Here is a 57,208-nt window from a genome sequence, read left to right on the forward strand (position 1 = left end):
ATCAGCGGTCCCCGCACCAGGTTGCGGGTGGCGAGCGGGCGCGAGAGCAGCGCGGAGACGGCGCCCATCGGCAGCAGCAGGAGTCCCGCCCCCACCGTGGAAATCCCGTGTGCGGCTTCCATCCACTGGGTCATGCCGTACATCACGGAGTAGACGCCGAGCAGGGTGAGGGCCTGGCGCAGGTAGGTGCGGGCGAGGGCCCCGTTGGCGGCCAGGCCGCGGAAGTCGAAGAACGGCGTGGTCTTCCGTAGCTCCCACCCGACCGTGGGCACGGCGGCCAGGACGAAGACGGCGAGAGCGATCCACTCGACGCGGGGGAGGCCCATCAGGAAGATGACCAGCGCGGTCATCGACGCGGCGAAGCCGAGGATGCCGGGCAGGTCGATCCGGTCGGCGACCTTACGGAAACCGCTGTGTCCGTGGTCCGGCACGGGGTCCTTGGGCAGCCAGCGCATGGCCATCGCCATCGCGATCGCGGTGACCGGGATGTTGATCAGGAAGGCCCAGCGCCAGCCCGCGGCGCCCACCAGCAGCCCGCCGATCGGCGGTCCGACGGCGGCGGTGGCCATGCCCGCGATCGCGATGCCGCCGAGCACCCCGCCCGGCGGAGCGTCCATGCCGGCCTCCTCAGCGCGGCGCCGGATCAGCACCATCGCGCAGGGGAAGGCGGCCGAGGTGCCGATGCCGACCAGGACCCGGGCGACGGTCAGCATCGCCAGGTTCTGGCCGAGGCCGCCGACCAGGCCGCCGAGCAGCACCAGCACGATGCCGGAGAGGAAGATCCGGCGTGCGCCGAGCACCTCCGCCAGCTTGCCCGCAGTGGGCTGTGCGATGGCGCTGGCCAGGTAGAGCGAGGAGACCAGCATGGCGGTGCTGCCCACCGAGACGTGCAGCTCGGTGGCGATGGGCACCAGGGCGGTCGCGATGATGGAGCTGTTGACCGGATTGAGACTGGAGCCCACGTAGAGCGGGGTCGTGAACGTCCACGCGAAGGGCTTGTGCGCGAGACCGCGTGCCGCAACGTCGGCCCGGGTGGTGTCGGCTTTCATATGCCGCCGTCGCTCAGATCGGCCGCAGCCAGGCGCTCCAGCAGCTCGATGGCCTTCTCCAGGTCCTCGCGCTCGTCCGGCGCGACCACCTGGTCGATGGCCCGCGCCAGGAAGGACGCGCGGCCCGCGAGCAGCTTCTCGACCAGCTCGGTCGCGGAGGGATTGGCGCGCATCAGCTTCTTGCGGCCGTCCTGCGGATCGGGCTCGCTGCCGACCAGCCCGGCGGCCTTGAGCACCGCCAGGCTCTGCGCGATGGACTGCGCGCTCACGTGCTCCAGCGCGGCGAGCCGGGCCGCGGTGACGGGGCCCTCCCGCACCACGCCGGCCAGCACGGAGAGCTGCGTGGCGGTCAGCCCGGTCGCGTGCTGCCCGGATTCCGTGCGCAGTCGCGCGCGCAGCCGCTTGATCGCCTGGTTGAGGCGCTGCGCGGCGGCGACGGACTGCTGCGGCCTGGAATTCGTGTTCATGGCCTCACGATAGAACTACACAAGTAACTTTGCCAAGTTACTTGTGTAGTTTTTCCGTGACGGCGGTGCGGGTGAGGCGGTCTCAGCGGCCTCCCGTGCCTGAAGCGGCCAGCAGTGCGTGGATGGTCGCGTGCACCTGATCGGCGATCACGTCGGGTGTGGAGGCGTCGAGTTTGCCGTCGAGATAGAGGAACGCCAGGCCGTGAACGAGCGCCCAGACCGCGGTCGACAGGGCGTCGGCGGCACTGACGTCGGGGAAGGCGCGCCGGACGAGGGTGGTGACGTACTCGGAGACGGCGGCCGTCGCGGCGGCCCGTTCATCGTTGTCGGGGTCACAGGGTTCCGCGAACATCGCCCGGAACAGCGCCGGGTGTTCGAGGGCGAACCGGACATAGGCGACGGCGACGGCAGCCAGGTCGGCGGGTGTCGAGGGGGACGGGTGCGCCGCGGTCAGGTATCCGGCGAGGTCGCGGTAGCCCTCTGCTGCGACTGCGGAGACGAGTGCGTCGCGGTCGGCGTAGTGGCGGTAGGGCGCGGTGGGGGAGACGCCCGCCCGCCGTGCCACCGCCCGCAGTGAGAGCCCCGCGCTGCCGCCCTCCTCCAGCAGTTCCCGGGCCGCGCGCAGGCACGCGGCGCGCAGGTCGCCGTGATGGTAGGGGCCGCTCGATTTCGGCATGGTGCACCCTCGTGAAGTTGACGCTGCTTACATTGCCGCCCTAATGTGAGCGGTGCATACATCGTATCGGGTGAAGTGGAGGTGCCGTGGTGTCGAGCGCGCTGTTCTCGCCGTTGTCGCTGCGTTCCGGGGCGGTTCTGGGCAACCGGATCGCGAAGGCGGCCATGGAGGAAGGGATGGCCGGTGTCGGGCAGCTGCCGGACGAGCGGTCGCTGTCGCTGTACCGGCGCTGGGGCGCGGGCGGCGCGGGGCTGCTGATCACCGGCAACGTCATGGTGCACGCCGAGGCCCTGACCGGGCCCGGCGGCCTGGTGCTCGACGACGCCGCGCCGCTGGAGCCGTTCGTCCAGTGGGCGAAGGCCGGCAAGGCAGCCGGCGCGGCGATGTGGATGCAGATCAACCACCCGGGCCGCCAGGTGCAGGCCGACATGCCCGGCGTCGTATGGGGGCCGTCGGCGGTAGGCGTCGAACTGGGCAGGCACAGCAGGCGGTTCGGCCGGCCGACCGCCATGACGCCGGAGCAGATCGAGGCCACCGTGGAACGGTTCGCGGTCACTGCGGCGCGCGCCGAGCAGGCGGGATTTGACGGCGTGGAGGTGCACGCAGCCCACGGCTACCTGCTCTCGCAGTTTCTGTCCCCGCTGGTCAACCGGCGCACCGATGCCTGGGGAGGGTCACTGGAGAACCGGGCCCGGATACTCCTTGACGTCGTGCGCGCGGTCCGCGCCGCGGTGTCGCCGTCGTTCGCGGTCGCCGTGAAGCTCAACTCGGCCGACTTCCAGCGCGGCGGGTTCGACGTCGACGACGCGCGGCGCGTGATCGCGATGCTCGAACCGCTCGGCGTCGACCTGGTGGAGCTCTCGGGCGGCAGCTACGAGAGCCCGGCCATGTCCGGTCGCCCTGGTGACGCGCGTACCCAGGCCCGCGAAGCCTACTTTCTGGACATGGCGACGGACCTGGTCGCCACCAGCCCGCTCCCGCTGATGCTCACGGGCGGCATCACACGGCAGGAGACCGCCGAGAAGGTCCTCGCCGGCGGGGTCGCGCTCATCGGCATCGGCACCGCCCTCGCCGTCACGCCGGACCTGCCCGACCGCTGGCGGCAAGGCCGGGAAGCGGACGGGCAGTTGCGGCCGGTGACCTGGTCGGACAAGATCCTCGCCTCGGCAGCCGGCATGGCGCTGGTCCGCCACCAGATCCGCCGGATCGCCCGCGGAGCGGAACCCGCGCTCGGCACCCGACCGGCCTGCGCGCTGGTGACCGACCAACTCGTACAGCGGCGCGCGCTGCGCCGTTACCGTTCGTGGCTGCCCGTGCCGCGGCCATGAGCCGAACCTCCACGCAGTCCTCGCCGCCGGGCGTCCGGCGTTCGAAATCGCCCGCGGCCCAGGCGAAGGCTGCGGTGAGGTAGGCGGCGATGGCCTCGTCGTCGCCACGCATCTCCGGGCGTCAGGAAGATCGCAGACCCTGCCGGCCCGGTCGCCTCATCGCCTGTCCGGCTCGGCCGGCGGGACGATCGCCCTCTTGAGGATCTTGCCGGTGGGTCCCTTTGGCAGCGCGTCCGTGATCCACACCTTCCGCGGATACTTGTAGGCGGCGACCTGACGCTTGACGTACTCACGCAGTTCCTCGGCTGTCGTTCGGGCGCCCGGCTTGAGGACGACCGCCGCACCGACCTCCTCGCCGAGATCGGGGTTGGGGAGGCCGATGACCGCGGCGTCGGCGACCGCAGGGTGCTCGTACAGCACATCTTCGACTTCGCGGGGGTACACGTTGTACCCGCCCCGAATGATCACGTCCTTCGTCCGTCCGACGATCCAGAAGTATCCGTCCTGGTCGACCCGGCCGAGGTCGCCGGTGTAGAACCAGCCGTCCCGGATCGCGGCGGCGGTCTCCTCGGGGCGTTGCCAATACCGCTTCATCACGTTGTGCCCGCGGATCGCGATCTCGCCGGTTTCCCCGTGCGGTACCTCCGTGCCGTTGTCGACCACCCGCATCTCGACGCCCCGGATCGGGGTGCCGACCGAACCGGGCCTGGGTCCGGCCCGCAGGGTGTTGAACGAGGCGACGGGTGAGGTCTCCGACAGTCCGTACCCTTCGAGCACCACGCAGTCGAAAGCGGCCTGGAAGTCGTGCAGCACCTGGACCGGCATCGCGGCGCCGCCGGAGAGGGACACGCGGAGCCGGGGGCGGTCGTAGGCGTCTCGGTCGGGCTGCCGCACCAGCCTGCTGAACACCGTCGGCACCCCGGCGAAGACGGTCACCCCGTGCTCGCCGAGGATTCCCAGCGCCTTCGCCGCGTCGAAGCGCGGCAGCAGCGTGAGGCACGCGCCGGAGGCGACGGCGGCGTTGAGGGTGCAGGACTGTCCGAACGCGTGGAACAGTGGCAGCCCACCGAAGATCACGTCGTCGGCGGTGAGCTGGAGCAGCTCGGTGGCCACGATGTCGCAGTTGCGGGTGAGGTTGGCGTGGGTCAGTTCGGCACCCTTCGGCCGGCCGGTCGTTCCCGAGGTGTAGAGGATCACCGCGGTGTCGTCCTCGTGCCGGTCGGCCAGGTCCTCGATGAGCGGGGCGGACACCAGCAGCTCGTCGAATGCGTCGGGACCGACAACGACCACCTCGGCCTCGGCCTGCTGTGCACCGGCACCCGCCTCGTCGGCGAAGGCGTGCCAGGCGAACAGGAGCCGGGCGCCTGAGTTGTCGAGGTAGTAGGCGACCTCGCGGGACTTGAGCAGGGGATTCATCGGGACGACGATGCCGCCGGCCCGGAGTACGCCGAAGTAAGCGAGGGCGAACTCGGGCACGTTGGGCAGCATGATCGCGACGCGGTCGCCGGGCTGCACGCCACGGTTGTGGAGCAGTCCGGCCATGCGGGCACTGCCCTGGTCGAGCATGCGATAGGACACGGCGGCGTCCTCGAGACGGAGCGCGGCGCGATCCGGATGAGTCCGAGCGCTGCTCACCAAGTGGGATGCGAGGTTCATGTCAGCTCCTCTCCTCGAATTTCTGGGTCTTTCGGCCACGCAGCCCAGCGGGATCGGTAGGAATGCCGGTATCGCCCTCGCCCTCGACGGGATGGGGCAGATCTTGTTCTGCCCGGACAGGCCGGTCGATCCCCGCAGGCCGAACGCCGGACGGTTCCGTCCGCTGGAAGAGGCTATGCCTGGACCGTACGAAAGCCACTGGGCGCGCACTACGACCCTCGGGTGGGAATTGGTGCCGATGGACCAATCCGCCGGCGGTCATCGCACAGGCCGGCCGGAGTCCGGCCTATCGCATCCCGGGGAAGTGGGTGGATCATGAACCACTCTGTAAGCTTGAAATATGGCTGCGGAGCATCCCGAGGCCGCGAAGCAACTGTCCGTGGTTGCGGAGAACGTGGGGTCACACATCACGGAGGTCAGCCGCGACGTAGGTGCGTACGTTATTGCCGAGATCCCGGAGCTCAGGGGCGACGTAACCGTCATTAAAATCCTGAAGGCGAGCATCGCGGAAAATGTTGCCACGTTGCTGCACATTTTCGAGAACGACATAACTCTGGACAAGATCGAGGCGCCTGCGGCTGCTCTTGAGTACGCCAGGAGGCTGGCTCAGCGGGGTATCCCCCTCAGCGCGATGGTCAGGGCCTACAGGATCGGCCACTGGCGTTTTCTGCAGTGGTGTCTGAGCGAACTCAACCGACAGGACGCCGACGAGGAGCTCGCCACCGCGACCAACCGGCGCATGCTGCAGGTGAGCTTCGGTTACATCGACCGGGTATCCGAGCAGGTCATCGTGGTCTACCAGCAGGAACGCGATCACTGGCTGCTCAGCCAGACCGCGGCGCGCGCCGCGCGCGTGCGAGACATCCTCGCCGAGAAGGACGTCGACCTCAACTGGGCTGAACCAGCCCTTGGTTACCGGCTCCGGCAGCATCACCTCGGGCTCGTAGCCTGGTTGCCCACACTGACGGGTGGGGGTGAGGGACTTGCTCGACTCCACCGGATCATCAACGAGATCGCCCAGAAGCTGGGCTGTCCTGCCAGGCCGTTGCTCGTCCCCCGAGATGCCATTGTGTCCTGGGCCTGGCTGCCGCTCGGCTCGCACTGCGACGTCTCCTGGAAACAGGTGTCGAATGTCGTCGAGCAGAGCGATCCCTCCGTGCGCATGTGCGCCGGATGCGTGGGCTACGGAATCGAGGGATTCCGCTCCACGCACCGGCAGGCACTGCGCACGCAGGAACTTGCGGCATTGGCCAATCCAGCACCCCAGTTCACAAACTTCTCCCATGTCGGCCCCATCGCCCTGATGGCCACGAACATCGACGACATGCGTGCTTGGGTGTGGGGCATCCTGGGTCCGTTGGCCGTCGATGACGAGAACTCCGCACGGCTTCGGGAGACCGCGCATATCTTCCTGGACAACGGCTGCAGTTATACGGCTACCGCCAGCGCTCAAATTCTGCACAAGAACACCGTGCAGTACCGCATCCGGAAAGCCGAGGAAATCATGGGACACCCCGTCCAGAAAGGGCACACCGATCTGGAAGTCGCGCTGCGCGCCGTTCAGTACCTCGGCTCGACCCTCCTTCGCACCTGCCCCGAATAAGGCACGGTGCGAACAAGGCACGGTGCGAACAAGGCACTGCAACACGGTCTTACAACATGGCTTTCTGAGGCTGTGTGGGGACCACGATGACCGTGGTGGTGCCGGCGGTCAGCGCCGTCTTGAACTCCCGCTCCAGATCCTCGGCGGTTGCCACGTCGACCGCACGGCATCCGAAGCCGCGGGCCACGGAGGCGATGTCGAGCCCCGGCAGGTCGAGTCCCGGAACGCCTGGCGTTTCCTCGAGTACCGCGAACGACTTGAGGATGGAGTACTCCTGGTTCCGCATGACCACGTACACGATCGGGAGGCTGTGCTGCGCCGCCGTCCAGATGGCCTGCACGGAGTACTGGAAGGAGCCGTCGCCGATCAGGCCGACCACCGGCCGGTCGACGCCGCTGTCCCGGTCGCCGAGCGCGACTCCCACCGCTGCCGGGGTGCCCCAGCCGATGCCCCCACTGGCCGTGGCGAAGAACGAGCCGGACCTGACCGTCGGAAGCCACTCGACCTGCTGGGCCATGGTGGACGTCGATTCGTTGACGATGGCCGCGTCGGGCGGCCTGACCCTGCTGAGGGCGGCGTACACCTCCGGCGGGGTGAGGGGGCTGCTCGGCACCCGTGGAAGCTCACGGGGCCGCGCCATCGGCTCGGGCATGGCGCGTGCGGATCCCTTCTCGACCATGTCCAGGAGCAGCTCGATCGCCGTCTTGGGATCGCCGATGAGGCTGTCGCCCACGCGTGCCGCCGCGGCCGCATCGGGGTCCGCGGTGATCTGCAGCAGTTCGGTGCCTGCGGGCAGGTAGTCGCCGGGCACGTAGGGGTAGTACCGGAACACCTCCGCGCCGATCACGACCACCAGGTCGTGCCCGGTCAGCCGGTCGCCGACGGTCTTCACGGACATCCCGAGCGGGCCGCGGAAGAGGGGGTGGTCCTCCGGGAAGGAGGCGCGGTCGAGCAGCGGGGAGCCGTAGACGGAAGCGCGCAGCTTCTCCGCCAGAGCCACGGCCCCGTCCCATCCGCCGGCGCGATCCACATCCGGCCCGAAGACCAGTGCGGGACGCCGGCTCGCGGAGATGCGATCGGCGAAACCGCGCAGCCGTTCCGCATCGGGAGCGACCCGGGCACTCACCGTCCGCACCCGCGCGAAGGCGGACAGCGGCTCGTTCCAGTCATCCATGTGAAGGGACAGATGGACCGGTCCTGCCGGAGGCTGCAGCGCGACCGCATAGGCCCGCATGAACGCCTCCGGTACGTCCTGGGCGCGGGCCGGCTCGTAGGACCACTTCACCCACGGCTTCAGCAGCGTGGTGGCCTCCCGGTTGCCCAGATATGGCTCCCCGATCACCAGTTCACGGTGCTGCTGTCCCGAGGTGACGATCAAGGGAGTGTTCCCGTGGTAGGCCGCGATCAGGCTTCCCATGGCGTTGCCCGGACCGGCCGCGGAGTGCAGGTTGACCAGTGCCGGGCGCTGCGTGACCTGCGCGAAGGCGTCGGCCATCGCCAGGACGGAGGCCTCCTGCAGCGCCAGTACGTAGGTGAAGTCCGCCGGGAAATCCTGCAGAAACGTCTGCTCGGTGGAGCCGGGATTGCCGAAGACCGTGGTGAGGCGCAGAGTCCGCAGCAGATCGTAGGTCACGCTTCGGACGGTGGACTGCTCGGTCATCGTTGGTCACCCTTCCTTGCGGTGCGAAGGCGGCTGTGCCTGGGCGGGGCCCGCAAGCACCTGCCGGGTGGGGACGGCAAGCACCTGCCGGGCGGGGCCGGCGTCAGCGGCCCTGCCATTGCGGTGAGCGCCTTTCCGCGAAGGCATGGGCGCCCTCCTGCGCATCGTGGGATGCCAGAACCGGTGCGGCGATCCGGTCCTGCTCGACGAAGGCGTCCTGGTCGCTGAACGCTCGCCGCTCGTTGACGACGCGTTTGACGGCCGCCACGGCCAGGGGCGCGTTGTGCGCGATGCTGGTGCCCAGTTCCAGGGCTCGCTGCAGGGCCTGGCCCGGTTCCGTGAGGTAGTTGACCAGGCCGAATCGCTCGGCGCGCTCGGCGGGCAACGGCTCGCCGGTGAGCAGAAGCTCCAGGGCGATATTGCGCGGGATGCGCTCGGGCAGGCGCACCATGCCTCCTTCGGGCGGCACGATGCCGTAGTGGACCTCGGTCTGGCCGAAGGTGGCGTTCCGCGCGGCCACGATCATGTCGCAGGCGAGCGCCATCTCGGTTCCGCCACCGAGCGCATAGCCCTCGACGGCGGCGATCAGCGGGGTCTTGATCTGGGCGCGGGTGATCCCCGCGAAGCCCCGTCCTTCGACGATGGGCTTGTCGCCGGCCGCGAAGGCCTTGAGGTCCATGCCGGCGCTGAAGACGCCGCCGGCACCGGTGAGGATGCCGACCAGGAGGTCGTCGCGGGCCTCGAGGTGGTCGACGGCGGCGGCCAGGGCTCGGGCGGTGGCCCCGTCGACGGCGTTGCGGGCCTTCGGCCGGTCGATCGTGATCACGAAGATGCCGTCCTTCTCCTCAGTCCGTACGGTCGGCGGGTCCGTGGCCGTGGTCATGATGGTGTTTCCCTTCTTCTCTCGCGCTTCTCTCGTCTTCTCTCGCGCGGCTGGGCTGTGGCGTCAGTCGATGGCTTCGGCCTTGCGCAGCTCCTCGATTCCGGCGGCGTCGAAGCCGAGGTCGCGGAGCACGGACTCGGTGTGTTCGCCCAGGTCGGGGGCCGGGCCCGGACGGACCTTCGGTTCCTGGTCCAGTCGGACGGGGCTGTCGATGGTCAGGTGCGGGTCATCGCTGCCGTCGTCGATCGGCACGAACACCCGGTTGGCGAGGAGCTGGGGGTCCTGAGCGCACTCTTCGAGTGTCTGGACGATTCCGTACGTGAGGCCCGCGGCGTCGAGCAGCTCGCGCCACTCGGCCAGGGAGCGAGTCGCGAACGTCTTGTCCAGCAGGGCGGCGATCTCGGCCGCGTGGGCGTGGCGGCTCGGGGTGTCGGCATAGCGCGGGTTCTCCGCCGCCTCGGGATGACCGATGGCCTTGAGGAAGGGCGGGACCTGCTTGTCCTCGTTGGCGAAGCCGAGGACGATCCAGCGGTCGTCGGCCGTGCGGTATGTGCTCGCCAGCGCGTTGGGCGGGTCGGTCCGGTCGATGGGTCGGGGGGGATTCGCCCCGACCAGTACGGCTTGCAGCCACATGCTCGCCGCCCAGGCGCCTTCGGAGAGCAGCGAGGCCGTGACCCGTGCGCCCTGGCCGGTCTTCTCCCGCCGGTACAGCGCGGTCATGATCCCGGCGAACAGGGTGATCGCCGTGGAGTGATCGCCCGATCCGAACGCGTTCATGGCCGGCGGCACGTCCCTTTGGCGTGTGAGGTCCATCAGGCCACTGCGCGCCCAGTACGCCGTCACGTCGAAGCCGGGCAGATGCGCATCCGGACCTACCTCGCCGAAGCCGGTGACATCGGCGTAGACCAGCCGGGGATTGAGGGGGGCCAGAGCGTCGTATTCCAGGCCCAGCTTCTCGCGCGTCCGCGGCGGGAAGTTGGTCACCAGCACATCGGCCCACCGCACCAGACTCTCGAGCACGGGCCGGGCGCCGGGCGACTTGAGGTTGAGCGCAATGCTGCGCTTGTTGCGGTTGTCCAGCTGCCAGGGGTAGTTGACCCCTTCGACATGGGGGTTGGGAGGGACGCGGCTGAGCGAACGGTACGCGTCGCCCATGCGCGGCGGTTCCACCTTGACGACGTCGGCGCCGAAGTCACCGAGGACGGTGGCCGCGGCGGGCCCGGCGATGAAGCTCGCGAGATCGACGACGTGCAGTCCTTCCAGGAGGGGCGTGTTGCTCATGACTACTCCTTGTCCTCAGTGCGGTCGCACGCGGCGCCCGGGGGCCGCTCGCTGTAACAGGGCGCCGCGGTACACGCCGGGTCAGTGGCTCGGCGCCACAGGCACAAAGGCGCTGTAGCCAGTGATGTCGCGGCCGACGATCAGCGCCTGCACGGTGTCGGTGCCCTCGTACGTGTCGATCGCCTCGATGTCGCAGAGGTGCCGGGCGACGTGGTAGTCGAGCAGGATCCCGTTGCCGCCGAGCATGTCGCGAGCGTCGGCGAGGATGGCCCGAGCCCGTTCGGTGTAGTGCATCTTGGCCAGCGCGACCCGGGGCATCGAGTATTCGCCCTCGTCCAGGAGCTGGCTGAGCCGGTACTGCATGCACAGCATGTCGGTGATGTCCGCCAGCATCCGGGAGAGCCGGTACTGGATGAGCTGGAAGGCGGCCAGCGGCATCCCGAACTGCTTGCGCTGCTTGGCATAGGCCAGAGCCGTCTCGTAGCCCGCGATGGCCGCGCCGATCGACTCCCAGGCGACGCAGAAGCGCGAGGCCAGCAGGACTTTCTCGGTGTCGCGGAAGGTGTGCACGTTCGCCAGCCGGTTCTCGGCGGGCACCCGGACGTCGGTGAGGGAGATCTGCGCGTTCTGGACACAGCGCAGAGCCATTTTGCCCTTGATGACCTGGGCGTCGAACCCGGGTGTGCCCTTTTCGACCACGTAGCCGCCGACATGCCCGTCGTCGCCGCGGGCCCAGACGATCACGTAGTCGGCGAAGGTCGCGTTGCCGATCCACCGCTTGTAACCGTTGAGGACGTAGGAGTCACCGTCCTGGCGCGCGGTCGCCTCCAGCTTGACCACGTCCGTGCCGTGCGCGGGCTCGGTCAGGCCGAAGGCGCCGATCTTTTCCAGACGCGCCATCGGCGGCAGGAAGCGCTGCTTCTGCTCCTCGGAGCCGAGCAGCGCGATCGACATCATGGCCAGGGCCGAGTGGACCCCGGTGAACGTCGAGATGCTCAGATCGCCCCGGGCCAGCTCGAGAATCGCCAGGCCGGCCGTCACATTGCTCATCCCCGGGCAGCCGTAACCGGAGATCTGAAAGCCCGCGATGTCCAGCTGCGCCAGCTTGGGCACCAGCTCGAAGGGGAACTCCGCCCGCTCCCAATACGGGTTGATGATCGGGGTGACCTCCTGGTCCATGAACTCGCGGACCTTCTCCCGGAGAGCCCGCTGCTCGTCGGTGAGCAGCTTGTCCAGCAGGTAGTAGTCGGAGTGCTCCGGTCCGCCCAGTACCGGCGGCTCCACCCCGGACGATCCGTTGCCACTCGGGAAAGCGCCGTTCGGCACGGTCTGCCCCGGGCCGACCGCAGTGCCATGTGTCGCGTTCATGTTCCGCTCCTACAGATCGGGGATCCGAATGCGTCAGTGAGAACGACGCTAGGAGCGACCAGCGGAACGGCCATTGGGCGCTGAACACCACATTTGGCTTCATATTGGTGCCCCTAACCCAATTCGCCCGGTAGTGGCTGGGTGAGCGCCCCGCACTCCTCGTGACCGATCTCGCCCTGAGCAAGGAGAACGCGGCTCCGCCACACTTTTGGGCATGCTCTACGACGGGTGGGCGCCCGACCCCACCCGGTGTGCGACACGGCCGGTTACGCACCGTTCGGATTCGGCTTCCGGCAGGGGCGATACGGAGGTGATCCCGTACCGCCCCTGTGCTCCCGTCCCCGAACCGCCCCCGCTATCGCGCCCCGAGCCTCGCCCGCCCCCTGGACGAAACTCCGCATCCGCCCCCGCGCGATCGTGCGCCGCGCGTCAGTACACCCGGGTGAGGATCTCCAGCACCTCCGCCTCGCTGGGCAGCAGCGGAGCGTTCTTGGTCACCGCGTCCGCGACCCCTCCCGCGGCGATGGCCGGCAGCATTCCGCGATCGGCGCCCAGTTCGCGCAGGGGCCGCTTGATGTCCAGTGTTCCGGAGATCTCGCGCACGGCCCGCACCGTGGCCCGTGCCCAGTCGCCGTCCGCGGGCGGAGCGAGGCGCATGGCGTTTCGGCGCGGAGTTCGTGCTCCTCGTCGGCGCGGGGGGTGCCGGCACTCGGCGGCCTGGTATCGCAGTTCCTGGCCCTGGAGACCACGGACATGGACCTGGCCCGCGCGGCACGCGCAGCCCGCGAGGGCGGGGTGTGAGCTTCCGGGACGGTGGGCGACGGGGGAGAGGCCGTCGCGGAGGCCGACCGCCCTGGCCCGCATCTGCACCGGCTTCGGGCACTCGGCGGATGATTCTGCCTGGGGCCGACGCGACGCAGAGGACGCCGTGCGGTGGCACCGCTAGGCCGACAGGCCCTAGGCCGAAGACGGAGTCCGGAGCCACCGCACACGGGGAGCGAACTACTTTGAGCCGTACGGCAGAAGGGCCATCTCCCGGGCGTTCTTGATGGCGCGGGCCAGCCGGCGCTGTTGCTGGGCGGTGACCCGGGTGACTCGCCGGCTGCGGATCTTGCCGCGGTCGGAGACGAACTTCCGCAGCAGATCGGTGTCCTTGTAGTCGACGTAGGTGATATCGGCCTGGTCCAGCGGGTTGGGGCGCGCCTTGAGCTGCTTGCGGGGATCGGAGCGGCGGGGCATGGGGATTCCTTCTCTCGGTCGTGCGGATGGGGGAAGAGGTGTCCGGGCGGGGGTTCAGGAGACGGGGTCGAGGAGCGCGTCGAACGAGGCCGGCAGGCGCTTCCACGCCTCGCGCCCGCCGGCGAACTCGCCCTCGGTCAACAGGCAGGAGTCCAGCAACCGTTCCAGGCCCTCGCGGTCGAGGCCGGGTGCGGTGAAGACCAGGTGCTGGCAGCAGTCGCCGTGTTCGGGCTGCCAGTCGAGGGTGGCAGCCGCTCGGCGCATGGCCGGCACCATCTCCCAGGCGGCGTCCGGGAGCGATGCGAGCCAGGGGCCGGCGTTCTCCACGCACAGCGCGCCACCCGCGGCGTCCCAGGACAGCAGGGTGTCGGGGCGGTCGGCGAGCCAGAAGCGGCCCCGGCTGCGGGCCGCCGCACAGGCCAGGTCCTCCAGCGCCTGGTAGAGCCGTTCCGGATGGAAGGGACGGCGGCGGTGCCATACGAGGGTGGCGACTCCTGACTCCTCCGCTTCCTGTGGCAGCAGTGCGCAGGCCGGGTGCTGGGCGGCGGCAGCCGTCTCGACGTCGAATCCGGCGAACGCGACCTCCGCGAGCTGCCTGGAACCCGCGGACACACGGCGTGCGGTCGGGTGCAACTGAGCGAGGAGCGCACGGTCCTGGTCGTCCGCCGCCTCCTCCGCCCCGTCGACGAGCGCGAGCACGGTGGCGTACTCCAGCTGGCGCGCCCAGGTGTCCCCGACGGTCCGCTGGTCGGTTGCGGCCGCCGCGAGTCCCGCCTCCGCCAGATCGTCCCCGTTGGACAGATACGGCAGTACGAGCGCGGGGTCCACCGCGGTCATCACATTGGAGAGCGTCAGCGCCTCGTCGCCGTACGACACGATGACCTCGGCCATCGCCCGGGGCTCGACGGAATCCCAGAGCTCGACCACCGCCAGCCGGTACAGACCGCTGTCGGCCAGCCGCTGGAGTTCGGGCACCAGGTCCTCGCGCATGGCGCAGCACGCACAGTCGTTGACGAGGGGCGTCTCGCCGGCGGACAGCTCGCCCGAGGCGTCCCGCACGGTGCGCCGTACGGTGCCTTCCGCCGCCGTCGAGAGGTCGTGGTGCAGCGCCACACTGCCGCGCACGGTGTGCAGCAGCCGCAGTACGACCTCGGCGCGGGCGTCGGAGTGCAGCCCGCCGACCAGGACGACGGGGAGCCTGCCGTTCTCCGTCATCACTGCGCCCACTCAATGGTCTTGTCGCTGGTCGCGGCGGAACGGGTGAAGAAGGCGAACTCGGCTGCCTTGTCGCGGAAGATGACCGGTCGGTAGGCGGGGTGGATCCCGGGCTTCATGACGGTGTTCCTGTCTGTGAGGTCGGCTTGTGCGTCAGCGTTCTTCGCGGAAGTCGACATGCCGGCTGATGATCGGGCGTAGTTCGGTGCGGGCCATGGGCGCTACTATATGGCAATGGTTTCCATTGTCGATAACGGCCCTGACGAGAGGTAGTCCCACACCATGTCCGCCCACTGCCAGCTGACCGGCGCCCAGCCGGGCTTCGGCAAGACCATCTCCCACTCGCATCGGCGTACCTCCCGCCGGTTCGACCCGAATATCCAGCGCAAGCGCTACTGGCTGGCGAGTGAGGGGCGCCACATTCGGCTCACCCTCAGCACCAAGGCGATCAAGACGGTCGATTCGATCGGGATCGAGGCCGCGGTGGCCCGAATCCGCGCACGAGGAGTGAAGGTCTGATGGCGAAGCAGAGCAAGATCGCGAAGAACGAGCAGCGCAAGGCGATCGTCGAGCGCTACGCGGCCCGGCGTGCCGAGCTGAAGGAGATCATCCGGCGGCCTTCCTCCACCGACAACGAACGCGCCGCCTCCCAGGCCGAGTTGCGGCGCCAGCCGCGCGACGCCAGTGCGACCCGTGTGCGGAACCGGGACAGCGTGGACGGCCGCCCCCGAGGTCACCTGCGGAAGTTCGGCATGTCCCGGGTACGGATGCGCGAGCAGGCGCACGCCGGATTCCTCCCCGGAGTCACCAAGTCCTCCTGGTGATGTCCGGCGACCGCCCCGCTGGACGGCGGCACGCCCGGACCGGCTTCTCCAGCTGGTCCGGCGTGCCGTCAAGCCATCCAGAAGAAGACCGCGGTCATCCGCTTGTCCTCCAGCGTGCTGCCCCAGTAACCGGTAGCGCTGTGCAGCATGTTGGCCGTGTAGAGCAGCAGCCGATTGTGGCGGTGCGCCACGCGGACGTCCTCGGCGAAGGAGTCAGGCGGGACGAAGCGCGTCCCGAGGGCATCGACCAGGTTGTTGTGCGGCGCGGTCACCATGTTTCCGCCGAGTCGGCCGCCTGGCAGGTTCTGACGGTAGAAGCTCGTTCCGCAGTCCTTGGGCACATGGGGGTTGAGGTAGAGCACCGCGGCGTAGCGGCACAGCGATCGCGAGTCGGTGTGGGGCCGTGGCTCGCACTCGTCCTTGCCCACGACCTGGATGCAGTTGTGATTGTGGGTGCCGCCACCAGGGGCGGTTTGCTGCCACAGCTGACGCGCGCCGGTGGCCTTCATGACCAGTTTTTCGACGTGGGCCAGCTCAGCCGGTTCGAGTCCGGGCATCGTGCGCAGACCGGGCCAGCTCTCGGGCTTGTGCGGATAGCCTTCGACCCAGTCGCCCTTGGTGAGGCAGCGCGCCCGGACGGCATCGACGTCGGGCAGTGCATTGTCCAGGACCCAGTAGTCCCGGCCGGGTGTGGGTTTGCGGTAGGGGAGGACGGGGAGCACCGAGGTCCTCGGAGGGCGTGGGGGCATGGCGCTGACCATATGGTCGGTTTGCGTCAGGGCACTCCCGCGAAGGGGTCAATCTTCCGTCAACTCACGGCCGCCCCAGGGGGTCTGGTTTCGCCGAACCCGCCGCGCCGGTCACGATCGCACGGGCCCGCCCACCGGCGGGCGAACGCGGGGCGGGACAGGGCGTTTACGGCGCCAGGCCGGACTCCTTCACGGGCGCCGCGCCCTCCCAAACGGTCTGAAAGGCCAGCCGTAGGCAGCCTGCGAGCGCCGGGTGTTCGATGAAGAGCGTGGTGGTGGAGCCTGCTCCGGCCACCGGGTCGGGCATGTCGCACAGGACGAGGGAGGCGTCGGCGATCACGAGTTTCAGCGGAAGTTCGGGTGCGAAGCGGGCTTCCTCTCCCGCGGCGGCGAAGCGCCGTACGTGCTCCACTGTGTCGGGGTTGTCCAGGGCGTCGTTGAGGTAGATCGCTCGGACCGTGCCGCCCGCCCGGTGGAGCCGGCGGACCACCTTGATGCCCTCCGTGTTCTCCGAGGGGGCGACGAACGGTGGTTTGCAGAAGGTGAGAAGTTCGTGCTGCGCCTGCCGCTGGATGTCGGCGAAGCGCTCGGAGATCGCCTTCGGGTCGCGCAGAATCTCGACGTAGTCCAGCGGGTCGGTGTGCACCCTCCCGTCGGACCAGAGCGGTTGCAGGACACCGGCCAACTCCTCCGAGACCCGCTCCAGCCGGTCCATGGACTCGCGCTGCAGGGCCATCAGCCGGGCAACGGCCAACTCGGGCGTGACAGCGGAGAACTTGGCCACTCGCCCCGGGTGCGTGGTGGCCAGGCGTCGCCGTACCAGCGCGTCCAACACGTCGTAGACCCGCTGGCGCGGCACATCGGCTTCGCGGGCCACCTCGGCGGCCGTGTACGAATCACGCCTGATGAGCGCCAGATAGACCCGTGCCTCGTACCGGGCCAGGCCGAGCGCCATCAGGTCGTTGATGGGTCCTTCTTCCAACTCCATGGCCACACACGGTATATGCCAACACTCAGAAGTTGAGGGGAAGGCTTTACCAACTACCTCTATCTCCTTGGGGAAGCTGTCAATACTTTCGTTAATAGCCACCACTCAACGGGGTGGCAGCAACGAACACCATGCTCGAACCTTGGCTCCCCTTCGGCACCCCACTCGAAATACGAGTTGTCATGTGCTTGACATTTACATGCCGACCCGCTGTCTCGATGACCGTCGCGGAGCCATCCATCCCCCCACGGAGGGCAGTTCCTTGCGGTCTCATCGCAGAAAGAATCTGATACGTCGCGGCGCACCGGCCCTGCTGTCGGCCGCGGCTCTGATAACCGGTGGCGTGATCGCCACGTCACAGACGGCCGCCTTCGCAACGTCGGGTACGGCGTCGCCCGCAGCGTCCACGGTGCACACCCACCGGCTCTGCTCGGAGCCGAGCAAGCCCGGCTACATGGCGTGTCAAGCGGTTGTCCGCACCGACCTGACGTCGCAGAGGTCCCTCGGCCGCCACGACACCCCCAAGGGCTACGGGCCTAGCGACCTGCAGGCCGCCTACAACCTCCCCAAGGACGCCGGCAAGGGCAGCACCGTCGCGATCATCGACGCGAACGACGACCCGAACGCCGAGAAGGACCTGGCGACCTACCGGTCCCAGTACGGCCTGCCGGAGTGCACTACCGGCAACGGCTGCTTCAAGAAGATCGACCAGGACGGTGGCTCGAACTACCCGGCGCCGGATGCCGGTTGGGCCGGCGAGATCTCTCTCGACGTCGACATGGTCAGCGCGTCCTGCCCGCAGTGCCACGTCCTGCTGGTCGAGGCCAAGTCCGCCAGCATGGACGACCTCGGTGCGGCCGTGAACCAGGCCGTCAAGCAGGGCGCCAAGTACATCTCCAACAGCTACGGCGGGGACGAGGAAGCCGCCGACACCTCCGCGGACGACAAGTACTTCAAGCACCCCGGCGTCGCCATCACCGTCAGCTCCGGCGACGGCGGCTACGGCGTCGAGTATCCGGCTGCCTCGCAGTACGTCACCGCCGTCGGTGGTACCTCGCTCAAGAAGGACAGCAGCACGCGCGGCTACTCCGAGTCCGTCTGGGGCACTTCCGCCGGTGGCGAGGGAGCCGGCTCGGGCTGCTCGAAGTACGACGCCAAACCGTCCTGGCAGAAGGACAGCGGCTGTAAGCAGCGCGCCGTCGCCGACGTCGCGGCCGTCGCCGACCCGGCCACCGGCCTCGCGGTCTACGACACCTACCAGGCAAGCGGCTGGAACGTGTACGGCGGCACCAGCGCCTCCGCACCGTTCATCGCCGGCGTCTACGCCCTCGCGGGCACCCCGGGCGCGGATGATGTGCCGGCCTCGTACCCGTACGCCCACACGGACAAGCTGAACGACGTCACCGACGGCGCCAACGGGTCCTGCGGCAACTACCTCTGCCAGGCAGGCAAGGACTACGACGGCCCGACAGGCCTGGGCACCCCGAACGGCGTCGCGGCCTTCACCAAGTAGACCGGGCGAGACAGCACACTGCTCGGCTCCGCCTGCTTCGCCCCGTCGGTCATCCGACGGGGCGAAGTGCTGCGGGTCGGCAACTGAAGGGGACGGCCACACTTGGGACGTGGCCGGCGAACCCCGCCGCTACATGGTCCTGCTTCCACTCCAAGATCTCGAGCGGCGCCTTGGCGGAATTCGTCGAATGCTGGCAATAACCGCCTGTGCCTGAGTCAGCACCCCGTAAGCGGGATCCAACTCTTGCTCACGCCGACTCCCCTCCCCTTGAAGCCCTCCCACGCGGGCGCACTCGCCGGCGCAGGCGTCTTGTGGCGATCATCCGGACCACCGGCGGGCCAGATCAGCGCCTCCGAGCCCGGGGGCCCTGAGCCCGCAGCCGGACCCCGAGCCAGTCGCTGATGCCGTTCAGTGGAACCGCCCGGCTCAGTGGAACTGCCCGGCCTCGTAGTTACCGGCCGGCTGCTGGGCGATGACGTTCAGCCGGTTCACCATGTTCATGAAGGAGACCAGGACCACCAGGGCAGTGAGCTGCTCCTCGTCGTAGTGCTTGGCGGCATGCGCCCAGACCTCGTCGCTGACCCCACCGGCCGCATCCGCGACCCGGGTCCCCTCCTCCGCCAGCTCCAGCGCGGCACGCTCGGCCTCGGTGAAGACCGTGGCCTCCCGCCACGCCGCGACCAGGTTCAGCCGCACCGAGGTCTCGCCGGCAGCGGCGGCCTCCTTGGTGTGCATGTCGATGCAGACGGCGCAGCCGTTGACCTGACTTACGCGAAGCGCCACCAGCTCCTGCGTCGCGGCCGGCAGTGGCGAGTCCTTGAGGGCCTTGCCCGCCGACATGACGTGCTTGAGGGCCTTGCCGGCGGTCGGGCCGGCGAAGTAGTTCAGTCGCGCGTCCATGGTGTGCTCCTCTGTGGTCGTCAGTGGCTACACACCTGAGACGGGGTAGCCCGACGCCCTGTGACATGGACGAATGTGACCTGCGTCTCCCGGCCGTCGGCGCACGTCAAGCGACGAATTCGGCGTCACCCGCCCCACCGTCGGCCGCCCGGCAGGCGACGCCGCATGAACGGAACTCCGGTCCCTCGAAACGGTCCGGTCCCTCGAAACGGTTACGGGACTACGGTGACCGGCCACCGGGCTGCCTTGACCAAGCGCACCGCGAGCGAGCCGATGAAGCGGTGACCTGCGTGTTCGGAGGCCCCGACGACCACAGCGTCGGCCTTCAGCTCGTCGGCCACCCGCACGAGGCCACCGAACGCGTCGCCCTCGACGGTGTGGAACTCCCACCGCACCCGGAAGACGTTGCCCAGGCGCTCGGCCCCCTCCCGTACCTGCGAGACGATGTCCTCGGCGATCTGGGAGGTGGTCTCCACCACCGCCGCGGACAGGCCGGGCGCCATCGCCATCGCGGGCAGGGACTGGACATACACCATGGCCAACAGCGAGCCCTGACGTCGAGCGAGGCCCCCGGCGTAGGAAGCGGCGCGCCACGACGACTCGGAGTCGTCCACGCCGACGACGATCACCTTCGGACCGTCCGTCCCGTATTCGAACATGGTCTCAACCTCTTCCCGACGTCTCCAGCGTATGAGCGGAGTGGGCGATGTCGTGTCCCCGCAGAGGAAGGCACCCTCGACACAGCGGGATCAGTAAGGCGCGTCACCCCCTGCATGGTGATGCGGACGGTGCGCGGAGGGCGTGGCGAGTTCGTGGGCCGGCAGGTCGCCGGGGGCCAATCGCTGAGCCAGCGTGTCCAGTAGGGGCACGGCGGCGCCAAGTGTGGCTAGCTGGTCGTCAGGAAGCATGGCGATGTGGGTGGTCAGGGTCTGGAGGCTCTCGCGGCGGATGCTGTCCAGTACGGCTGTGCCGGTCGGGGTGAGGACGAGGAGCAAAGCGCGCTGGTCGTGCGGGTCGGGGCGGCGGCCCACGAGGTCGGCGGTCACCAGGATGTCGACCAGTCGGGAGGCGCTGGGCATGCCGATTCCCATGCCGCGGGCCAGGTCGCCGACCCGTAGGGGGCCGTGCGCGGACAGAACACCCAGCGCGGTCAGACGACTTGGGGTCAGGTCGTGCCGTTCTGCCGGTGCGCGCAGCCCGTGGGCCAGACGCAGGACTGCCGCCCGCAGCCGGGCCGCGATCTCGTCGCGGCCCGGGGTCGGTGCCGCGGGTCCGGGCATTGCTTGCTTTGGCTTGGTCATGACCACGTGCCGTCCAGTGTGAGGTGCAAGGTGGCGCCGGCCGGGCCGTTGACGTCGGGCGGTGTCGTCGGGCTCGGAGCCCGGGTTACCGCGGACAGGCGGCGGGGCAGGCCGGTCAGCAGGAACCGGCCGTCGCGGTCGGTGGTGGCGCGTGCCACGAGCGTGCCCGTCCCATCGACAGCGCGGATGACTGCCCCGGGCAGTGGGCGGTCCGGGCTCGGCCCGCAGACCACGCCGGCGATCTGCCCGTTCACCCTGGAGGCGGTCTCCGCGGCGGCGGGCCGATCGTTGCCGCCGGTCGTCATCGTGTACGTGGCCTGGCGGTGGCCAGGTGCCGTGACGACCAGCGTGCACACCTTGACGGGGAAGTCCCCGGGGGAGTGCGGGCGGTCTTTGCGCAGGCCGGGCGGCCTGGCCCGAGCGGTGCCGGGGCCGACCGCCGGTGGGGTGGAGCGTGCGACGCCCGAGGCAAGGCCGTGGGTTCCGACGGGCACGGCCGCTCGGTCCGGTGTCACGGAGCCGCGGTGTGCCGTCTCCGGTCCTCGGAGTGCCGGGCAGGAATAGTCCGTGGTGCCGACGGTGGTCGGCCGGTCGTGGTGCACGTATTTGCCGCCGCGCAGCCAGGAGGCGACGGCGGCTACCAGGCAGGCGGCGATGGCGAAGACGAACGCGGCGTCCAGACCTTTCGCGAACGGCCCGGAGATCAGCGCGGGGAAGAAGCCACGGCCGGTCAGGTAGGCCACCTGGCTCGCCGGCAGGTGACCCAGCACATTCGGGCCCAGCAGCGTCTCGACCGGGTTGTAGCCCAGCAGTGAGGCGAACAGCACCGAGACCGGTGGCAGGGCCGCCACCTGGTCCGCGTCAGCGGCGGGCACGCCCTGGGCGACCAGACCGCTGGACAGGGTGTGCGGCAGCGTGCCGGCCAGGCCGAGGACCATCAGGCTGAAGAACACCCCGATCGACAGCACCAGCGCCGAGTTCTGGAAGGTGGTGCTCATGCCGCCGCCGACCCCACGCTGGTCCGCGGGCAGGCTGTTCATGATCCCGGCCCGGTTCGGGGAAGCGAACAGTCCCATCCCGATCCCGTTGAGCAGCAGGATCGCGGCGAAGGGCAGGTAGGGGAAGTCAACCGGCAAAAGCGCCAGCAGTACGAAGCTGACTGCCGCCACGATCATGCCGCCGGTGGCGAACGGCCGTGCCCCGAAGCGGTCGGACAGCCAGCCCGAGATCGGTCCGGCGATCAGGAACCCGACGGTGAGCGGCAGCATGTAGATGCCCGCCCATAGCGGGGTCTGGGTGAAGCTGTAGCCGTGCCGGGGCAGCCATATGCCCTGCAGCCAGATGATCAGGATGAACATCAGCCCGCCGCGGCCCATCCCGGACAGCAGGCTCGCGAGGTTCCCGGCGGTGAACGCACGGATGCGGAACAAGCTCATACGGAACATCGGCTCGGCGACCCGTGTCTCCACGACGCCGAAGATCACCAGCATGACCACGCCGCCGATCAGGGCGGCAAGCACCCACGGGCTGGTCCAGCCCATGGTGTGCCCGTGATAGGGCTGGATGCCGTACGTGATGCCCGCCAGCACCGCGATCAGCCCGACCGCGAAGGTCACATTGCCCCACCAGTCCAGCCGGGCGGGCCGCCGGATCCCGGTGTCGTGGAGTTTCCGATACGACCAGAACGTGCCGAACACACCGATCGGCACCGACACCAGGAACACCATGTGCCACTCCACCGGGGCGAGCAGCCCTCCGAGCACCAGGCCCACGAACGAGCCGGCGATGCCAGCTACCTGATTCAGCCCCAACGCCAGGCCGCGCCGGTCGGCCGGGAACGCGTCGGTGATGATCGCATTGGAGTTGGCCATCAGCATCGCGCCGCCGACTCCCTGGCCCACCCGCATCAAGATCAGCCACAGTGCGCCCGCCGTGCCATGCATCCAGGTCACCGACAACAGCACCGAGAACACGGTGAAGACCGCGAAGCCCGCGTTGTACATACGGACCCGGCCGTATATGTCGCCCATCCGGCCGAAGGTGACCACGAGCACCGCTGTGACCACCAGATACCCCATGATCAACCACAGCAGCAGGCTTGTGTTCCCCGGCCGCAGAGGGTCGATCCCGATCCCCCGGAAGATGTCCGGCAGCGCGATCAGCATGATCGACGCGTTGATCGTGGCGATCAGAACACCCAGCGTGGTGTTGGACAGCACGACCCACGGGTAGTGCGGGCCGGCGATATCGGCGGCGGCCCTGGCCCGCCGCCGCGCCGCCCGGGATACCGCGGACCCCGCAGTCATGAGCATGTCCTCGAACGAGGAAGGCTGGATCAGTTACTTATCCCAAACTAACTCTCCGGTCCGGCTTTCCCGACTTGAGACCGGCGCCGAGTGGAAACGGGACGGCCGGACACTGTTCGAGATGTGCACACGGCTGGTGACCAGACACGGTCTGGGGCTGCCCCGCCAGGCGATCAGCCGGCATCTGCCCGTACTCCAATCCGCGGGTATGGTCCTTTCGCGGCGCCAGGGCCGCTACAAGTTCCACGATCGGAACAGCCACGATCTGAACACCGAACCCCTTGAGCGCATCGTGACCCGATGGCTCAGGCCCGATGCACCGGAGAGCGCCCCATGAAGATCCACCTGTCCAGCGTCTTCGTCGATGACCAGGACAAGGCCCTGCGCTTCTATACGGACGTGTTGGGCTTCGTGAAGAAGACCGAGGTCCCGCTGGGTGAGGACCGGTGGCTGACCGTGGTCTCGCCGGAGGATCCCGACGGGACCGAACTGCTGCTGGAGCCCGACGGCCATCCCGCGGTGAAGCCGTACAAGGCGGCGCTGGTCAAGGACGGCATCCCGGCCGCCTCCTTCGCCGTGGACGACGTACCTGTGGAGTTCAACCGGCTGCGCGAGCTCGGGGTGCACTTCACCCAGGAGCCGCTGGAGATGGGCCCGGTCACCACAGCGGTCTTGGACGACACCTGCGGCAACCTGATCCAGATCGTGCACAGCAAGTAAGGACCCGGCGCAGCCGCCAGCCGCCAGCCAGTACGAGCACCGAGACCCAGTGGCCGGAACAACGCGCTGCTGATCGAAGAGGCACCGACTGGTTCTGGCGCGGGGAGAGCCGGGCGGGTGTCAGTGGGTGTGGGGATCGTCCCCGGGGCGTTCCTGCGCGTGGAGCGACTCCCGTCGTCGCCAGGTCCCGGGCGGTTCGCCGTGGTGGCGCCGGAAGGCGGCCGCGAACGCGTAGGGCGAGCTGTAGCCGATGGTGCGGGCGATATGTGTCATCCCGAGCTCGCCGGTGCGCAGGTGGTCGCGGGCGAGAGCCATCCGCCAGTCGGTCAGGTACTGCATGGGGGTCTGGCCGAGGGCGTCGCGGAAGGTCCGTGCGAAGGCCGCCCGGGACAGGCCGCTGATCGCGGCGAGTTCGGGGATCGACCAGGGATGGCCGGCGTTCTCGTGCATGGCCTGCAGCGCGGCGTTCAGCCGGGGATCCGCGGATGCCCGGTACCAGCGGGGTGCGGTCGAGCTGCGGCGGAAGTCGTTGCGGATGGCGAGCACCAGGAGAACGTCAAGGAGCCGGTCCAGCACGGTGGGCCGGCCGGGCTCGGGGGTGGCCAGCTCGTGCGACAGCAGCGCGATCACGTCCCGCAGTGGATCGCCGACTGCCGCTGACAGGGTCAGTACCTGCGGCAGTGCCTCCAGCAGCCCGCTGCCGATGTCGCCCGAGAACCGGTAGGCGCCGCAGAGGAAGACCGTCGCCCGCGGGTCTTCGGAACTCCCGTCGTGGGCGTGCCGGGCCCGGAAGTCCTCCGGTTCGAGGCAGTCGGCGCCCGGCTCGTGCCCGATGTAGTGATCGGCTCCGCCGCGGACGAGCGTCACCTCACCCGGCACCAGTTCCACCGCGCTGCCGGGGTCGTCGAGCCACAGCCATCCCCTGCCCCGGACGACGGTGTGCACGGACAGCTGGATCGAGCCGGCGAGCCGCAACCCCCACGGCGGCTCGGCCACCGTCCGGGCGAAGACGGCGCCGGAGGCGCGTGCCCGCGCAAGGCGATCGTGCAGTATGTCCACGCGATCAGTATCAGCGAGACAACCACACTGGGCATAGATCCGAGCGTTTGACGTAAAAGAATGAGTGAGACGCGCATTGATTCACTCCTCGCGCGCTCTCACGATTGATCCATGACTGGATCACCGCAGACCGCACTCGTCCTCGGCGGCACCGGGCGGACCGGCTCGCTCGTCGCGAGGAAGCTCGCCGAGCGGGGGCTGGGTGCCCGCACCGCGGCGCGCCACGGCGCCGACGTGCTGTTCGACTGGGACGACCCGACCACCCACCCCGGTGCTCTCGACGGCGTCGACCGGCTCTACCTCGTCACGCCCGTCCTGCGCGTCACCTACGCCGACCAGGTGGCCGCCTTCCTCGACCTCGCCGAAGCCGCGGGGGTACGCCACGTCACGTACCTCAGCACCTACGGCGGCGAACAGGCGCCGCCGGAGGTCGATATCAGGGCCGTCGAGGCCGGCCTCGCCGCCCGAGGGGCCCTCACGCACTCCATCCTGCGCCCCGCATGGGTGATGCAGAACTTCAGCGACGCACACCTGCCGGTCGTCGACGGAGCGATCACGGTACCGACCGGCGGCGGCGCGGAAGCCTTCGTCGACGCGGCCGACATCGCCGCGGTCGCGGTCGAGACGCTGCTCGCCCCCGAGGCCCACGCCGGCGCGCAGTACACACCCACCGGACCGCAGGCCCTGACGGTCGGCGAAGTCGCCGACACCCTCGCCGCCGTGACCGGCCGGCCCGTCAGGCACCACGACATCGACCCCGGCGCGTGGATCGGCGGTGCGGTCGCGGCCGGCCTCGTCCCTGCCGACTACGCAGTGATGCTCCGTTGGCTGACCGGCAGCATCATCTCCGGCAACGGCTCCACGCCCAACGACGACATCGAGAAGGTCACAGGACAACCACCGGCCACCTTCCACGACTTCGCCCGGCGCAGCGTCCACGCCTGGACCTCTCCGGCGGCGAGGTGACCATGTCCCCAGAAAACATCGACGACATCACCGACTTCGCGGCGCTGGACCCGTTCTTCCGGATCGTCCGGGAGGGGCTGGCGGGCCTCGTCGACGGCGAGCACTTCTTCGACCTCCTGGCCGAGGACGTGGTCTTCGAGTACGTGATCTCCGTGCCCGGTTACCCGCGCCGGGTTCAGGGACGCCGGGCGGTTGCGGACCTGTACCGCGGCTACGGCGAGGTTATGGTGCTGCACAGCGCGGACGGGCTCGCTGTCCACCGGGATCCCGAGACGTCCGTGGTCGTGCTGGAGTACGCGGTGCACGGGCGGGCGGTCCGCACCGGGCGGGCCTACGACAACCACTTCGTCTCCGTGATCACCGTCAAGGACCGCAGGGCGACGCACTGGCGGGACTACCTGGACCCCGTCGCCGTCTTCCGGGCCATCGGATGGCCGGCGGAGGATCGCTGAAGGACCTTGATGCCCCGGAGACCAGACCTTTCCGCTCTACTGAATGAACGGAAGCCCGGATGCCGCCGCAGGGACCGGACCGCCGTCCTGCCGGAGATCACCGTCCCCGTGCTGTCCGCGACCAACTGGGCCCATCACCTGCACACGCGCGGTGGTTTCGAGGGCTACTTGGACGTCGCGAGCGAGCAGAAGTGGCTCGAGGTGCACGGCCTGCAGCACTGGGTGGAGTTCTACACCGACTACGGAGTCGCCCTGCAGAAACGCTTTTTGGGCACTTCCTGAAGGGGGAGAACACGGGCTGGGACGAGCAGCCCCCGGTCTTCCTCAACGTACGGCGGGTTGACGGCACCTTCGAGCAGCGCAGCGAATTCGCATGGCCGCGGGCACGGACGCAGTGGACGCCGTTCCACCTGGACATCGCAGCCGGCACCCTCGCCCGCGCGGGCGATCCCACCGAGCACAGCGCCGATTTCGACGCGCTCGGGGACGGTCTGACCTTCTGGACCGAGCCCCTGGCCGAGCCGCTGGAGGTGACCGGACCCGCCTCCGCGTCGCTCCGGGTTGCCTCGTCGACGACCGATGCCGATCATCTGTTCCTCACGCTACGCGTGCGGGACCCCGGCGGACGCGACATCGGCGCCCACGTCGGTGATCGTCCCCGCCGGGCATCGCCTCGGCGTGTCCGTAATGGGCAGGGACTTCGAGTTCCCCGGCGAGGGGCCGGTGTCCTTCGGGGGCACCATGCGCGGCAACGGCGTCTTCGTCCACACCGACGAGCGGGACCGCGACCCCGATGTGTACGGCGGCAGGACGACCCTCGTCAGCGGCGGGGAGCATCCGTCGTACCTGCTGCTGCCGGTGATCCCCGCCGCTTGAAGGCCCGTCAGCAGCCCAGGCTCAGCACCGCTCCCCTCACCGAGAAGGCGACCGGTGCCGCGCTCCCGCCGCCGCTGATGTCGACGCGGTCCGCGGCGACTTCCTCCGCCACGGCGACAGCGACCCGAGCGAGCGCGCCACGGCTGTCCCTGGTTTTCCCTACAACGGCCCCGCACCGAGGCGCATCACCACGGACGCGACGTCATCGGCGGCCCTCCGAGTGAGTGGCGGGTGAGTTCCAGGCATTCGCACTCCTGGAATCGCATCTGTACAGGTCAGCAGCAGAGTCTGCACATGATCTCGCGTGCTGGATCATGACGGGTGATGCGTCGCCGTGAACTGTCCGGCGCCGAGCGGGAGTTCGTGCGGTCGTTGCTGCCTGTGTCGTTGTGTGGGCAGTAGCGGCTGGACGACCGGATGGGTCCTCCACGGGATCGTGTGGAAGTTCCGTACCGGCTCCGCCTGGCGGTATGTGCCCGAGCGGTACGGGTCCTGGGCCACGCTCCACACCCGCCGCGGCCGGCTGGCAGGATGCCCCTATGGCGAACACCCAACCGATTACCTATGTGCGGATAGCCGAAGTCCTCGCCGACCTCGGAATGATCACTGAAGAGAAGGCTCAAAGCGTCCTGGAGGACGCCGCCACGTACGCGACCGAGCCGATCAAGCGACGCCACGAAATCGCCAGTGCCCTCGAATTCTTCGACGTGGCTGTGTCCATCCACTCCGATGACGTCGACTTCGCCGACGAGCACTACGAATGGCTCCTGAACGAGGCCGCAGCCCTCACCAGTGGCAAAGTCACCGTCTCCAACTACCGATTCGAGAAAGCCAACCCGGACGACGAAGACTGCGGCCTGGGGACGATGCACTTCGAATGCAACGGCAGGCCGCTCTCCTTCGGCATTGAGCAGGAGTCGAACGACTACCTCGACGTGGGAGGAGCGCAGCAGGCCATCGAAGCGCTCAGCCCCCTTGATGACCCCCGGGACTTCCGCTGCGTCGAGCAGGAAGGCTCAGACCTCGACGACGACATCATGGTCCTGGCCACAACCGAGCAGCGTGAAGGCCTCCTCCAACACCTGGGCATCACGTTCGAGCCTCCTTTGCGCTAGTGCTGAGCACGACGTCGTCCCCGGTGCGAGACCGGGGACGAAGCCTTCGCGCAAGCACCCCATGCACCTAGTGTGATGCGCCGGAAATCGCGGTCTTGAGTCTGTCGCCGATTGCCGGGAGTTGGCGGCGCGATCTTGGTGAGGTAGTCGGCGAGTGAGTGAAGGATCTCGTCGGCGCTCTTGGTTCATCGAAAGGGCCTGGGGTTCTCGTTCCAGGTGTCGATCCAGGCCCTGATGTCGTCCTCCAGCGGCTTTACAGAGGTGCCGCTGAGGAGTTGGCCGAGCTGTTGCGCTGGGCGGGCGGGGCGGTGGGGCCCCGTCTCGCGGAGCGGGCGCGCATCATTCTGGCCGACAGCTTGACTTCGACAGCACGCGGCCCCGGCGACATGGCAACACACCACAGACTTAAGACCGCGATTTCCGGCGCATCACACTAAGAGCTGTCCCGTAATCGCTGGCGGCGCACGACGACAGCTACGGCACCTCGCCGCGTTGGAGGAACACCCGGATACACCCAGTATCCGGATGTTCCTCCGCCTTGCGATGCAGCTCGGCATCCGTGCGGCAAAGGGAGAGCCGAGACGGAGTGAGCGCGGCGAACGCAGTGCATCTGACGCCGTGCGCTGATCCACCAGGCATTACGGGACGGCTCTTAGTCGACGAGGGCGAGCTCCGGCTCGTCCGATGACTTCTCCAACGACTCGTCCGCCGGGATGTCGGTCTTGCGCCGTGCGAGCACTCCTGACAGTCCGATGAGTAGGCCGATGGCCGAGAGGATGGTGACCGTGAGCAGCGCTGGGGTGAAGCCGGCGAGGAGGGCGTCGGGGCCGGTCTTGCCTTCGCCTCCGGCGGTGAGGACCGCGGTGACGATGGCGAGTCCGATTGCGCCGCCGACCTGCGTCGAGGTGTTCAGCAGGCCGCCGGCCAGGCCCTGTTCGTGGTCCGGGATGCCGGCGGTGGCCTGGATGTTGAAGGACGCGAAGGCAAGGGTGAAGCCGATACCGAGCAGGATCATGCTGGGCAGCACACCGATGACGTACGGGGCGTCCCGGTCGATGACGAGGAAGAGCACGTACCCGATGAGGTGAGCGATGACACCGCCTGCGATGGTGCGCGAGGTGCCGAGCCGTGCGATCAGGGGCTCCATCTGCGGCGAGCCGAAGGCGACAATCAGCGCGGCCGGAAGGAAGCCGAGCGCGGTCTGGATCGCCGACCACTGCAGTACCGACTGGAAGTAGAGCATGACCACGAACTGGAAGCCGATGTAGCCGCCGAAGAACACCGATATGCCCAGGTTGGCCCGTGCCAACGAGCTCGAGCGGAGGATGCCGAGACGGACCAGCGGATGCGTACTGCGGCGTTCGATCAGGATGAAGGCGAGCAGCAGCGCCGCGGCGACCGCGAACTGGATCAGCGTGTTCGGCGCGGCCCAGCCGGCCTCCGGCGCCTCCACGACGGTGTAGACGAGCAGCAGCATCGCACCGACCGAGGTGATCGCGCCGGGGATGTCGTAGCCGCCGGAGGAGCGGGGACCGTCCTTGGGGAGCAGGCGGTTGGCCGCGATCCACGCGATCACCGCGACCGGCACCGGCAGGAAGAACGTCCACCGCCAGCCAACCTGGGTCAGCAGGCCGGAGAGCACCAGACCGGCCGAGTAGCCGCTGGCTCCGAAGACGGAGAAGACGCCCAGCGCCCTGTTGCGCGCGGGTCCTTCGGTGAACGTGGTGGTGACGATGGACAGCGCGGCGGGTGCGGTGAACGCCGCCGCCATGCCCTTGAGTATGCGGGTGGCGATCAGCAGGGCTCCGTCGTCGACCAGGCCGCCGAGCACGGAGGCGGCAGCGAACACGGCTACCGCGGTGAGGAAGACCCGGCGGCGTCCGAGCAGGTCGGCGGCGCGTCCACCAAGCAGCAGCAGCCCGCCGTAGCTGAGGACATAGCCGCTGACGATCCACTGCAGCGCACTGGTGGACAGGCCCAGGTCGGCCTGGATGGAGGGGAGTGCGACGCCCACCATCGAGACGTCGAGCGCGTCGAGGCCGATGACGAGGGAGACCGTGAGCAGAACTCCCCAGAGTTTTGTGTTCCACGTGGATGTGGAGGCGGACAGAGGTGCGGACGAAGTCATGCCGTGACTCTCACATGCACACGCATCGAATGCAAGTGCATTTAATCTTCATGCATCAAATGCTGGCGCATGTTACCCTGGCTCCATGATCGGTGGTACGGAGCAGGAATTGGTCGAGGAGTGGCATGGGCTTCTCGCCCGGCATGCCGCCGTGCACAACGCTCTTGAGCACGATTTGCAGGCACAGCACGGCCTCAGCGTCAGCGAGTTCGAGGCCCTCGAACTCCTCGCCTCCTCCGACCACGGCAAGTGCCGGGGCCAGGACCTCACCAACGTGGTGCACCTGAGCCAGAGCGCCGCATCCCGCCTGGTCGCCAGGCTGGAACGAGGCGGCCTCGTCGAGCGCGTCATGTGTGATCTCGACCGCCGCGGCATCTTCGTCGTCCTCACCGACGAAGGCCACAAGCGTTACAGCCACGCGAAACCGACCCATCGCTCCGCACTCGCACGGACACTCCGCGGAGACAGCTGACCAGCCTTCCGCAACGAGTCGATGACGGGTTAGGGGTACTGGAGTCTGCGCCGCAAGGCTGTTCCCTGGTGGCCCTGCTCCGGTGCTGCCGCGCCGCCTGCGTGGGTTGTCGGCGCCCTCCGCTGCGCCGAGCCTCGGCGCGCAGCCGTACGGGATGCAGAAGCAGGTCGACCTGATTCCCGCACTGACTGACTTGCCCTATGGAGGGGCTGATTCCCCCATTGCTGGCCACCGCCCTCGATTGACATCGTGATCATGCCAATCGATAACATGGGGGGGAAAGTTGAAGGTCAGCACCAGAAGGGGCAAGTGGGCAGCGGTCGCGCTCCCCACCGCGCTACTCGCTTTAGCCCCGCTCATGACGGCCTCTCCTGCGGGGGCACGGTCCCAGTCGGCCGGGACCGCAGCAGCGAAGCTCGCGGCCATGGGGAAGACCCAGCAACAGACGGACCCGCGGGTCCTCGCCGTCCGCAAAAGACAGGAAGTTCTCGACAAGACAGTCGGAGACATCACCGAAGGACTCTCGGAATCCGACCGAGCCAGGATCCTGGGATTCACCGAAATCGAGGTCGACCCAGATCACGACCATCTGCGTCTCCACTGGAAAGGCGCCCTCTCACCGCGTGTTCAGCGCATTCTCGCCGACCTGCCCGATGGTGTGACGGCCGAAGTCGTGCCGGCCCGCTATTCCAAGGGCGACCTCCACAGGGCGAGGAACAGACTGCTCAAGCGCGGTAGGCCCACGCCGCTGCGCTTTGGATCCACGGGTGAACCGATCCGCATCACCAGCATCGGGCCCGCTCTTGACGGCAGTGGCCTGGAGGTCGGCTATGACGAGGACCGGGGGCCGGGCAAGCGTGATGCCACCGATTCCCTGTCACGAGGCGCCCGCCAGGACAAGTCCGCCGACGTCAAGGCCCTGACGGACCGCCTTACCGGAATCAACACCACCGCCGCGTACCGGCCGTTGAGCGAGGACTTGTCCGCCGCCCCGGCCAATCGCCAGCACGATGCCTCGCCTTGGTTCGGCGGATCGGCCCTACGTATCCCCAGCGGCGGCATTTGCTCCGGGACATTCACCGTCAAGAACAAGGACGGGGACTTCCTGCTCATGTCGGCCCGCCACTGCTCCAAGGGCGGAGACGGCCTCTGGCGTACCTGGGAGGGCGGGGACGTGGTCGGGGGGAACGACGCCGCCGAGGTCTCCATCCCTGATGACGCACAAGGCATCCGGCTGCCGTCCAAGCAGGCCGGACCATACCTGTACGACGGGCCGGCCACCCGGCGGGACGGGTACGCGAAACCCGTGGTCGGATGGGGACACAACAATGTCGGAGACTATGTGTGCACCGACGGTGCGAACTCGGGTGTCCACTGCAACGTCCGGATCGCGAAAACCGACATCGGAATCATGGGCGGAGACGGTTCATATCGGCCCCTTACCGACCTCGCCTACGCCACCGGCCTGACCCCCGGCGGAGCCGCGGCGGTCAACGGCGACAGCGGCGGACCAGTCTTCGCGGGCGTGGGCAACTTCACGGCCGATGAGGCGCGCGGCATGATCACCGCCCTTGACAGTACGGTCACCTGCCCGTCATCGCTGAACAAGGACACCGTTCTTGACGGTCACATCAGGACGCCGTGGTGTGTCAAGGGGGTGTATTTCGTGCCGATCTATCAGACCCTGCACGACACGGGATGGACCCTTGTGACCCAGTAAAGCGTCTGAAGCGTCTGAGTGGTGGGCTGCCGCTGTTTACCGCCTCGGCCCACCGCTCGTTCCGCCCTCGCCTAACTCCCGGGGTGAGCCCGGATATCCGCCATCGTCCTGGAGTGAGTGACCGTGTCCCGAAAAGACTCGCGACGCCACCGCACGGTGTGGGCCTTAGCCCTGTCGGCCTGCCTTGTGGCCGCCGCAGTCGGCTGGGTCCTATGGGACCGCTCGCACATTCACGAGACGGCCGTGCCCGGCGACGTTCTCCTGAGCAGCGACGGCCACACCCTGACCACCCCGACCAGTTGGACAAGCTGCGAAGACAAGCCCCACCTTGAGGCACACGAAACCGCTGACACCATCACGCTGGTGATCGAGCGGAAACGGCATTTCTCCCTTTCCGGGAGCGCCGTGTGCGACGACCCGCATGACGGGCTGGTCACCACAACGCTCTCCACACCGGTGGGCGACAGGAAGATCTCCGATTCCGTCACCCACTCGCCCATCACACCCTTCAAGGGCTCCTCCCTCGACCACCCCCACTACCTGCCGCGCGGCTACACCCCGGCGGACCACATCATCGGCCCCGGGAACCGCGCCAACCCGCCCTACACAAGGGCCAAGGCACCTACGTGGACAACCACCTACCAGCGGAATCGTGACAGGGGAGCTCAAGCCGGATACGTGAGCATCACGGAATCCCGCGGCGCGACCTCGCACAGCCCCGGAACTCCCCTAGCCATCAACGGACACCCGGCCCACCTCCAGGAGCATCCCGGCGGCAGCCGATCCATCGGCTGGCCCGCCAAGGGATACACCGTCACCGTGGAAGCCGGCGACCCACTCATGACCCAGGCCGAATTCCTGCACATCGCGGAGCAGTTGAGTCGGTAGGGCCCGAGACCCACGACGCGATGCTGGGCATACCGGCATCACCGCGCGCTCGCCGGGGGTGCGCCGGCGGGTGGTCGTGGTCAGGCGGTGCGGAGCGCGGGGTCGCTGGTGCCGGGCTCAGCACCGCCTCGAGGGAGGCTGCGGCCGTGTAGTGGACAGCGAGCGGCTGACCGACAGCCGCCGTATCTCTGGAATTTCCCCCAGTCTTTCTCGATCAGGATGGTGGCGCGCGGCGGCTCGGGCTGATGGACAGGGCCTGTGATCCCCACCGGGACGTCGCCGTGGAAAAGCCCTGCGGGGAAGAATCCTGTCGGCGAAGGTCGGGTATTAGCAGCGTGTTCGAGAACCAGCAAAACCAGCATCTGTCACGGCGCCGTCTGCTCGGACTGGCCGCCCTCAGCGGCGCCGCCGCAGCCGGAATGACCACGATTTCCGCCGCCCCGCGTGCCGCTGCCGCCGACAAGCGCAGTCGGCAGGCCGGCAGCGGCTCGTTCGTACCGGCCGTGGTGATCGGTACGGGATACGGCGCCGCGGTATCCGCGCTGCGGCTCGGCGAGGCCGGAATTCCCACGCTCATGCTCGAAATGGGCCAGCTGTGGAACAAGCCCGCCGACGACGGCAATGTCTTCTGCGGAATGCTCAAGCCCGATCGCCGCTCCAGCTGGTTCAAGTCGCGTACCGAGGCCCCGCTGGGCTCGTTCCTGTGGCTGGATGTGATCAACCGGAACATCGACCCGTACGCGGGTGTGCTGGACAAGGTGCACTTCGACCAGATGTCGGTGTACGTGGGACGCGGGGTGGGCGGCGGCTCGCTGGTCAACGGCGGCATGGCCGTCGTGCCGAAGCGCTCGTACTTCGAGGAGGTCCTCCCGCGGGTGGACGCCGCCGAGATGTACGACCGGTACTTCCCGCGTGCCAACTCCATGCTCAAGGTGAACCACATCGACAAGGGCTGGTTCGAGGAGACGGAGTGGTACAAGTTCGCGCGGGTCTCGCGCGAACAGGCAGGCAAGGCGGGCCTGAGCACCACCTTCGTCCCCAACGTCTACGACTTCGGCCACATGCGGCGCGAGGAGGCCGGTGAGGTGCCCAAGTCCGCGCTGGCGGGCGAGGTCATCTACGGCAACAACCACGGCAAACAGAGCCTGGACAAGACCTACTTGGCCGCCGCGCTCGGCACCGGCAAGGTCACCATCGAGACCCTGCACCAGGTCAAGGCGATCCATCAGCAGCCGGACGGCAGCTATGTGCTGTCCGTGGACCAGATCGACGCCGACGGCAAGGCCGTCGCCCACAAGGAGATCGCCTGCCGTCACCTGTTCCTCGGCGCCGGCAGCCTGGGCTCCACCGAGCTGCTGGTGCGCGCCCGGGACACCGGAACGCTGCCCGACCTCAACGCCGAGGTCGGCGCGGGCTGGGGCCCCAACGGCAACATCATGACCGGCCGGGCCAATCACGTCTGGAACCCCACCGGGGCCCACCAGTCCTCCATCCCCGCCCTGGGCATCGACGACTGGGACAACCCCGCCGCCCCGGTCTTCGCGGAGATCGCGCCGATGCCGGCCGGACTGGAGACCTGGGTCAGCCTCTATCTGGCGATCACCAAGAACCCCGAGCGCGGCACCTTCGTCTACGACAAGGCCACCGACCGGGCCGTGCTGCGCTGGACCCGGGACCAGAACGCGCCCGCGGTCGAGGCCGCGAAGTCGCTCTTCGACCGGATCAACAAGGCCAACACGACGATGTACCGCTACGACCTGTTCGGGCCGCAGCTGAAGAACTTCTCCGACGACTTCTGCTACCACCCGCTCGGCGGCTGCGTCCTGGGCAAGGCCACCGACCTCTACGGCCGGGTCGCCGGCTACCGCAACCTCTATGTCACGGACGGCGCGCTCGTACCGGGGTCCATTGGAGTCAACCCCTTCGTGACCATTACGGCGCTGGCCGAGCGGAATATCGAGCGGATCATCGCGGAGGATGTCAGGGCCGCGCGCTAATACCCACGTGATGGTTCGCTGTGCATGCTGTTCACGCTGTTCCGGGGCATGTTGGAAAGCGTAGTGAGCCGATATGCCGTTGTGTGGCAAGAGTTGGTGACCGGCCATGCGGCGTGCGCAGTGGACATTCCCGGCCCTCCCATCGTGCGGAGGGCCGGTTTGTTCCTGCCTCGAAATCCATCGCACGGGTTCTAAGGATTTTCCGGTGGGTGACGTGAGATCAAAGGAGTGTGCGGCCAGTTGATCCGCATGCGGGTGTGCTTTCCGAACCCCGTCTGTCATCGCTGAAAGGTAATCAATGGACTCCGCCCGACGGCCGATCCTCTTCGTCAGTCTTCCGGAGAGCGGGCTGGCCAATCCGCTGCTCGTACTCGCCGAGGAACTCTCCCACCAGAATGTGCCGGATCTCTGGTTCGCCACCGATGAGCCGCGGCGCGAGGACGTGAAGAAGATCGGGATCGGGTCTCCGGTGGAGTTCGCCTCGCTGGGTGAGGTGGTCACCGAGTTGTCGGCGGTGACGTGGGACGACGCGGTCTATCGCGAGGTCACTCAGTCCTCGCGTTTCAAGGCGCATCGCGCGGTGGTCCGGCACTCCTACAAGCCCGGCCGGCACGAGGAGAAATTCCATAAGCTGGCGGCGGTTGTCGACGAGGTACGGCCGGCGCTGATGGTCATCGACTGCATCAGTGCTTTCGCGATCGAGCTGGCGATTTCTCGCAAGATTCCGTTCGTGCTGAGTGTTCCGTTTGTGCCCAGCAATGTGCTGACGGCGTTCATACCTTTCACCAAGGGCTACACCCCGCGGGACTTCCCCGTGCCGCACACGGGGCTGCCGTATCCGATGACTCTCGCGCAGCGCGTGAGCAACGCGCTCTTCAAGTGGCGGAACCTGGCGATGTTCTGTGCCCCTGAGATGCGCAAGGTGGTGGCGGAGGACAATCGGCGGCGTAAGGCGCATGGGCTCGGGCAGCTCAGTCTGATGGCACGGATCGAGCACGCCGATCTGGTGCTGTGCAATTCGATTGCCGAGCTGGATTACTCCTTCGACATTCCGGAGAAGGTGCGGCTGGTCGGTGCGATGGTGCCGTCGCTGCCGGAGGCTCCGGAGGACGACGATCTTTCGCGATGGCTGGACGAGCAGTCCTCGGTCGTCTATGCGGGGTTCGGGACGATCACCCGGCTCACCCAGGAACAGGTCCATTCCATGGTGGAGGTCGCCCGCCGGCTCAAGGGGCGGCATCAGGTGCTGTGGAAGCTGCCCTCGGAACAGCAGCATCTGCTGCCGCCGAAGGAGTCGATGCCGGCGAATCTGCGTATCGAAAGCTGGGTTCCGTCGCAGTTGGACGTGCTGGCCCATCCGAAGGTGAAGGTGTTCTTCACCCACGGTGGCGGCAATGGTTTCAACGAGGGCGTGTATTTCGGAAAGCCGCTCGTGGTGCGGCCGTTGTGGGTGGACTGTTACGACCAGGCCGCGCGCGGCAGGGACTTCGGTATCAGTCTGACCCTCGACCGGCCGCGGGATATCGACGTCGCTGACGTGGTCGACAAGCTCACGCGGGTACTTGAGACCCCATCCTTCCGCGAGAACGCGGAACGGCTCGGTGCCCTGCAGCGCGCGGCGGGCGGACGTGAGACCGCTGCCGAGCTGATCCTCGGACATCCGGCCCTGACGTAAGGCCGCACGAGCATTCACATACGTACGAGGACTACGAGGAACACAGGAAAGAGGCAGCGGATGTCGTTCAAGTACCCCGTGTCCAGGCCCGCTCTGGACGGCAGAGAGCTGGAGTATCTGACCGGTGCCGTCAGCGACGGCTGGATTTCGTCCCAGGGCCCGATGGTCGGGCGTTTCGAGCGCACCTTCGCGGACTACAACGGCGTCGCGCATGGCGTGTCCTGTTCCTCTGGGACGACGGCCCTCACGCTGGCCCTGCGGGCCTTGGGCATCGGCCCCGGTGACGAGGTGATCGTCCCGGAGTTCACCATGATCGCCTCGGCGTGGGCGGTCACCTACACCGGCGCGACGCCCGTATTCGTCGACTGCGGGGACGACCTCAACATCGATGTCACCCGCATCGAGGAGAAGATCACCGCACGGACGAAGGCCATCATGCCCGTCCACATCTACGGCCGGCGCTGTGACATGGACGCGATCATGGACATCGCGTACCAGTACAACCTGCGGGTCGTGGAGGACAGTGCCGAGGCCCACGGCATCCGCCCGGTCGGCGACATCGCGTGCTATTCGCTGTTCGCCAACAAGATCATTACGGCGGGTGAGGGCGGCATCTGCCTCACCGACGACCCCAAACTGGCCGGGCAGATGGCGCATCTGCGGGCCATGGCCTTCACCAAGGACCACAGTTTCCTGCACAAGAAGGTCGCCTACAACTTCCGTATGACGGCCATGCAGGCCGCCGTCGCGCTTGCCCAGACCGAGCGCCTGGATGACATTCTCGAAGCGCGGAGCAAGATCGAGCGGCGCTATGACGAGGGGCTCGCCGGTGTTCCCGGTATCACGCTGATGCCGCCTCGGGACGTGCTGTGGATGTACGACCTGCGGGCCGAACGCCGCGAGGAGCTACGGGAATTCCTGGCGGGGGAGTCCATCGAGACCCGGCTGTTCTTCAAGCCGATGAGCCGGCAGCCCATGTACTTCCACCCCGACTGGCCCTCGCTCAAGGCGAATACGTTCGCCGAGGACGGCCTGTATCTGCCCACCCACACCGGACTGAGCCCCGCCGACCAGGATTTCGTGATCGACCAGATCCGCGCGTTCTACGGCGCCGGCTGACCGGCCCGTTCGAGAGGGGATACCCATCCATGACGCACACAGATCCGGCCATGCCGCGGACCTGCCCGGCCTCGGTGCAGACAGTCCCGGCCACGGACGCGGCCGACTCGGCCGTGCCGGAAACGGATCCGCTGATCGCCGACTTCCCGGTGCGTAAGCCCGGCCTGCCGTTCCCGCCCCCGGACTACGCCGACTACCGCGACCAGAAGGGTCTGGTCCTCTCGCACCTGCCCGACGGCAGACGGGTGTGGCTGGTCACCCGGCACGAGGACGTACGCACCGTACTGACCAGCCCGAGCATCAGCTCCAACCCCGAACACGAGGGATTCCCCAACGTGGGGGAGACCCTGGGCGTGCCCAAGCAGGACCAGATCCCGGGCTGGTTCGTGGGAATGGACTCCCCCGAGCACGACCGGTTCCGCAAGGCCCTCATCCCGGAGTTCACCGTCCGGCGCGTACGCGCGATGAAGCCCGCGATCGAGCGCACGGTAGAAGCACAACTGGACGCCATGCTGGCCGCGGGCAACACCGCCGACCTCGTCGCCGACTTCGCCCTGCCCATCCCCTCCCTGGTGATCTCCGCACTGCTCGGCGTACCGCCCGCCGACCGCGAGTTCTTCGAGTCCAGGACCCGCGTCCTGGTCTCCCTGCGCTCCTCCACCGACGAGGACCGTACGGCCGCCGCCAAGGACCTCCTGCGCTACATCAACCGACTGGTGGACATCAAACAGAAGTGGGGCGGCGACGACCTCATCACACGGCTGCTGGCCACCGGCGCCATCTCCCCCCGCGAGATGTCCGGCGTGCTGATGCTGCTGCTGATCGCCGGCCACGAAACCACGGCCAACAACATCGCGCTCGGCGTGGTCACGCTGCTGACGAACCCTCAGTGGATCGGCGACGAACGGGCCGTGGAGGAGACGCTGCGCTTCCACTCGGTCGCCGACCTGGTGTCCCTGCGCGTGGCGGTCCAGGACGTGGAGATCGCCGGACAGCTCATCAAGGCGGGCGAGGGCATCGTGCCGCTGGTTGCCGCGGCCAACCACGACGAGAACGCCTTCGCATGCCCCCGCAACTTCGACCCCTCCCGGTCCGCCCGCCACCACGTGGCCTTCGGCTACGGCGTGCACCAGTGCCTGGGGCAGAACCTGGTGCGGGTCGAGATGGAGGTCGCCTACCGCAAGCTCTTCGAACGCATCCCGAACCTCGAACTCGCCGTGCCCGTCGACGGGTTGGACATCAAGTACGACGGCGTGCTCTACGGCCTGAACGAGCTGCCGGTCCGCTGGTAGCCGCCGCCCGGCCCCGTCCGCCCGGCGGCACGTGCCACCTGCCGCCGGGCGGCCACTTCCACCGCAGGAGAGACATCGACATGCGTATCACCGTTGACCCCGACCGCTGCGTGGGGGCGGGCCAGTGCGTGCTGAACGCGCCCGCGGTCTTCGACCAGGACGACGACGGGATCGTCACCCTCCTCGCCGAGCCCGGCGCCGACCAGGAGTCCAGGGCCCGGCTGGCGGGTGCCCTGTGCCCGTCCCGGGCGATCACCGTGCACGACAGGCCCTAAGGGCTGTCCCGGGCAGGAGCTCGTGTCCGAACCCCGGCCCGTCCCCCCAACTGACGAGAGTGCTCGAGAGCGATCCGGGAGTGATGGTGCCCATCCACACAGATGACTACGCGATGAAGCCGCCCGCCGACGCGGCGGATGTACTGGGCGGCTTCACGCTGCCCGAGGTGTTCGAGGCCGCCGCGGGGTCCGCCCCCGACGCGGTGGCCGTCGTCGACGGGGACCGCTCGTGGACGTGGGCGCAGTGGCGAGCCGACGTCGCCGCGCTGGCCCGCGGCCTGCAGGAGTCGGGCGTCGCGCCCGGCGACTTGGTGGCGGTGCACCTGCCGAACTGCTGGGAGCTGCAGACCCTGCACCTGGCCGTCGCGGCCGTCGGAGCGGTACTGCTTCCCGTCCACCAGGGCACCACGGCCCCGGAGGTCCACGCGCTGCTGACCCGGGCGGAACCCGCCCTGCTCGTCCTGTCGGCTTCCGGGAGCGAGAGTGCGGCGACGGCCCGTGCGCTTCTGGAGAGCGTGCCGTCATTGCGCGGCGTGCTGATGGCCGGTGCGCCGGAGGCGGGGCGCGAGGAGCCGGGGACCGGGTCGCTGGACGGGCTGCTGGCGGCATGGGCAGGCAGCGAGCCCCGGCCGGTGGACGTCACCCCCGACCTGCCGCTCGTCGTGATCCCCTCGTCCGGGACGGCCTCGGCGCGGCCCAAGCTCTGTGTGCACAGTCACGACGGTCTGCTGTCGAACACCGCAGCCGTCACCGCCGAGGCCGCCGACGCCTTTGACGGCACGGTCCTGACGGCCTGCCCGATGACCCATCTGTTCGGCCTCCAGGCCATGCACGCGGCGCTGCTCGCCGCCTGCGGGCAGGTCCTCCTCACCGGCTGGGACGTGGACCGCTTCCTGGAACTGGCGCGGGAGCACGGACCCCGCGTCGTCTTCGCCGTGCCCGCGCAACTGCGGGATGTCGTCGCGCGGCTGGCCAGGACGGACGAGCCGGCGGGCTTTGCGCCGTACCAGGTGCGTACGGCGGGGGCCGCCCTCGCGCCCGCGCTCGCCGACCGGGTACGCGCCGTCCTCAACTGCGAAGTGGTCGTGGTGTGGGGAATGTCCGAGATCGGCACCGGCACCCGCACCCAGGCCCACGACCCCGACGGCAGTGTGGGAACGCCGGTCCGTGGCGTGGACGTGCGGGTCGTCGACGAGCACGGCGAGGTGTGCGCGGCGGGGGAGAGTGGTGAACTCCACTACCGGGGGCCGGGGTTGTTCCGCGGCTACTTCCGCGAGCCGGAGCTGACGCGCTCGGCCCTCACCGAGGACGGCTGGCTGCGGACCGGCGATCTCGCGGCCATCGGCGCGGACGGCGTGGTGGTACTGCACGGCCGGGCCACCGAACTGATCAACACGGGCGGCCGGAAGTTCAGCGCCACCGAGGTCGAGGGGATGCTCGCGGGCCTTGCGGGCCTGGGCCCGCTGGCCGTGGCCGGCGCACCGGACGACCGGCTCGGGGAGTACCCGTGCCTGATCGTGACCGACCACGCGGACCGCACGATCGGCCTGACCGAAGTGACCGTGTTCCTGCGCCGGCTGGGGCTCGCCGACCACAAGATCCCCCTCGAACTGGTCTCCGTGCGCGAGCTTCCCCTCTCCACCGCCGGGAAGCTCGACCGCCGGGCGCTCGAGCGGCTGCTCGCCGGCCTTGAGGCGGTGTCCGTTCCCGCCCGGCTCGGCGCGCTCCCGCCGTACACGGTCGAGGAGGCGCTGGAACTCGTACGCGACTGCGTCGGCCGGGTGCTCGGGAGCGACGGCACGGCAATCCCCTTCTGCCCCGACACGGACTTTCGCCGGCTCGGCCTGGACTCCATCCGCGCGGTGCGGCTGCGGAATCTGCTGCGGGAGGAGACCGGGCTGCTGCTCCCGGCCACGCTGGCTTTCGACCTCCCCACCCCGCGGGCCGTCGCGCGCGTACTGGCCGAGCAGGAGGAGCCGTCCCAGGAAGAGCCGTGTCAGACCTCGGCGGAGGGTGCCGACCCGGTGGCCGTCATCGGCATGGCCTGCCGGCTGCCGGGCGGAGCCGGCTCACCCGAGGCCCTGTGGGAGCTGCTCGCCGACGGGACCGATGCCATGTCCCACTTCCCGGAGGACCGCAGCTGGGACCTGGACCGGCTCTTCGACGATGACCCCGACCGCCCGGGTACCTCCTACGCGCGCGAAGGCGGCTTCCTGCACGACGCGGGCGACTTCGACGCGGGCTTCTTCGGCCTGTCCGACCAGGAGGCGACGGCGACCGATCCGCAGCAGCGACTGCTCCTGGAGGCGGCCTGGGAGACCTTCGAGCGGGCAGGCATCGACCCGAAGTCCTTGCGGGGATCCCGTACGGGCGTGTTCGCGGGCGCGATGGACCGCGGCTATGGCGCAGGCGCGTCCGCCGCGCCCAGCGCGTGGGAGAGCATGCTCACCACCGGGACCGCCGGCAGCGCGGTCTCGGGGCGCATCGCCTATACCTACGGGCTCGAAGGCCCCGCGATGACGGTCGACACCGCCTCCTCGTCCTCCCTCGTCGCCCTGCATCTGGCCTGCCGGTCCCTGCGGTCTGGCGAGAGTGACCTGGCGCTGGCCGGCGGCGTCACCGTCATGGCGACTCCGGCGCCCTTCGCGCACTTCTCCCGGCTGCGCGCGCTCTCCCCCGACTCCCGCTCCATGGCATACGCCAACGCCGCGAACGGCTCCGCGTGGTCGGAGGGCGCGGGGCTGCTGCTGCTGGAGCGGCTGAGCGACGCCCGGCGCAACGGACACCGTGTCCTGGCGCTCGTACGGGGTTCCGCCGTGAATCAGGACGGCGCCTCCAACGGGCTCACCGCGCCGAGCGGGCCCGCACAGCAACGCGTCATCCGCCAGGCCCTGGCCGACGCCGGGCTGACGCCGCAGGACGTGGACGCCGTGGAAGGACACGGCACCGGCACTCCGCTCGGCGACCCCATCGAGGCCCAGGCCCTGCTGGCCACGTACGGCCAACAGCGGCCTGAGGGAAAGCCGTTGTGGCTGGGGTCGGTGAAGTCGAACATCGGGCACACACAGGCCGCTGCCGGGGTCGTCGGGGTCATCAAGACGGTGCTCGCGCTGCGCCACGGCGTCCTGCCGCGGACGCTGCACGTGGACGCTCCCTCGGCCGAGGTGGACTGGTCGGCCGGTTCGGTACGGCTGCTGACCGAGGCCCGGCCCTGGCCACGGGAGAGCGGACTCGCGCGCCGGGCGGGGGTGTCCTCGTTCGGGCTCACCGGCACCAACGCGCACGTGATCCTGGAGGAGGCACCGGGCGAGGAGGCGGAAGGGGCGCCGGGCGAGGTTCCGGAGGAAACGCGGTACGTGTCCGGGGCGACTGGGGGCCCGGAGCCGGCCGGTGACGCGGCCGCGCCCTGGGTGCTGTCCGCCCACAGCCGGGCGGCGCTGCGCGCGCAGGCACGGCGCCTGGCCGAGCAGGTGACCGCCGGCTCCGGTCTGCGTGCCCAGGATGTCGCCCACGCCCTGGCCACCACCCGTACCCTGCACCGGCACCGGGCCGTCGTCAGTGCCCCCGGCCATGCCCAACTGATCGCGTCGACAAAGGAGTTCGGGCGCGGTGAGCGGACCGCCGACGTCACCCTGCACGATTCCGTGCCGGGCGGGCTGGCCTTCGTCTTCCCCGGGCAGGGGGGCCAGCACAACGGCATGGGGCGCGAGGCGGCCGAGGCGTTCCCCGTCTTCGGGCAGGCGCTGCGCGAGGTGTGTGCCGCGCTGGATCCGCTGCTGGCGCGGTCGCTGATCTCGGTGATGTGGGCGGCTCCCGGCTCCGAGGAGGCGGCCCTTCTCGACGACACCACCTACACGCAGCCCGCGCTGTTCGCCGTCCAGGTCGCCCTGTACCGGCTGTTCGAGTCCTGGGGGGTGGTCCCCGACCACCTGGTGGGGCACTCGTCCGGCGAGATAGCCGCCGCCCATGTGGCGGGCGTGCTCGGCCTCCACGACGCGTGCACGCTGGTGGCGGCCCGGGGCAGGCTGATGGGCGCGCTGCCGCCCGGCGGTGCGATGGTGGCGGTGCGCATCACGGAGGCCGACGTGACCCCGTGGCTGGCGGAGGTGGCGGACACGGTGTCGATCGCAGCCGTCAACGGTCCGCACTCCCTCGTACTCTCCGGAGCCGAGGCCCCGCTCGCCGCGCTCACGGACCGGCTCGCCGCCGCCGGTCACAAGACCCGGAGGATCGCGGTGCGCGTCGCGTCCCACTCGCCGCTGATGGACCCCATGCTGGAGGAGTTCCGCGCGGTCGTCCGTACCCTGTCCCACGCCGAGCCCACCGTTCCCCTCATTTCCACCGTCACCGGCCGTCCGTTCACCGGCGAGGAGGCGCGCGATCCGGACCACTGGGTGCGCCACACGCGGCAGTCCGTACGCTTCAAGGACGCGGTCGGCCGGCTCCGGGACGAGCGTGTCACCGGGTTCCTGGAGCTGGGTGCCGAGCCGGCGCTCACGCCGATGATCGACGAGTGCCTGGAGTCGGCCGACCCGCAGCCCGGGGCCGCCGTGGTGCCGAGTCTGCGCACCGGGGTACCGGAGCGGCACGCCCTGCTCACGGCGGTCGCCCGGGTGCACGCCCATGGCGTTCCCGTCGACTGGGACGCGGTGATTCCCGGGGCCCGGCCCGTCGCCCTGCCGACGTACGCGTTCCAGCGGCGGCGGTTCTGGCTGGCGTCGGCCCCTGTGAGCCCGGCGGGCTCGGCGGGTCCGGCTGCCGACGGGGGCTTCGCGGGCGTCGCGGGTACCGCGGGCGGGATGGCGGCCGGCGAAGAGCCGCCGGGGCTGGAGGCCCGTCTGTCCGGTCTCGACGACGCAGAACAGGACGCGCTCGTACTGGCCCTGGTTCTCGCCGAGACCTCGGCCGTGCTCGGCGGCCAGGAGACGCGTGAGGAGGAGGGCAACCGCACGTTCAAGGAGATGGGCATCGAGTCGCTGAACGCCGTCGAACTGCGCAACCGCCTCATCGCGGCTACGGACATGCGGCTGCCCGCCACGCTCGTGTACGACCACCCCACGCCGAACGCCATCGTCCGGCTCGTCCGCGAACGACTCGCGCGGCCGGCCGCCCCCGGGCGCGATGTGGCCTCTGTCGTGGCCGAGTTGGAGTCCCTGCTCACGGCCGGTGCGGAGGTTTCGGAGGAGACGGTGGCGCGGTTGAAGGCGGTGACGGCAGGGATGGCAGGGTCGGGCAGCGGTAGGGGCGTCGGGCCCGGTGGGGCGCCGGACCTGGCGTCGGCCAGTGACGAGGAACTGTTCCGGCTGATGGACGCGGAGAACTGACGGGTGGGTGCGGGTGCTCGGGAGAGCACCCGCACCCACCCGTCAGCTGAAGCCGGGGTTCCCGGCCGGCGCAGCCCTTGCCACACGGTGAGCGCGGGACGGGGCCCCGGTCAGCGGGGCGCGGCATCCTCCAGCTCGGCGTCCCCCGGGCCGGCGCCGGTTCCCACGGCCGAGTGCAGCCGGGCGTAGGCCCCTTCGGCGGCCAGGAGCTGGTCGTGGGTGCCGCGCTCGACGATGCGGCCGCTTTCCATGACGAGGATGAGGTCCGCGTCGCGGATGGTGGAGAGCCGGTGGGCGATGACGAAGCTGGTGCGGCCCGCGCGCAGCGAGTGCATCGCGCGCTGGATGAGCGCCTCCGTGCGGGTGTCGACGGAGCTGGTCGCCTCGTCCAGGAGCAGGATCGAGGGCCGGGTCAGGAAAGCGCGGGCAATGGTGATGAGCTGCTTCTCGCCCGCGCTGACGTTGGCCGACTCCTCGTCCAGGACCGTGTCGTAGCCGTCGGGCAGGGTGCGGATGAAGCGGTCGGCACACGTGGCGCGGGCGGCGGCCACGATGTCGTCGCGCGTGGCGTCGGGGCGCCCGTAGGCGATGTTCTCGGCGATGGTGCCGGAGAAGAGCCAGGCGTCCTGGAGCACCAGACCGATGTGGGAGCGCAGCTCTTCGCGGGTCAGGGTGCTGATATCGGTGCCGTCCAGGAGAATGCGCCCCTCGTCGATTTCGTAGAACCGCATGAGGAGGTTGCCCAGGGTGGTCTTGCCCGCGCCTGTCGGACCGACGACCGCCACGGTCTGACCGGGCTCGACGGAGAGGGAGAGGTCCTCGATCAGCGGGGTGTCGGGGGAGTAGCGGAAGCAGACTCCCTCGAACTGGACGTGTCCGCCGGACTTTCGGAGCCGCGCGGGGCGATCGGGGTCGGGTCGTTGTTCGTCGGCGTCCAGGAGGTCGTGGATCCGCTCAGCGGAGGCGAGGGCGGACTGCAGGCGGCCGGCGATGCCGGCGACCTCGACGATCGGCAGACTGAACTGCCGGGAGTAGAGGATGAACGCCTGGACGTCGCCGATGGACAGGGCCCCGGCGACCACGCGCAGCGCGCCGACGACCGCCACGACGACATAGCCGAGGTTGGAGACGAACGTCATCGACGGCTCGATGGCGCCGGAGGCGAACTCGGCCCGCGCGCCGGCGCGGTACAGGGCTTGGTTGTGCTCGTCGAAGGCACGCTCGGCCTGCTCGCGCCGCCCGAAGCCCTTGACCAGCGCGTGCCCGGTGTAGACCTCTTCGACATGGGCGCTCAGCGCTCCGGTGGCGGACCACTGCTGGGCGAACCGTGGCTGTGCGCGCTTGCTGATCCGGGTGGCGAGCACGGCCGACACCGGAACGCAGGCCAGCATGATCAGTGCCAGCAGCGGCGAGATGACGAACATCAGCACCAGCATGGTCAGCACGGAGAACACCGCTGTGATCAGCTGGCTGAGGGTCTGCTGGAGCGTCTGCTGGAGGTTGTCGACGTCATTGGTCACCCGGCTGAGCACCTCGCCCGCCGGGTGGCGGTCGAAGTACCGCAGCGGCAGGCGGGCGAGCTTGGCCTCCACGGACCGGCGCAGTGCGAAGACCACACGCTGGACGACGGCCGCGACCAGCCGCCCCTGGAGGAGGGTGAGGAAGGAGGCGGCGCCGAAGAGCGCGAGTGCGATCAGGAGAACACGGGCGATCCCGTCGAAGTCCATGCTCCCGGATCCATGGGTGTGCCGGATGCCGTCGAAGACGAGGTCCGTGGCCCTGCCCAGGAGCATCGGGCCCGACGCGTTGAGTGCGACGCCGCCGATGCCGAGGACGACCGCCACGGTCACCAGGGCACGGTGCGGGCGCAGCAGTCCCAGCGTGCGGCGTGCGGGGCCGCCCCGAGCGCCGCTAGTTCTGTCCGCCGAGACCATGGGCAGCCTCCTGAAGAGTCGTGGCGGCGCCGGCATCCGGGCCGAAGTCGCCGTGGTGGCCGGTGATCGTGGTGAGTTGGGACCGGGCGATTTCTTGGTACGTCGTACTGGTACGCAGCAGTTCCTTGTGCGTTCCGGTGGCGGCCACCCGCCCCGCGTCCAGGACCACGATGCGCCGTGCGTGCTGGACGGTGCTGACGCGCTGGGCGACGGTGAGCACCGTCGCCCGGGAGAGTTCCGGCTCCAGTGCGGCCCGCAGCGCGGCGTCCGTGGCGTAGTCCAGCGCGGAGAAGCAGTCGTCGAAGAGAAAGATGTCCGGCCTGCGCAGCAGGGTGCGGGCGATCGCCAGGCGCTGCCGCTGCCCGCCGGACACATTGGTGCCGCCCTGGGTGATCGGCGAGTTCAGCCCCTCGGGCAGGCGCTGTACCAAATCGCGGGCCTGCGCGATCTCCAGCACGCGCCAGAGCTCGTCGTCGGTGGCGTCCGGGTCGCCGAAGCGCAGATTGCCGGCGATGGTGCCGGAGAAGAGGTATGGCCGCTGCGGTACGAAGCCGACGGTGCGGCGCAGCACCTCCGCGTCCAGTGTGCGGACATCGACGCCGCCCACGTGGACGGAGCCACCGGTGGCGTCGAAGTGCCGCAGCACGAGATTGAGCAGGGTGGTCTTGCCGCTGCCGGTGCTGCCGAGGATCGCCACCGTCTCGCCGGGCCCGGCGCTCAGATCGATCCCGCTCAGCACCGGCTCCTTCGCCCCTGGATAGCGGAACTCGGCGCGGCACAAGGTCAGGTGGCCGGCCGCGGGCACGGCGCGTACGGGTTCGGGCGGCGCCGTCACGCTCGGCTCGGTCGCCAGCACCTGCTGGATGCGCTCGGCGGAGACCCTCGCCCGCGGCATCGCCAGACACACGAGGGTCACCATCACCACCGACATCATGACCAGCGTCAGATAGCTCAGAAACGCGCTGAGCGCGCCGAACCGCATCACCCCGGCCCCGACACGGTGGGCTCCGAACCACAGTACGGCCACCATGAAGGCATTCAGGGCCAGCAGTACGACGGGAATGATGGTCGCCAGCAGCCGGCCGACGCGCAGCGAGATGTCGCGCAATTCGGAATTGGTGCGGTCAAATCTCGCGCCTTCATGGGCATCGCGCACAAAAGCCCGTACGACGCGGACTCCGGTAATGCGTTCGCGCAGCAGCCCGTTGATGTGGTCCAGATGTTTCTGCATACGGGCGTAGAACGGATCGGTGCGGCCGAGAATGAGTCCGAAGGACATTCCGAGGACCACCACCAGTGTCACCAGGAGCAAGGAGAGCTCAATGTCCTGCTGGAGTGCGAGCGCGACGCTGCCCAGACACATCAGGGGCGCCGATACGGCGACGCCGAAAGCGGAGAGCGCCAGCATCTGTACCTGCTGCACGTCGTTGACGGTCCGCGTCATCAGCGACGGAGTGCCGAACTGCCCGACCTCGCGGGCCGAGAAGTCCAGCACCCGGCGGAAGACGGCCGAGCGCATGTCGCGGCCCATCGCCATGGCCGAGCGGGCACCCAGTGACACCGCGCCCATGGACGCCGCGATCTGGACGAGCGCCACGGCCAGCATGGCCAGGCCGGTCCGCGTGATGTAGCCGCTGTCGGCCTTGACCACGCCGTTGTCGATGACCGCGGCGCCCAGCGTCGGCAGGGCCAAAGTGGCGAGGATCTGCGCCAGTTGCAGCAGCCCCAGCAGCGCGACGGAGCGCCGGTGGGGCCGCAGATGGATTCGCAGGAGTCTGAGCAGCACCGGGCGACGCTCCAGGAGGAGGGCAGGCCCGGTCGGCGAGAGGGATGAGGGCGCCGACCGGGCCTGGAGGGGGCACACCCGGACAGTGCAGCGCACCGCACACCGGAAAATCCCTAGTGTCCCGTCGGCAGGGCGCCGCGGGGCCGTACCGGATCCGGCAGCGTCGGTCTCAACAGGCCGGAAACTCATGGTGGTGGGGACCCGGAAATTCCCTAGTGTGCCCGGAATTTCTTGACACCGTGACCGGCCGCTTGGAAGCGTGCGATTACCCAGCGTCCGGACCGCGGCGTTTTCGATGCCATTCGACGCCAAGAAGCCAAGTGGTCAAGAGGTCAAGTAGTCAACTCGCCTCTGCGTTTGGGCGGTCTGTTCTATGCGGAGAAGAGGAATGAGATGTCCAAGCGTGCGCTGATCACCGGAATTACCGGGCAGGACGGCTCCTATCTGGCCGAGCACCTGCTCTCCCAGGGGTACCAGGTGTGGGGTCTGATACGAGGTCAGGCGAACCCCCGCAAGTCAAGGGTCAGCCGGCTCGTCTCCGACCTGTCCTTTGTCGACGGCGACTTGATGGACCAGGCCAGCCTGGTCTCTGCTGTCGACAAGGTGCAGCCCGACGAGATCTACAATCTCGGTGCGATCTCCTTCGTACCGTTGTCCTGGCAGCAGGCCGAGCTCGTCACCGAGATCAACGGCATGGGTGTCCTGCGCATTCTCGAGGCGATCCGCATGGTCAGCGGCCTGAATGGTTCGCGCAGCGGCGGCAGCGGCCAGATGCGCTTCTACCAGGCGTCCTCGTCGGAGATGTTCGGCAAGGTCGCAGAGACCCCGCAGTGCGAGACCACCATCTTCCGGCCGCGCAGCCCCTACGGCGTGGCGAAGACCTACGGGCACTTCATCACCCGCAACTACCGTGAGTCCTTCGGCATGTACGCGGTCTCCGGCATGCTGTTCAACCATGAATCCCCGCGTCGCGGCGCGGAGTTCGTGACCCGGAAGATCTCCCTCGCGGTGGCCCGCATCAAGCTCGGCTACCAGGACAAGCTGTCCCTGGGCAACCTCGACGCCGTACGTGACTGGGGCTTCGCCGGAGACTACGTCCGTGCCATGCACCTGATGCTCCAGCAGGACGAGCCGGGCGACTACGTGATCGGAACCGGCCAGATGCACTCGGTCCGCGACGCCGTCCGCATCGCCTTCGACCAGGTGGGCCTGAACTGGGAGGACTACGTCAGCATCGACCCCTCGCTGGTGCGCCCGGCCGAGGTGGAGATCCTGTGCGCGGACGCCGAGCGCGCCCGCACCCAGCTGGGCTGGGAGCCCAGCGTCGACTTCCCCGAACTGATGCGCATGATGGTCGATTCCGACCTGCGCCAGGCGTCCCGTGAGCGGGAGTACGGGGACCTGCTGCTGGCCGCCAGCTGGTAGCCGGACACACGGGATACCCCGGCGCGCTGCGCCGGCTCCGGGCGTATCCCGTACGGCTCCGGTGCGGCGGGCCCGCCGTCACGCGGAGCACGGAAACTAGGTAATTTCCCGCATTCTTCCTTGTGGAATGGACGTGTGGACCACAGGGGCCGGTGATCGGCCGCCGCATCCCGGCGGGCCGGTCCGGTGCCATCGCAAGGAGGAGGAATCAGCACCATGACGACGACCACGGCGGAAGGGCTCTGGGCCCGGTGCTACCACTCGGCGCCGGACCGCCCACGCCAGCTCGTCTGCTTTCCGCACGCGGGCGGTTCGGCCTCCTTCTTCTTCCCCGTGTCGGCACAGCTGTCGCCCGTGGCGGAGGTGCTGTCGGTGCAGTACCCCGGCCGCCAGGACCGGCGCACCGAGACCAGCCCCAGCGACATCGCGACCATGGCCGATCAGGTGTACGCGGCCCTCCGGGACCGGCTCAGGTCGCGGCCGACGGCGTTCTTCGGGCACAGCATGGGCGCGATGGTCGCGTTCGAGGTGGCCCGGCGGCTGGAGGCCGACGGCGGCGAACTGACGCACCTCTTCGCCTCGGGGCGGCGCGCGCCCTCGCGCTACCGCGCGGAGAGCGTGCACCGGCGCGACGACGACGGGATCGTCGCCGAGCTGAAGCTGCTCTCCGGTACGGACGCCTCGCTGCTGGGCGACGAGGAAATCCTGCGCATGATCCTCCCGGCGATCCGCAGCGACTACACCGCGGTGGAGACCTACCGCTGCGACCCCGGGGCGGCGATCAAAGCGCCGATCACCGCGTTGACCGGTGACAACGACCCCAAGACCACATTGGAGGAGGCCGAGGGCTGGCGCACGCACACCACGGGCGCGTTCGACCTCCAGGTCTATCCGGGCGGTCACTTCTTCCTCAGCTCCCAGGCCCCCGCCGTACTGGCGCTGCTGCGTGAACATCTCACCTCCGCCGAGGGGTTCGCGCGCTGAGTGGTCCTGGCCACGGAGTCTGTTGATCAGGTACTCTGACGCACGTCAGACATCCCTCTTTTGGGTGATTTACAGCACGATGTGGTGACGCCCCGTCGCATCCGTTGTGTCTCGGAGGTGCGAAGGAGCCCTATGGTGCGAGACCGGAGCGTCGATCCCTGCTTAGACGGCACCCTGGTCGGCCGAGCCGATGACGTGCGGGCGCTCAACCACTTGGCCCGCGCGTCGCGTTGGGGGCGTGCGAACTCGGCGGTCGTCACCGGTTCGACCGGAGTGGGCAAGTCCGCCCTCCTGCGTGCTTTCCTCGGTGGGGACGCCTGCCGGCGCGCGACGGTTTTGCACGGCACCTGCGAGGAGGGCACCGCGGGCGACTCCTTAGGCGGCATACGCACCCTGCTCGGCCCGACCGCGCAGGTCGCCTCGCTCGAAGACGCCGCCCTCCTCGCCCTCACCCCCGGCGCGCTGGCCGGTGAGCCGCCACATGCCCCGGCCGTCCAGAGCGCGTTCCACGGCCTGTACCGCCTCGCGGCGAACGAACTCAGCCGCCGCCCGCTCGTCCTGGCCCTGGACGACGTCCACCACTGCGACGAACTCTCCCTGCGCTGGCTGGACTTCTTGCTGCGCAGGGCCGACGGCCTTCCCCTGCTCGTCGTTCTCACGCAGCAGGCCGAGGCCACCGCCCTCGCTCACGGTGCCCCGGCCCACCGCGCCCTGGCGGACCTCACCGCCCGCTGCCGCACCGCGACGCTGCGCCTGCGGCCGCTGAGCGAATCGGATGTCGCCGAGGTCGTACGGCAGTTCTTCCTGGCACCCGCCGCCCCCGCCTTCGTCACCCACACCTGGGCCGTGACCGGCGGTAACCCCCGCCTCCTGGGCCGCCTGCTGCGCGAACTGCGCGTAGAGGGCGTCGGTTCGGGCATGGGCGGCGCCAACCGGGTCGTCGAGACCGGCGGTCGCGTCCTGGCGCGCTGGGCACGCGAACTCCTGGACCGCCGGCCGCCCTGGGTCGGCGAGGTCGCGCGGGCGGTGGCGGTCCTCGGGGAGCGGGGCGCCGAATACGTCGGCCCCCTGGCCGCCGTCCCCGCCGATGTCGTCGAGGACGCCCTGACGGTGCTGCGCGAGGCCGGACTGCTGACGCCCGGCGGCAGGCACCTGGCGGACGGCGCGGTGCGCGCGGCGGTGCTGGCACCCCTGGAGGCCCAGGCGCTGTCGGGCCTGCGCACGCGGGCGGCCCTGCTCCTGAGCGACGCGGGCCGACCCGCCGAAGAGGTCGCCGAGCACCTCCTGCCGCTGCCCTCGATCTCCGAACCATGGATGCCCGGCGTCCTGCTGGAGGCCGCCGTCCGGGCCGAGGCGCGCTGCGCCCCGGAGACCGCGGCCCGCTACCTGTACCGGGTACTGGAAGTGGACCCCGACAGCGTGGAGGTCCGCGTCCGGCTGGCCCGAGCACTGGCCGAGACCGACCCGCCCGAGGCCATCGGCCTGCTCCGCGCAGCGCTGGCGCCCAGCGTCGGCGTCCGCACCCGGGCGAGGATCGCCGCGCAGTTCGGCACGACCGGCCTGGCCGCGCGCGAAAACTCCGCCGCCCTGGGCATGCTCGAAGACGTCCTGGACGCCCTCGAAGCCGAACTCGGCTCCGACCTCCTGCCCGCCGACCGGGAACTGCGCACGCTCGTCGAGTCGGTGCTGCTGATCGTCGGCTCACACGGCCGCAGCACGATCGCCGCGACACGCAAGCGGGCCGCGGCGATGACCGTGCCCGAGGGCGACACCCCCGCCCAGCGCCAGAAGCTGACGGCGATGGCCGTACTGACGGCACTCGACGACCAGGCCCCCGAACCGGCGGTGAAGTGCGCCCTGCGCGCGGCCTGCTCCCCCCAACTTCCCCCGAAAAGCTGGTCCCTGCTCAACTCCGCCATCGTCCTCAACCTCGCCGACCGCACCGAGGACGCGCTGCACGCGCTGGACTGTCTCCTGCGCCACGGCCGGGAGAGCTCCGCCGTATGGACCTACTCCCTGGCCCTGTCCAACCGAGCCCTGCTCCTCCACGGCCTGGGCGCACTCCCGGACGCGCTCGCGGACGCCAGGGCGGCGGTGCAGATCAGCGACGCGGAACGGTGGGGCGAGAAGATGGTCCTGCCGCGCCTGGCCCTGGCGGGCGTACTGGTGGACCGTGGCGAGGCCGCGCGTGCCGAGAAGCTGCTGACCGGCATCGGACCCGCCTGGCGCGACCAGTACGTGTGGACCCACCCCCGTTATCTCTTGGCGCACGGCCGTGCCCGCCACGCCTTGGGGGATGCGGAGGGCGCACTGGCGCTGTTCCGCGAGTGCGGCAGGTCACTGGAGGCGGCCGAAGTGCGCCACGCGGCATATCTGCCCTGGTGGGCGGAGGCGGCCTGTGTGCTCGCGGAACTGGGCCGCGCCGAGGAGGCCCAGGAGCCCGCCGCGCACGGCACGCGGCTCGCACGGAGCTGGGGCACCCCCCGCGTCCTCGGCCTGGCCGCTCTGGCCCGCGGCGTGGCCACCCCCGGCGAGAAGGGCGTGGAACTGCTGGGTGAGGCGGTGCGGGACCTGTCCGCCTCACCGGCTCGCATGGAGCACGCCCGCGCCGAACTCGTCCTGGGGCAGGTCCTGTTGGCGGGCGGCGACCGGCGTGCCGCGCGCGAGCATCTGCGTGCGGCGGCCGACCTCGCCCAGCGCTGCGGCGCGCTCGCGCTGGGTCAGAACGCCCGCGGCGCCCTGCTGGCGGCGGGCGGCCGGATGCGGAAGATGTCCGCCTCGCCCCTGGACCTGCTCACCAGCATGGAACGCAAGGTCGCCGGCCTCGCCGCCGGCGGCGCCAGAAACCGCTCGATCGCACAGTCGCTGCACGTCTCCGTACGCACGGTCGAGACGCATCTGACCAGCGTGTACCGCAAGTTGGACATTGCCGAGCGCGCCCAGCTCGCCGCGGTTCTCCGCTCCCCGGGCGTCCGCGGGGCACGGTTACCACGGCAGGCGTCGCGGCCGCGCGGACGGCGCTGAAGGCGGTCGGGGGGATGTCTGTGACGGGACTGAAGCCCGAGCAGCTATACGCTGGGTTTATACGGGCGGGGCGTCGGTGCAGCGACCCACCCCTGCTCGAACGCGAGGAGGAACAAGAGCAGCTGAGGCACATGGTGGCCGCGCTCGGCGAAGGCCGCCCCGCCGTCGTCTCCGTGACCGGCCGCCCCGGCTTCGGGCACAACGCCCTGCTGCGCTGGACCGCCCGCCTCGCAGAGGAGCGCTCGGTACGCGTCCTGCGCGTCAGCGGCTCCCTGGCCGAACGCGACCTGCGCCACGGAGCCGTGGCCCAACTCCTCACCTCAATGGGCGAGGTGTCCGAACGCTCCCTGCGGGCCCTGCGCGGGCACCACGAGCCGGACGGCCTGCCGGGCCTGCCCGAACTCCTGCACACCGCCCGCCGCACACCCACGCTCGTGACGGTGGAGGACGCACAGTGGCTGGACGCGGCCTCCCTGCACTGGCTGCAGGGCCTCGTACGCCGCCTGTCCACCGGCATCCCCCTCGCACTGCTCATCAGCCGCACCGGCCTGGACCCGCACGGCCCCGACTGGCCGGCCGACGCCGCCCCCTCCGCGCGGCTGACCCGCCATCTCACCGTCTCCCCACTGAGCCCCCGCGCGGTCGCCGCCCTCGCCGAGCAGATCTGCGGCACCCCCTGCGACGAGGCGTTCGCCGCCGCGGCCACCCAGGAGTCCCACGGCAGCCCCGCCGTACTGCACGCGGCCCTGCACTGCTTCACCGACGCCGGCCACCGGCCGACCGCCGACCGCATCCCACAGATGCGCACCCTGATCACCGGCATCATCGGCGACCGCGCGGGGCGCGCCCTGCGGGGACTGACCGACGAGGCGACCGCCGTGCTGCGTGCGCTGGCCGTCGGCGGCGACCTGCTGTGCTTCTCCCTGATCTGTTCCCTGGCCGGGCGGCGCACCGTACCCGTATCCCGGCTGCGCGGGGCGCTGGAAATGGCCGGCTTCACCCTCCCCGACGGCCCCTACGAGCGCATCCGCCTGCCCGTCGTCCAGGCCCGCATCCTGGAGGACACGCCCGCCGCCGAACGCGCCTCCCTGCACGCCCGCGCCGCCCACCTCGCCTACCGATCCGTGGCCGACGACGAGGACATCGCCCGCCTCCTCCTCCGGGCACCACCCATCGGCGAGCCCTGGGCGGTCCACGCCCTGCGTGGCAGCTTCGGCGCGGCCCTGCGCCGCGGTGACTTCGCCCGCGCCGCCAGCTACCTCCACCGCGCCCTCGACGAGCCCCAAGATCCCCTGCAACGCGCCCGCATCAGCCTCGACCTGGCCGGCGCCGAGGCCGTGGCCGCTCCTGAAGCCAGCGACCGCAGGCTCACCACCCTCATCCAGGCTCCGGGCGAGGGCGAACCATGGGCCCAACTGCGCTTACGGGCCCTGGACATGGGCCTCGCCCGCGGCGACGACTCCTGGGGCCGCCGCGCCGCCGCCCAGGCCCTCGCCACCGCCCACGGCAGTGAGCGTGACGACCTGATCGCGCTGTACTGGTACGCCGCCGAGATCGGGCCAGAGGTCACCGACGTCCCCGCCCCCGGCGTCCCCGCCCTGCCCGAACACCCCCTCGGCCCCGCCCAGGCCGGCATCCGCGCCTGGCAGCTCACCGCACGCGGCCGGCACCGCGCACTGGCCGCGGATCTGGCCCGCCGCGCCCTGGAAGCAGGCAACGCCGCACCCGTAGTGCCCCGCCTGGTCGCCGCCAGGGCACTGTGGCTCACCGACGCCACCGCCGAAGCCGAGGACCGCCTCGCCACCATCGTCGTCGAACTGCGCCGCCGCCACTGCCACCCCGCTCTCGCTCGTGCCCTGGTCCTGTGGGCCGAACTTCACCTGCGCGGCGGCCGCCTGGACGCCGCCGAACGCGCCGCGGACGCCGCCGAACGGGCACTGCCCGCCGCTGCCTGGCACCCCTTGGCCGCCCCGCACCTCATGGCCGTACGCACCGTCATCGCCCTGGAGACCCGCCGCGACGAGGTCCGCGCCCTGTTCGACGCCCCCATGCCGCCCGGCTCCGAATACGGCGCCCACTGGCCCTACCTGCTGTTCGCCCGGGCCCGCGTAGCCGCCGACGAAGGACGCTGGGCCGAGGCCGTCGAACTGTTCAAGGAGAGCGGACGCTGGATGCTGCGCAAACAATGGACCAACCCCATAGTGCTGCCCTGGCGTTCGCTGGCCGCCCGAGCCTGTCTCCCACTCGGCGACCGGGAACAGGCCCAGCGCCTGATCCGCGAGGAACTCACCCTCGCCCGCCACTGGGGCGCCCCCAGCGCACTGGGCCTGGCCCAGGCGTCCGCCGCCGGATGCCTCGATCACCAGGAACCGGCCGTTGGCGTCCGCGAAGCCCCCCGGGTCCCGCGCGAGCTGCCCGCCCGGCTCACCTACGCCTGGGTCCTGGCCGAACGCGCCACCGAGGAAGTCACCGAGGGCGACGCCGCCACCGCGGCCCGCCTGCTGGCCGAACTGTCCCGCCTCACCGTCACCCACACCTCCAGCCGCCTGGCCGAACGCATACGGTGGCTGAGCGCCCGGCTGGAACAGCCCGCCACCCCCGACGACGCCGTCCTCCCCAAGGAGTGGGCTGCCCTGTCGCCCGCCGAGCGGCAGACCGCCGAACTGGCCCGCCGCGGCCTGGGCAACCGAGAGATCGCCGAACAGCTCGCGGTGAGCCGGCGCACCGTCGAGCACCGGCTGAGCAGGTCGTACAAGAAGCTGCGCATCACCTCGCGCAAGGAACTCCGCGCGCGGAGTCGGCCGACGGAAAGGGACGTAACCGATGCTGTATGAGCGGGAATCGGAAATGGCCTGCATCGACACCGCAGTACGTCGGGCACAGGCGGGCCGGTCCTCCGCACTTCTGCTGGCCGGCCCCGTGGGCATCGGCCGCTCCACGCTCCTCCACGAGGCCGGCACCCATCCGCCCG

General features: G+C 69.5%; 47 protein-coding genes and 3 pseudogenes (2 of these 50 only partly in view). 28 read left to right on the plus strand and 22 right to left on the minus strand.

All coding sequences use genetic code 11. The features are described 5' to 3' along the window. The 3 genes from ACZ4S3_RS10745 to ACZ4S3_RS10755 all read right to left on the minus strand — a co-directional run. Positions 1-1,049 carry the 5' portion of an MFS transporter gene (locus tag ACZ4S3_RS10745; RefSeq protein WP_467930115.1) on the minus strand. 487 nt of this gene lie to the left of the window's left edge, so the window shows 1,049 of its 1,536 coding nt (coding positions 1-1,049); it begins with the start codon at positions 1,047-1,049; the stop codon falls past the left edge of the window. Beyond that, a complete protein-coding gene (locus ACZ4S3_RS10750; RefSeq protein ID WP_467930119.1) occupies positions 1,046-1,516 on the minus strand; it encodes a MarR family winged helix-turn-helix transcriptional regulator in 471 nt (156 codons plus the stop codon). Before ACZ4S3_RS10750 ends, ACZ4S3_RS10745 begins: the two co-directional genes overlap by 4 nt. An 82-nt stretch (positions 1,517-1,598) precedes the next feature. Continuing rightward, on the minus strand, positions 1,599-2,192 hold the full coding sequence (locus tag ACZ4S3_RS10755; protein WP_467930124.1) for a TetR/AcrR family transcriptional regulator: 594 nt from the start codon (positions 2,190-2,192) through the stop codon (positions 1,599-1,601). A gap of 89 nt (positions 2,193-2,281) precedes the next feature. On the opposite strand from ACZ4S3_RS10755, the gene ACZ4S3_RS10760 reads away from it, so the two are divergent. Next, the gene (locus ACZ4S3_RS10760; RefSeq protein WP_467931523.1) at positions 2,282-3,520 is read left to right on the plus strand and encodes an NADH:flavin oxidoreductase/NADH oxidase family protein; all 1,239 of its coding nucleotides are present in this window, start codon (positions 2,282-2,284) and stop codon (positions 3,518-3,520) included. A 156-nt stretch (positions 3,521-3,676) separates the two neighbouring features. Here ACZ4S3_RS10760 and ACZ4S3_RS10765 read toward each other — a convergent pair whose 3' ends face one another. Continuing rightward, positions 3,677-5,176 carry a long-chain-fatty-acid--CoA ligase gene (locus ACZ4S3_RS10765; protein ID WP_467930128.1) on the minus strand — a complete coding sequence of 500 codons (1,500 nt, stop codon included), beginning with the start codon at positions 5,174-5,176 and terminating at the stop codon, positions 3,677-3,679. A 340-nt stretch (positions 5,177-5,516) separates the two neighbouring features. On the opposite strand from ACZ4S3_RS10765, the gene ACZ4S3_RS10770 reads away from it, so the two are divergent. Beyond that, on the plus strand, positions 5,517-6,779 hold the full coding sequence (locus tag ACZ4S3_RS10770) for a PucR family transcriptional regulator (RefSeq protein ID WP_467930133.1): 1,263 nt from the start codon (positions 5,517-5,519) through the stop codon (positions 6,777-6,779). 49 nt (positions 6,780-6,828) lie between these two features. On the opposite strand, the gene mdlC is transcribed toward ACZ4S3_RS10770, so the two are convergent. The 8 genes and pseudogenes from mdlC to ACZ4S3_RS10810 all read right to left on the minus strand — a co-directional run. Further along, positions 6,829-8,439, minus strand: a complete 1,611-nt coding sequence (gene mdlC / locus ACZ4S3_RS10775; RefSeq protein ID WP_467930137.1) for a benzoylformate decarboxylase — start codon at positions 8,437-8,439, stop codon at positions 6,829-6,831. Positions 8,440-8,542: 103 nt separating this feature from the next. Continuing rightward, the gene (locus ACZ4S3_RS10780) at positions 8,543-9,322 is read right to left on the minus strand and encodes a crotonase/enoyl-CoA hydratase family protein (protein ID WP_467930141.1); all 780 of its coding nucleotides are present in this window, start codon (positions 9,320-9,322) and stop codon (positions 8,543-8,545) included. A 63-nt stretch (positions 9,323-9,385) separates the two neighbouring features. Next, positions 9,386-10,603 (minus strand): CaiB/BaiF CoA transferase family protein, encoded by a 1,218-nt coding sequence (locus ACZ4S3_RS10785; RefSeq protein WP_467930143.1) that lies wholly within the window; start codon positions 10,601-10,603, stop codon positions 9,386-9,388. A gap of 81 nt (positions 10,604-10,684) precedes the next feature. Beyond that, entirely contained in the window at positions 10,685-11,971 is a 1,287-nt protein-coding gene (locus tag ACZ4S3_RS10790) for an acyl-CoA dehydrogenase family protein (RefSeq protein ID WP_467930148.1), read from the minus strand. Between the two features lie 429 nt (positions 11,972-12,400). Then, on the minus strand, positions 12,401-12,628 hold the full coding sequence (locus ACZ4S3_RS10795) for a hypothetical protein (RefSeq protein ID WP_467930153.1): 228 nt from the start codon (positions 12,626-12,628) through the stop codon (positions 12,401-12,403). A 345-nt stretch (positions 12,629-12,973) separates the two neighbouring features. After that, positions 12,974-13,210 carry a 30S ribosomal protein S18 gene (rpsR, locus tag ACZ4S3_RS10800; protein ID WP_467930156.1) on the minus strand — a complete coding sequence of 79 codons (237 nt, stop codon included), beginning with the start codon at positions 13,208-13,210 and terminating at the stop codon, positions 12,974-12,976. Positions 13,211-13,264: 54 nt separating this feature from the next. Next, positions 13,265-14,425 (minus strand): CobW family GTP-binding protein, encoded by a 1,161-nt coding sequence (locus ACZ4S3_RS10805; protein ID WP_467930161.1) that lies wholly within the window; start codon positions 14,423-14,425, stop codon positions 13,265-13,267. A gap of 8 nt (positions 14,426-14,433) precedes the next feature. Further along, a pseudogene (locus tag ACZ4S3_RS10810) lies at positions 14,434-14,544 on the minus strand (type B 50S ribosomal protein L31); the annotation flags it as partial. 163 nt (positions 14,545-14,707) lie between these two features. Between ACZ4S3_RS10810 and rpmB the strand changes: the two are divergent. Together rpmB and rpsN are read left to right on the plus strand one after the other, a co-directional pair. Next, on the plus strand, positions 14,708-14,944 hold the full coding sequence (gene rpmB / locus ACZ4S3_RS10815) for a 50S ribosomal protein L28 (RefSeq protein WP_467930164.1): 237 nt from the start codon (positions 14,708-14,710) through the stop codon (positions 14,942-14,944). Further along, positions 14,944-15,249, plus strand: a complete 306-nt coding sequence (rpsN, locus tag ACZ4S3_RS10820) for a 30S ribosomal protein S14 (protein ID WP_467930167.1) — start codon at positions 14,944-14,946, stop codon at positions 15,247-15,249. The genes rpmB and rpsN overlap by 1 nt, the downstream gene beginning before the upstream one ends. 68 nt (positions 15,250-15,317) lie before the next feature. Here the strand turns inward: rpsN and ACZ4S3_RS10825 are convergent, their stop codons facing one another. Then, positions 15,318-15,998 carry a DUF6445 family protein gene (locus ACZ4S3_RS10825; RefSeq protein ID WP_467930171.1) on the minus strand — a complete coding sequence of 227 codons (681 nt, stop codon included), beginning with the start codon at positions 15,996-15,998 and terminating at the stop codon, positions 15,318-15,320. A gap of 166 nt (positions 15,999-16,164) precedes the next feature. Beyond that, positions 16,165-16,986, minus strand: coding sequence for a TrmB family transcriptional regulator (locus ACZ4S3_RS10830; RefSeq protein WP_467930176.1), 822 nt, complete (start codon positions 16,984-16,986; stop codon positions 16,165-16,167). 343 nt (positions 16,987-17,329) lie between these two features. On the opposite strand from ACZ4S3_RS10830, the gene ACZ4S3_RS10835 reads away from it, so the two are divergent. Next, positions 17,330-18,499, plus strand: a complete 1,170-nt coding sequence (locus ACZ4S3_RS10835) for a S53 family peptidase (RefSeq protein ID WP_467930180.1) — start codon at positions 17,330-17,332, stop codon at positions 18,497-18,499. Between the two features lie 426 nt (positions 18,500-18,925). Here ACZ4S3_RS10835 and ACZ4S3_RS10840 read toward each other — a convergent pair whose 3' ends face one another. The 4 genes and pseudogenes from ACZ4S3_RS10840 to ACZ4S3_RS10855 all read right to left on the minus strand — a co-directional run. Further along, positions 18,926-19,399: a carboxymuconolactone decarboxylase family protein gene (locus ACZ4S3_RS10840; RefSeq protein ID WP_467930185.1), complete on the minus strand. Its 474-nt coding sequence runs from the start codon at positions 19,397-19,399 to the stop codon at positions 18,926-18,928. Between the two features lie 212 nt (positions 19,400-19,611). Next, positions 19,612-20,058, minus strand: coding sequence for a universal stress protein (locus ACZ4S3_RS10845; protein ID WP_467930189.1), 447 nt, complete (start codon positions 20,056-20,058; stop codon positions 19,612-19,614). Positions 20,059-20,148: 90 nt separating this feature from the next. After that, positions 20,149-20,700, minus strand: a complete 552-nt coding sequence (locus ACZ4S3_RS10850) for a MarR family winged helix-turn-helix transcriptional regulator (RefSeq protein ID WP_467930193.1) — start codon at positions 20,698-20,700, stop codon at positions 20,149-20,151. Positions 20,701-21,296: 596 nt separating this feature from the next. Further along, positions 21,297-23,012, minus strand: a pseudogene (locus ACZ4S3_RS10855) (MFS transporter); the annotation flags it as partial. On the opposite strand from ACZ4S3_RS10855, the gene ACZ4S3_RS10860 reads away from it, so the two are divergent. Beyond that, on the plus strand, positions 23,005-23,343 hold the full coding sequence (locus tag ACZ4S3_RS10860) for an ArsR/SmtB family transcription factor (RefSeq protein ID WP_467930197.1): 339 nt from the start codon (positions 23,005-23,007) through the stop codon (positions 23,341-23,343). The pseudogene ACZ4S3_RS10855 and the gene ACZ4S3_RS10860 overlap by 8 nt on opposite strands. Then, entirely contained in the window at positions 23,340-23,726 is a 387-nt protein-coding gene (locus ACZ4S3_RS10865) for a VOC family protein (RefSeq protein ID WP_467930202.1), read from the plus strand. The genes ACZ4S3_RS10860 and ACZ4S3_RS10865 overlap by 4 nt, the downstream gene beginning before the upstream one ends. Positions 23,727-23,846: 120 nt before the next feature. On the opposite strand, the gene ACZ4S3_RS10870 is transcribed toward ACZ4S3_RS10865, so the two are convergent. Continuing rightward, on the minus strand, positions 23,847-24,785 hold the full coding sequence (locus ACZ4S3_RS10870) for an AraC family transcriptional regulator (RefSeq protein ID WP_467930204.1): 939 nt from the start codon (positions 24,783-24,785) through the stop codon (positions 23,847-23,849). A gap of 111 nt (positions 24,786-24,896) precedes the next feature. Here ACZ4S3_RS10870 and ACZ4S3_RS10875 point away from each other — a divergent pair, with 111 nt between their 5' ends. From ACZ4S3_RS10875 to ACZ4S3_RS10905, 7 genes and pseudogenes are all read left to right on the plus strand, one after another. Then, entirely contained in the window at positions 24,897-25,751 is an 855-nt protein-coding gene (locus ACZ4S3_RS10875) for an NmrA family NAD(P)-binding protein (protein WP_467930209.1), read from the plus strand. Positions 25,752-25,753: 2 nt separating this feature from the next. Next, positions 25,754-26,203, plus strand: a complete 450-nt coding sequence (locus ACZ4S3_RS10880; protein WP_467930214.1) for a nuclear transport factor 2 family protein — start codon at positions 25,754-25,756, stop codon at positions 26,201-26,203. A 9-nt stretch (positions 26,204-26,212) separates the two neighbouring features. Next, entirely contained in the window at positions 26,213-26,485 is a 273-nt protein-coding gene (locus ACZ4S3_RS10885) for a hypothetical protein (RefSeq protein WP_467930218.1), read from the plus strand. Beyond that, positions 26,395-26,868: pseudogene (locus ACZ4S3_RS10890) on the plus strand (CocE/NonD family hydrolase C-terminal non-catalytic domain-containing protein); the annotation flags it as partial. The gene ACZ4S3_RS10885 and the pseudogene ACZ4S3_RS10890, both read left to right, overlap by 91 nt. A 13-nt stretch (positions 26,869-26,881) precedes the next feature. Then, positions 26,882-27,079: a hypothetical protein gene (locus tag ACZ4S3_RS10895; protein ID WP_467931617.1), complete on the plus strand. Its 198-nt coding sequence runs from the start codon at positions 26,882-26,884 to the stop codon at positions 27,077-27,079. Positions 27,080-27,470: 391 nt separating this feature from the next. Continuing rightward, positions 27,471-27,689, plus strand: a complete 219-nt coding sequence (locus tag ACZ4S3_RS10900; protein ID WP_467930223.1) for a transposase — start codon at positions 27,471-27,473, stop codon at positions 27,687-27,689. Beyond that, positions 27,619-28,194 (plus strand): hypothetical protein, encoded by a 576-nt coding sequence (locus ACZ4S3_RS10905; protein ID WP_467930227.1) that lies wholly within the window; start codon positions 27,619-27,621, stop codon positions 28,192-28,194. Before ACZ4S3_RS10900 ends, ACZ4S3_RS10905 begins: the two co-directional genes overlap by 71 nt. Positions 28,195-28,846: 652 nt before the next feature. On the opposite strand, the gene ACZ4S3_RS10910 is transcribed toward ACZ4S3_RS10905, so the two are convergent. After that, the gene (locus ACZ4S3_RS10910; RefSeq protein ID WP_467930231.1) at positions 28,847-30,322 is read right to left on the minus strand and encodes an MFS transporter; all 1,476 of its coding nucleotides are present in this window, start codon (positions 30,320-30,322) and stop codon (positions 28,847-28,849) included. Between the two features lie 85 nt (positions 30,323-30,407). Here ACZ4S3_RS10910 and ACZ4S3_RS10915 point away from each other — a divergent pair, with 85 nt between their 5' ends. The 9 genes from ACZ4S3_RS10915 to ACZ4S3_RS10955 all read left to right on the plus strand — a co-directional run bounded on the left by ACZ4S3_RS10915 (position 30,408) and on the right by ACZ4S3_RS10955 (position 45,084). Then, positions 30,408-30,794: a MarR family winged helix-turn-helix transcriptional regulator gene (locus tag ACZ4S3_RS10915; RefSeq protein WP_467930236.1), complete on the plus strand. Its 387-nt coding sequence runs from the start codon at positions 30,408-30,410 to the stop codon at positions 30,792-30,794. A 424-nt stretch (positions 30,795-31,218) separates the two neighbouring features. Further along, positions 31,219-32,514 carry a chymotrypsin family serine protease gene (locus tag ACZ4S3_RS10920; protein ID WP_467930240.1) on the plus strand — a complete coding sequence of 432 codons (1,296 nt, stop codon included), beginning with the start codon at positions 31,219-31,221 and terminating at the stop codon, positions 32,512-32,514. A gap of 186 nt (positions 32,515-32,700) precedes the next feature. Further along, positions 32,701-33,402 (plus strand): hypothetical protein, encoded by a 702-nt coding sequence (locus ACZ4S3_RS10925; RefSeq protein ID WP_467930243.1) that lies wholly within the window; start codon positions 32,701-32,703, stop codon positions 33,400-33,402. A gap of 335 nt (positions 33,403-33,737) precedes the next feature. Next, complete coding sequence (locus ACZ4S3_RS10930) at positions 33,738-35,399, plus strand: GMC oxidoreductase (protein ID WP_467930248.1); 1,662 nt, start codon at positions 33,738-33,740, stop codon at positions 35,397-35,399. Positions 35,400-35,697: 298 nt separating this feature from the next. Then, the gene (locus ACZ4S3_RS10935; RefSeq protein WP_467930253.1) at positions 35,698-37,074 is read left to right on the plus strand and encodes a glycosyltransferase; all 1,377 of its coding nucleotides are present in this window, start codon (positions 35,698-35,700) and stop codon (positions 37,072-37,074) included. Positions 37,075-37,134: 60 nt separating this feature from the next. Beyond that, on the plus strand, positions 37,135-38,193 hold the full coding sequence (locus ACZ4S3_RS10940) for a DegT/DnrJ/EryC1/StrS family aminotransferase (protein WP_467930257.1): 1,059 nt from the start codon (positions 37,135-37,137) through the stop codon (positions 38,191-38,193). Positions 38,194-38,222: 29 nt separating this feature from the next. After that, the gene (locus ACZ4S3_RS10945; RefSeq protein ID WP_467930261.1) at positions 38,223-39,485 is read left to right on the plus strand and encodes a cytochrome P450; all 1,263 of its coding nucleotides are present in this window, start codon (positions 38,223-38,225) and stop codon (positions 39,483-39,485) included. A gap of 80 nt (positions 39,486-39,565) precedes the next feature. Continuing rightward, positions 39,566-39,760, plus strand: a complete 195-nt coding sequence (locus ACZ4S3_RS10950) for a ferredoxin (RefSeq protein WP_467930265.1) — start codon at positions 39,566-39,568, stop codon at positions 39,758-39,760. 83 nt (positions 39,761-39,843) lie between these two features. Then, positions 39,844-45,084 carry a type I polyketide synthase gene (locus tag ACZ4S3_RS10955; protein ID WP_467931527.1) on the plus strand — a complete coding sequence of 1,747 codons (5,241 nt, stop codon included), beginning with the start codon at positions 39,844-39,846 and terminating at the stop codon, positions 45,082-45,084. A 110-nt stretch (positions 45,085-45,194) separates the two neighbouring features. Here the strand turns inward: ACZ4S3_RS10955 and ACZ4S3_RS10960 are convergent, their stop codons facing one another. Next, positions 45,195-47,018, minus strand: coding sequence for an ABC transporter ATP-binding protein (locus tag ACZ4S3_RS10960; RefSeq protein WP_467930269.1), 1,824 nt, complete (start codon positions 47,016-47,018; stop codon positions 45,195-45,197). Beyond that, positions 46,996-48,804: an ABC transporter ATP-binding protein gene (locus ACZ4S3_RS10965; RefSeq protein ID WP_467930273.1), complete on the minus strand. Its 1,809-nt coding sequence runs from the start codon at positions 48,802-48,804 to the stop codon at positions 46,996-46,998. Before ACZ4S3_RS10965 ends, ACZ4S3_RS10960 begins: the two co-directional genes overlap by 23 nt. Before the next feature lie 393 nt (positions 48,805-49,197). Here ACZ4S3_RS10965 and ACZ4S3_RS10970 point away from each other — a divergent pair, with 393 nt between their 5' ends. The 5 genes from ACZ4S3_RS10970 to ACZ4S3_RS10990 all read left to right on the plus strand — a co-directional run. Then, positions 49,198-50,229: a GDP-mannose 4,6-dehydratase gene (locus tag ACZ4S3_RS10970; protein ID WP_467930277.1), complete on the plus strand. Its 1,032-nt coding sequence runs from the start codon at positions 49,198-49,200 to the stop codon at positions 50,227-50,229. A gap of 216 nt (positions 50,230-50,445) precedes the next feature. Continuing rightward, complete coding sequence (locus ACZ4S3_RS10975) at positions 50,446-51,213, plus strand: thioesterase II family protein (protein WP_467930281.1); 768 nt, start codon at positions 50,446-50,448, stop codon at positions 51,211-51,213. Between the two features lie 132 nt (positions 51,214-51,345). Continuing rightward, on the plus strand, positions 51,346-54,237 hold the full coding sequence (locus ACZ4S3_RS10980; protein WP_467930285.1) for an AAA family ATPase: 2,892 nt from the start codon (positions 51,346-51,348) through the stop codon (positions 54,235-54,237). Between the two features lie 14 nt (positions 54,238-54,251). After that, entirely contained in the window at positions 54,252-57,071 is a 2,820-nt protein-coding gene (locus tag ACZ4S3_RS10985) for an AAA family ATPase (RefSeq protein WP_467930289.1), read from the plus strand. Beyond that, positions 57,061-57,208, plus strand: partial view of a helix-turn-helix transcriptional regulator gene (locus ACZ4S3_RS10990; protein ID WP_467930293.1) — the start only. Its footprint extends 2,639 nt past the window's final position; only the first 148 of its 2,787 coding nucleotides appear in the window; the start codon lies at positions 57,061-57,063; the stop codon falls past the right edge of the window. The genes ACZ4S3_RS10985 and ACZ4S3_RS10990 overlap by 11 nt, the downstream gene beginning before the upstream one ends.

The sequence above is a fragment of the Streptomyces sp. NPDC028368 genome, from assembly GCF_055565615.1.

What these genes read in the sequence shown, in the direction of transcription:
- ACZ4S3_RS10750 (WP_467930119.1), bottom strand. Translation starts at nt 1,516, where the DNA reads ATGAACACGAATTCCAGGCCGCAGCAGTCCGTCGCCGCCGCGCAGCGC.
- ACZ4S3_RS10755 (WP_467930124.1), bottom strand. Translation starts at nt 2,192, where the DNA reads ATGCCGAAATCGAGCGGCCCCTACCATCACGGCGACCTGCGCGCCGCG.
- ACZ4S3_RS10765 (WP_467930128.1), bottom strand. Translation starts at nt 5,176, where the DNA reads ATGAACCTCGCATCCCACTTGGTGAGCAGCGCTCGGACTCATCCGGAT.
- ACZ4S3_RS10770 (WP_467930133.1), top strand. Translation starts at nt 5,517, where the DNA reads ATGGCTGCGGAGCATCCCGAGGCCGCGAAGCAACTGTCCGTGGTTGCG.
- mdlC (WP_467930137.1), bottom strand. Translation starts at nt 8,439, where the DNA reads ATGACCGAGCAGTCCACCGTCCGAAGCGTGACCTACGATCTGCTGCGG.
- ACZ4S3_RS10780 (WP_467930141.1), bottom strand. Translation starts at nt 9,322, where the DNA reads ATGACCACGGCCACGGACCCGCCGACCGTACGGACTGAGGAGAAGGAC.
- ACZ4S3_RS10785 (WP_467930143.1), bottom strand. Translation starts at nt 10,603, where the DNA reads ATGAGCAACACGCCCCTCCTGGAAGGACTGCACGTCGTCGATCTCGCG.
- ACZ4S3_RS10790 (WP_467930148.1), bottom strand. Translation starts at nt 11,971, where the DNA reads ATGAACGCGACACATGGCACTGCGGTCGGCCCGGGGCAGACCGTGCCG.
- ACZ4S3_RS10795 (WP_467930153.1), bottom strand. Translation starts at nt 12,628, where the DNA reads ATGCGCCTCGCTCCGCCCGCGGACGGCGACTGGGCACGGGCCACGGTG.
- rpsR (WP_467930156.1), bottom strand. Translation starts at nt 13,210, where the DNA reads ATGCCCCGCCGCTCCGATCCCCGCAAGCAGCTCAAGGCGCGCCCCAAC.
- ACZ4S3_RS10805 (WP_467930161.1), bottom strand. Translation starts at nt 14,425, where the DNA reads ATGACGGAGAACGGCAGGCTCCCCGTCGTCCTGGTCGGCGGGCTGCAC.
- rpmB (WP_467930164.1), top strand. Translation starts at nt 14,708, where the DNA reads ATGTCCGCCCACTGCCAGCTGACCGGCGCCCAGCCGGGCTTCGGCAAG.
- rpsN (WP_467930167.1), top strand. Translation starts at nt 14,944, where the DNA reads ATGGCGAAGCAGAGCAAGATCGCGAAGAACGAGCAGCGCAAGGCGATC.
- ACZ4S3_RS10825 (WP_467930171.1), bottom strand. Translation starts at nt 15,998, where the DNA reads ATGCCCCCACGCCCTCCGAGGACCTCGGTGCTCCCCGTCCTCCCCTAC.
- ACZ4S3_RS10830 (WP_467930176.1), bottom strand. Translation starts at nt 16,986, where the DNA reads ATGGAGTTGGAAGAAGGACCCATCAACGACCTGATGGCGCTCGGCCTG.
- ACZ4S3_RS10840 (WP_467930185.1), bottom strand. Translation starts at nt 19,399, where the DNA reads ATGGACGCGCGACTGAACTACTTCGCCGGCCCGACCGCCGGCAAGGCC.
- ACZ4S3_RS10845 (WP_467930189.1), bottom strand. Translation starts at nt 20,058, where the DNA reads ATGTTCGAATACGGGACGGACGGTCCGAAGGTGATCGTCGTCGGCGTG.
- ACZ4S3_RS10850 (WP_467930193.1), bottom strand. Translation starts at nt 20,700, where the DNA reads ATGACCAAGCCAAAGCAAGCAATGCCCGGACCCGCGGCACCGACCCCG.
- ACZ4S3_RS10860 (WP_467930197.1), top strand. Translation starts at nt 23,005, where the DNA reads ATGAGCATGTCCTCGAACGAGGAAGGCTGGATCAGTTACTTATCCCAA.
- ACZ4S3_RS10865 (WP_467930202.1), top strand. Translation starts at nt 23,340, where the DNA reads ATGAAGATCCACCTGTCCAGCGTCTTCGTCGATGACCAGGACAAGGCC.
- ACZ4S3_RS10875 (WP_467930209.1), top strand. Translation starts at nt 24,897, where the DNA reads ATGACTGGATCACCGCAGACCGCACTCGTCCTCGGCGGCACCGGGCGG.
- ACZ4S3_RS10880 (WP_467930214.1), top strand. Translation starts at nt 25,754, where the DNA reads ATGTCCCCAGAAAACATCGACGACATCACCGACTTCGCGGCGCTGGAC.
- ACZ4S3_RS10885 (WP_467930218.1), top strand. Translation starts at nt 26,213, where the DNA reads ATGCCCCGGAGACCAGACCTTTCCGCTCTACTGAATGAACGGAAGCCC.
- ACZ4S3_RS10905 (WP_467930227.1), top strand. Translation starts at nt 27,619, where the DNA reads ATGGCGAACACCCAACCGATTACCTATGTGCGGATAGCCGAAGTCCTC.
- ACZ4S3_RS10910 (WP_467930231.1), bottom strand. Translation starts at nt 30,322, where the DNA reads ATGACTTCGTCCGCACCTCTGTCCGCCTCCACATCCACGTGGAACACA.
- ACZ4S3_RS10915 (WP_467930236.1), top strand. Translation starts at nt 30,408, where the DNA reads ATGATCGGTGGTACGGAGCAGGAATTGGTCGAGGAGTGGCATGGGCTT.
- ACZ4S3_RS10920 (WP_467930240.1), top strand. Translation starts at nt 31,219, where the DNA reads ATGGGGAAGACCCAGCAACAGACGGACCCGCGGGTCCTCGCCGTCCGC.
- ACZ4S3_RS10935 (WP_467930253.1), top strand. Translation starts at nt 35,698, where the DNA reads ATGGACTCCGCCCGACGGCCGATCCTCTTCGTCAGTCTTCCGGAGAGC.
- ACZ4S3_RS10940 (WP_467930257.1), top strand. Translation starts at nt 37,135, where the DNA reads ATGTCGTTCAAGTACCCCGTGTCCAGGCCCGCTCTGGACGGCAGAGAG.
- ACZ4S3_RS10945 (WP_467930261.1), top strand. Translation starts at nt 38,223, where the DNA reads ATGACGCACACAGATCCGGCCATGCCGCGGACCTGCCCGGCCTCGGTG.
- ACZ4S3_RS10950 (WP_467930265.1), top strand. Translation starts at nt 39,566, where the DNA reads ATGCGTATCACCGTTGACCCCGACCGCTGCGTGGGGGCGGGCCAGTGC.
- ACZ4S3_RS10955 (WP_467931527.1), top strand. Translation starts at nt 39,844, where the DNA reads ATGGTGCCCATCCACACAGATGACTACGCGATGAAGCCGCCCGCCGAC.
- ACZ4S3_RS10960 (WP_467930269.1), bottom strand. Translation starts at nt 47,018, where the DNA reads ATGGTCTCGGCGGACAGAACTAGCGGCGCTCGGGGCGGCCCCGCACGC.
- ACZ4S3_RS10970 (WP_467930277.1), top strand. Translation starts at nt 49,198, where the DNA reads ATGTCCAAGCGTGCGCTGATCACCGGAATTACCGGGCAGGACGGCTCC.
- ACZ4S3_RS10975 (WP_467930281.1), top strand. Translation starts at nt 50,446, where the DNA reads ATGACGACGACCACGGCGGAAGGGCTCTGGGCCCGGTGCTACCACTCG.
- ACZ4S3_RS10980 (WP_467930285.1), top strand. Translation starts at nt 51,346, where the DNA reads ATGGTGCGAGACCGGAGCGTCGATCCCTGCTTAGACGGCACCCTGGTC.
- ACZ4S3_RS10985 (WP_467930289.1), top strand. Translation starts at nt 54,252, where the DNA reads ATGTCTGTGACGGGACTGAAGCCCGAGCAGCTATACGCTGGGTTTATA.